The organism is Comamonas squillarum (genome assembly GCF_025309455.1).
GTDB classification, from domain to species: Bacteria; Pseudomonadota; Gammaproteobacteria; order Burkholderiales; family Burkholderiaceae_C; genus Comamonas; species Comamonas squillarum.
This window is the reverse complement of record NZ_CP104377.1, coordinates 1704134-1756693: the sequence shown is the minus strand read 5'-3', so window position 1 is coordinate 1756693 and position 52560 is coordinate 1704134. Positions and strand designations below refer to the sequence as shown.

The 52560-nt window shown below is 59.0% G+C and carries 70 protein-coding genes and 1 other RNA gene (2 of these 71 only partly in view); 31 read left to right on the top strand and 40 right to left on the bottom strand.

Features of this window, described 5'->3' with window-relative positions; translation table 11 throughout:
- From N4T19_RS08220 to gyrA, 9 genes are all read right to left on the bottom strand, one after another.
- Positions 1–1801: the 5' portion of a gamma-glutamyltransferase family protein gene (locus tag N4T19_RS08220; protein ID WP_260719882.1), read on the bottom strand. Its footprint begins 125 nt before the window's first position; only the first 1801 of its 1926 coding nucleotides appear in the window; it begins with the start codon at positions 1799–1801; its stop codon lies beyond the left edge, outside the window.
- Positions 1802–1950: 149 nt separating this feature from the next.
- Entirely contained in the window at positions 1951–3585 is a 1635-nt protein-coding gene (locus N4T19_RS08215) for an alkaline phosphatase D family protein (RefSeq protein WP_232539393.1), read from the bottom strand.
- A gap of 225 nt (positions 3586–3810) precedes the next feature.
- Positions 3811–4137 carry an integration host factor subunit beta gene (locus N4T19_RS08210; RefSeq protein WP_021027333.1) on the bottom strand — a complete coding sequence of 109 codons (327 nt, stop codon included), beginning with the start codon at positions 4135–4137 and terminating at the stop codon, positions 3811–3813.
- Positions 4138–4263: 126 nt separating this feature from the next.
- Complete coding sequence (gene rpsA / locus N4T19_RS08205) at positions 4264–5946, bottom strand: 30S ribosomal protein S1 (protein ID WP_116924423.1); 1683 nt, start codon at positions 5944–5946, stop codon at positions 4264–4266.
- Positions 5947–6148: 202 nt separating this feature from the next.
- Positions 6149–8236 carry a bifunctional 3-phosphoshikimate 1-carboxyvinyltransferase/cytidylate kinase gene (locus N4T19_RS08200; protein ID WP_116924422.1) on the bottom strand — a complete coding sequence of 696 codons (2088 nt, stop codon included), beginning with the start codon at positions 8234–8236 and terminating at the stop codon, positions 6149–6151.
- Positions 8237–8381: 145 nt separating this feature from the next.
- Positions 8382–9275, bottom strand: a complete 894-nt coding sequence (locus N4T19_RS08195; RefSeq protein ID WP_232539687.1) for a prephenate dehydrogenase — start codon at positions 9273–9275, stop codon at positions 8382–8384.
- Between the two features lie 22 nt (positions 9276–9297).
- Entirely contained in the window at positions 9298–10398 is a 1101-nt protein-coding gene (gene pheA / locus N4T19_RS08190) for a prephenate dehydratase (RefSeq protein WP_021027337.1), read from the bottom strand.
- A 98-nt stretch (positions 10399–10496) separates the two neighbouring features.
- Positions 10497–11600 carry a 3-phosphoserine/phosphohydroxythreonine transaminase gene (serC, locus tag N4T19_RS08185; protein ID WP_116924420.1) on the bottom strand — a complete coding sequence of 368 codons (1104 nt, stop codon included), beginning with the start codon at positions 11598–11600 and terminating at the stop codon, positions 10497–10499.
- A gap of 103 nt (positions 11601–11703) precedes the next feature.
- Complete coding sequence (gyrA, locus tag N4T19_RS08180) at positions 11704–14565, bottom strand: DNA gyrase subunit A (RefSeq protein WP_116924497.1); 2862 nt, start codon at positions 14563–14565, stop codon at positions 11704–11706.
- 227 nt (positions 14566–14792) lie between these two features.
- Here gyrA and ompA point away from each other — a divergent pair, with 227 nt between their 5' ends.
- From ompA to ssrA, 4 genes are all read left to right on the top strand, one after another.
- A complete protein-coding gene (gene ompA, locus N4T19_RS08175; RefSeq protein WP_182342710.1) occupies positions 14793–15449 on the top strand; it encodes an outer membrane protein OmpA in 657 nt (218 codons plus the stop codon).
- 84 nt (positions 15450–15533) lie between these two features.
- Positions 15534–16244: a bifunctional 2-polyprenyl-6-hydroxyphenol methylase/3-demethylubiquinol 3-O-methyltransferase UbiG gene (gene ubiG, locus N4T19_RS08170; RefSeq protein WP_260719881.1), complete on the top strand. Its 711-nt coding sequence runs from the start codon at positions 15534–15536 to the stop codon at positions 16242–16244.
- Positions 16244–16909: an HAD-IA family hydrolase gene (locus N4T19_RS08165; RefSeq protein WP_021027342.1), complete on the top strand. Its 666-nt coding sequence runs from the start codon at positions 16244–16246 to the stop codon at positions 16907–16909. Before ubiG ends, N4T19_RS08165 begins: the two co-directional genes overlap by 1 nt.
- 12 nt (positions 16910–16921) lie before the next feature.
- Positions 16922–17299: a transfer-messenger RNA gene (ssrA, locus tag N4T19_RS08160) on the top strand.
- Positions 17300–17402: 103 nt separating this feature from the next.
- Here ssrA and N4T19_RS08155 read toward each other — a convergent pair.
- From N4T19_RS08155 to N4T19_RS08050, 22 genes are all read right to left on the bottom strand, one after another.
- Entirely contained in the window at positions 17403–18572 is a 1170-nt protein-coding gene (locus N4T19_RS08155; RefSeq protein WP_260719880.1) for a site-specific integrase, read from the bottom strand.
- Complete coding sequence (locus tag N4T19_RS08150; RefSeq protein ID WP_260719879.1) at positions 18536–18772, bottom strand: excisionase family protein; 237 nt, start codon at positions 18770–18772, stop codon at positions 18536–18538. The genes N4T19_RS08155 and N4T19_RS08150 overlap by 37 nt, the downstream gene beginning before the upstream one ends.
- Before the next feature lie 115 nt (positions 18773–18887).
- The gene (locus tag N4T19_RS08145; protein WP_260719878.1) at positions 18888–19268 is read right to left on the bottom strand and encodes a hypothetical protein; all 381 of its coding nucleotides are present in this window, start codon (positions 19266–19268) and stop codon (positions 18888–18890) included.
- Entirely contained in the window at positions 19255–19818 is a 564-nt protein-coding gene (locus N4T19_RS08140) for a hypothetical protein (protein WP_260719877.1), read from the bottom strand. The genes N4T19_RS08145 and N4T19_RS08140 overlap by 14 nt, the downstream gene beginning before the upstream one ends.
- Positions 19815–20174, bottom strand: coding sequence for a hypothetical protein (locus N4T19_RS08135; protein ID WP_260719876.1), 360 nt, complete (start codon positions 20172–20174; stop codon positions 19815–19817). The genes N4T19_RS08140 and N4T19_RS08135 overlap by 4 nt, the downstream gene beginning before the upstream one ends.
- Positions 20171–20410, bottom strand: coding sequence for a DUF7446 family protein (locus tag N4T19_RS08130; protein ID WP_260719875.1), 240 nt, complete (start codon positions 20408–20410; stop codon positions 20171–20173). Before N4T19_RS08130 ends, N4T19_RS08135 begins: the two co-directional genes overlap by 4 nt.
- A 197-nt stretch (positions 20411–20607) precedes the next feature.
- Complete coding sequence (locus N4T19_RS08125; protein WP_260719874.1) at positions 20608–20820, bottom strand: hypothetical protein; 213 nt, start codon at positions 20818–20820, stop codon at positions 20608–20610.
- On the bottom strand, positions 20820–21017 hold the full coding sequence (locus N4T19_RS08120; RefSeq protein ID WP_260719873.1) for a hypothetical protein: 198 nt from the start codon (positions 21015–21017) through the stop codon (positions 20820–20822). Before N4T19_RS08120 ends, N4T19_RS08125 begins: the two co-directional genes overlap by 1 nt.
- Before the next feature lies 1 nt (position 21018).
- Positions 21019–21930: a hypothetical protein gene (locus N4T19_RS08115; RefSeq protein ID WP_260719872.1), complete on the bottom strand. Its 912-nt coding sequence runs from the start codon at positions 21928–21930 to the stop codon at positions 21019–21021.
- Positions 21923–23308, bottom strand: coding sequence for a DNA cytosine methyltransferase (locus N4T19_RS08110; RefSeq protein ID WP_260719871.1), 1386 nt, complete (start codon positions 23306–23308; stop codon positions 21923–21925). The genes N4T19_RS08115 and N4T19_RS08110 overlap by 8 nt, the downstream gene beginning before the upstream one ends.
- A gap of 73 nt (positions 23309–23381) precedes the next feature.
- The gene (locus tag N4T19_RS08105; protein ID WP_260719870.1) at positions 23382–23762 is read right to left on the bottom strand and encodes a hypothetical protein; all 381 of its coding nucleotides are present in this window, start codon (positions 23760–23762) and stop codon (positions 23382–23384) included.
- Positions 23763–24044: 282 nt separating this feature from the next.
- Positions 24045–24335 (bottom strand): hypothetical protein, encoded by a 291-nt coding sequence (locus N4T19_RS08100; RefSeq protein WP_260719869.1) that lies wholly within the window; start codon positions 24333–24335, stop codon positions 24045–24047.
- An 85-nt stretch (positions 24336–24420) separates the two neighbouring features.
- Entirely contained in the window at positions 24421–24744 is a 324-nt protein-coding gene (locus tag N4T19_RS08095) for a hypothetical protein (RefSeq protein ID WP_260719868.1), read from the bottom strand.
- Between the two features lie 40 nt (positions 24745–24784).
- A complete protein-coding gene (locus N4T19_RS08090) occupies positions 24785–25405 on the bottom strand; it encodes a lambda exonuclease family protein (RefSeq protein ID WP_260719867.1) in 621 nt (206 codons plus the stop codon).
- A complete protein-coding gene (locus tag N4T19_RS08085; protein ID WP_260719866.1) occupies positions 25374–26300 on the bottom strand; it encodes a recombinase RecT in 927 nt (308 codons plus the stop codon). Before N4T19_RS08085 ends, N4T19_RS08090 begins: the two co-directional genes overlap by 32 nt.
- A gap of 95 nt (positions 26301–26395) precedes the next feature.
- Entirely contained in the window at positions 26396–26674 is a 279-nt protein-coding gene (locus N4T19_RS08080; protein ID WP_260719865.1) for a hypothetical protein, read from the bottom strand.
- The gene (locus N4T19_RS08075) at positions 26671–26799 is read right to left on the bottom strand and encodes a hypothetical protein (protein ID WP_260719864.1); all 129 of its coding nucleotides are present in this window, start codon (positions 26797–26799) and stop codon (positions 26671–26673) included. The genes N4T19_RS08080 and N4T19_RS08075 overlap by 4 nt, the downstream gene beginning before the upstream one ends.
- A gap of 19 nt (positions 26800–26818) precedes the next feature.
- A complete protein-coding gene (locus N4T19_RS08070) occupies positions 26819–27232 on the bottom strand; it encodes a hypothetical protein (protein WP_260719863.1) in 414 nt (137 codons plus the stop codon).
- A complete protein-coding gene (locus N4T19_RS08065; RefSeq protein WP_260719862.1) occupies positions 27229–27360 on the bottom strand; it encodes a hypothetical protein in 132 nt (43 codons plus the stop codon). The genes N4T19_RS08070 and N4T19_RS08065 overlap by 4 nt, the downstream gene beginning before the upstream one ends.
- A 279-nt stretch (positions 27361–27639) precedes the next feature.
- Complete coding sequence (locus tag N4T19_RS08060; RefSeq protein ID WP_260719861.1) at positions 27640–27903, bottom strand: hypothetical protein; 264 nt, start codon at positions 27901–27903, stop codon at positions 27640–27642.
- Positions 27904–28271: 368 nt separating this feature from the next.
- Entirely contained in the window at positions 28272–28550 is a 279-nt protein-coding gene (locus N4T19_RS08055) for a hypothetical protein (RefSeq protein WP_260719860.1), read from the bottom strand.
- Between the two features lie 356 nt (positions 28551–28906).
- Positions 28907–29197 carry a hypothetical protein gene (locus tag N4T19_RS08050; protein WP_260719859.1) on the bottom strand — a complete coding sequence of 97 codons (291 nt, stop codon included), beginning with the start codon at positions 29195–29197 and terminating at the stop codon, positions 28907–28909.
- A 767-nt stretch (positions 29198–29964) separates the two neighbouring features.
- On the opposite strand from N4T19_RS08050, the gene N4T19_RS08045 reads away from it, so the two are divergent.
- Complete coding sequence (locus tag N4T19_RS08045) at positions 29965–30285, top strand: FHA domain-containing protein (protein ID WP_260719858.1); 321 nt, start codon at positions 29965–29967, stop codon at positions 30283–30285.
- 104 nt (positions 30286–30389) lie between these two features.
- Here the strand turns inward: N4T19_RS08045 and N4T19_RS08040 are convergent, their stop codons facing one another.
- Both N4T19_RS08040 and N4T19_RS08035 read right to left on the bottom strand, forming a co-directional pair.
- Entirely contained in the window at positions 30390–30614 is a 225-nt protein-coding gene (locus N4T19_RS08040) for a hypothetical protein (RefSeq protein ID WP_260719857.1), read from the bottom strand.
- A 273-nt stretch (positions 30615–30887) separates the two neighbouring features.
- A complete protein-coding gene (locus tag N4T19_RS08035) occupies positions 30888–31088 on the bottom strand; it encodes a hypothetical protein (RefSeq protein WP_260719856.1) in 201 nt (66 codons plus the stop codon).
- Between the two features lie 445 nt (positions 31089–31533).
- Here N4T19_RS08035 and N4T19_RS08030 point away from each other — a divergent pair, with 445 nt between their 5' ends.
- Together N4T19_RS08030 and N4T19_RS08025 are read left to right on the top strand one after the other, a co-directional pair.
- The gene (locus N4T19_RS08030; RefSeq protein WP_260719855.1) at positions 31534–31887 is read left to right on the top strand and encodes a helix-turn-helix domain-containing protein; all 354 of its coding nucleotides are present in this window, start codon (positions 31534–31536) and stop codon (positions 31885–31887) included.
- A gap of 1 nt (position 31888) precedes the next feature.
- Complete coding sequence (locus N4T19_RS08025) at positions 31889–32446, top strand: ImmA/IrrE family metallo-endopeptidase (protein ID WP_260719854.1); 558 nt, start codon at positions 31889–31891, stop codon at positions 32444–32446.
- Between the two features lie 566 nt (positions 32447–33012).
- Here N4T19_RS08025 and N4T19_RS08020 read toward each other — a convergent pair.
- The 6 genes from N4T19_RS08020 to N4T19_RS07995 all read right to left on the bottom strand — a co-directional run bounded on the left by N4T19_RS08020 (position 33013) and on the right by N4T19_RS07995 (position 36912).
- Positions 33013–33474, bottom strand: coding sequence for a helix-hairpin-helix domain-containing protein (locus tag N4T19_RS08020; RefSeq protein WP_260719853.1), 462 nt, complete (start codon positions 33472–33474; stop codon positions 33013–33015).
- Between the two features lie 82 nt (positions 33475–33556).
- Positions 33557–34711: an Ig-like domain-containing protein gene (locus tag N4T19_RS08015; protein ID WP_260719852.1), complete on the bottom strand. Its 1155-nt coding sequence runs from the start codon at positions 34709–34711 to the stop codon at positions 33557–33559.
- Between the two features lie 202 nt (positions 34712–34913).
- On the bottom strand, positions 34914–35258 hold the full coding sequence (locus tag N4T19_RS08010) for a hypothetical protein (RefSeq protein ID WP_182342650.1): 345 nt from the start codon (positions 35256–35258) through the stop codon (positions 34914–34916).
- Between the two features lie 78 nt (positions 35259–35336).
- Positions 35337–35816 carry a hypothetical protein gene (locus N4T19_RS08005; RefSeq protein ID WP_260719851.1) on the bottom strand — a complete coding sequence of 160 codons (480 nt, stop codon included), beginning with the start codon at positions 35814–35816 and terminating at the stop codon, positions 35337–35339.
- A 74-nt stretch (positions 35817–35890) separates the two neighbouring features.
- Entirely contained in the window at positions 35891–36244 is a 354-nt protein-coding gene (locus N4T19_RS08000; protein WP_260719850.1) for a hypothetical protein, read from the bottom strand.
- Complete coding sequence (locus N4T19_RS07995; RefSeq protein WP_182342644.1) at positions 36241–36912, bottom strand: S24 family peptidase; 672 nt, start codon at positions 36910–36912, stop codon at positions 36241–36243. Before N4T19_RS07995 ends, N4T19_RS08000 begins: the two co-directional genes overlap by 4 nt.
- Between N4T19_RS07995 and N4T19_RS07990 the strand changes: the two genes are divergently transcribed.
- From N4T19_RS07990 to N4T19_RS07935, 12 genes are all read left to right on the top strand, one after another.
- Positions 36911–37240: a transcriptional regulator gene (locus N4T19_RS07990; RefSeq protein WP_260719849.1), complete on the top strand. Its 330-nt coding sequence runs from the start codon at positions 36911–36913 to the stop codon at positions 37238–37240. The genes N4T19_RS07995 and N4T19_RS07990 overlap by 2 nt on opposite strands.
- Positions 37237–37491, top strand: coding sequence for a hypothetical protein (locus N4T19_RS07985; RefSeq protein ID WP_260719848.1), 255 nt, complete (start codon positions 37237–37239; stop codon positions 37489–37491). The genes N4T19_RS07990 and N4T19_RS07985 overlap by 4 nt, the downstream gene beginning before the upstream one ends.
- Before the next feature lie 45 nt (positions 37492–37536).
- Positions 37537–37743, top strand: a complete 207-nt coding sequence (locus N4T19_RS07980) for a hypothetical protein (RefSeq protein ID WP_182342638.1) — start codon at positions 37537–37539, stop codon at positions 37741–37743.
- A gap of 235 nt (positions 37744–37978) precedes the next feature.
- Positions 37979–38152, top strand: coding sequence for a hypothetical protein (locus tag N4T19_RS07975; RefSeq protein WP_182342635.1), 174 nt, complete (start codon positions 37979–37981; stop codon positions 38150–38152).
- Entirely contained in the window at positions 38149–38421 is a 273-nt protein-coding gene (locus N4T19_RS07970; protein ID WP_182342632.1) for a winged helix-turn-helix transcriptional regulator, read from the top strand. Before N4T19_RS07975 ends, N4T19_RS07970 begins: the two co-directional genes overlap by 4 nt.
- Complete coding sequence (locus N4T19_RS07965) at positions 38418–38858, top strand: HNH endonuclease (protein WP_182342630.1); 441 nt, start codon at positions 38418–38420, stop codon at positions 38856–38858. The genes N4T19_RS07970 and N4T19_RS07965 overlap by 4 nt, the downstream gene beginning before the upstream one ends.
- Complete coding sequence (locus N4T19_RS07960; protein WP_260719847.1) at positions 38855–39784, top strand: hypothetical protein; 930 nt, start codon at positions 38855–38857, stop codon at positions 39782–39784. The genes N4T19_RS07965 and N4T19_RS07960 overlap by 4 nt, the downstream gene beginning before the upstream one ends.
- On the top strand, positions 39781–40242 hold the full coding sequence (locus N4T19_RS07955) for a hypothetical protein (protein ID WP_182342626.1): 462 nt from the start codon (positions 39781–39783) through the stop codon (positions 40240–40242). The genes N4T19_RS07960 and N4T19_RS07955 overlap by 4 nt, the downstream gene beginning before the upstream one ends.
- Before the next feature lie 201 nt (positions 40243–40443).
- On the top strand, positions 40444–40767 hold the full coding sequence (locus tag N4T19_RS07950) for a hypothetical protein (protein ID WP_260719846.1): 324 nt from the start codon (positions 40444–40446) through the stop codon (positions 40765–40767).
- Entirely contained in the window at positions 40760–41173 is a 414-nt protein-coding gene (locus N4T19_RS07945; RefSeq protein WP_260719845.1) for a recombination protein NinB, read from the top strand. The genes N4T19_RS07950 and N4T19_RS07945 overlap by 8 nt, the downstream gene beginning before the upstream one ends.
- A complete protein-coding gene (locus N4T19_RS07940) occupies positions 41170–41730 on the top strand; it encodes a recombination protein NinG (protein ID WP_260719844.1) in 561 nt (186 codons plus the stop codon). The genes N4T19_RS07945 and N4T19_RS07940 overlap by 4 nt, the downstream gene beginning before the upstream one ends.
- Complete coding sequence (locus N4T19_RS07935) at positions 41730–42173, top strand: hypothetical protein (protein WP_260719843.1); 444 nt, start codon at positions 41730–41732, stop codon at positions 42171–42173. The genes N4T19_RS07940 and N4T19_RS07935 overlap by 1 nt, the downstream gene beginning before the upstream one ends.
- A gap of 928 nt (positions 42174–43101) precedes the next feature.
- Here N4T19_RS07935 and N4T19_RS07930 read toward each other — a convergent pair.
- Positions 43102–44025 (bottom strand): IPTL-CTERM sorting domain-containing protein, encoded by a 924-nt coding sequence (locus N4T19_RS07930; protein WP_260719842.1) that lies wholly within the window; start codon positions 44023–44025, stop codon positions 43102–43104.
- 146 nt (positions 44026–44171) lie between these two features.
- Between N4T19_RS07930 and N4T19_RS07925 the strand changes: the two genes are divergently transcribed.
- The 12 genes from N4T19_RS07925 to N4T19_RS07870 form a co-directional block, all read left to right on the top strand.
- Positions 44172–44420, top strand: a complete 249-nt coding sequence (locus N4T19_RS07925) for a hypothetical protein (RefSeq protein ID WP_260719841.1) — start codon at positions 44172–44174, stop codon at positions 44418–44420.
- Positions 44410–44748, top strand: coding sequence for a hypothetical protein (locus N4T19_RS07920; RefSeq protein ID WP_260719840.1), 339 nt, complete (start codon positions 44410–44412; stop codon positions 44746–44748). The genes N4T19_RS07925 and N4T19_RS07920 overlap by 11 nt, the downstream gene beginning before the upstream one ends.
- Positions 44749–45415: 667 nt before the next feature.
- Positions 45416–45949, top strand: coding sequence for a helix-turn-helix domain-containing protein (locus tag N4T19_RS07915; protein ID WP_260719839.1), 534 nt, complete (start codon positions 45416–45418; stop codon positions 45947–45949).
- On the top strand, positions 45900–47174 hold the full coding sequence (locus N4T19_RS07910; RefSeq protein WP_260719838.1) for a terminase large subunit: 1275 nt from the start codon (positions 45900–45902) through the stop codon (positions 47172–47174). Before N4T19_RS07915 ends, N4T19_RS07910 begins: the two co-directional genes overlap by 50 nt.
- A gap of 7 nt (positions 47175–47181) precedes the next feature.
- Positions 47182–48525, top strand: coding sequence for a DUF4055 domain-containing protein (locus tag N4T19_RS07905; protein WP_260719837.1), 1344 nt, complete (start codon positions 47182–47184; stop codon positions 48523–48525).
- Positions 48509–49618, top strand: coding sequence for a phage minor head protein (locus N4T19_RS07900; RefSeq protein WP_260719836.1), 1110 nt, complete (start codon positions 48509–48511; stop codon positions 49616–49618). The genes N4T19_RS07905 and N4T19_RS07900 overlap by 17 nt, the downstream gene beginning before the upstream one ends.
- 13 nt (positions 49619–49631) lie before the next feature.
- Positions 49632–49940, top strand: a complete 309-nt coding sequence (locus tag N4T19_RS07895; RefSeq protein WP_260719835.1) for a hypothetical protein — start codon at positions 49632–49634, stop codon at positions 49938–49940.
- Positions 49937–50188: a hypothetical protein gene (locus N4T19_RS07890; RefSeq protein WP_260719834.1), complete on the top strand. Its 252-nt coding sequence runs from the start codon at positions 49937–49939 to the stop codon at positions 50186–50188. The genes N4T19_RS07895 and N4T19_RS07890 overlap by 4 nt, the downstream gene beginning before the upstream one ends.
- Positions 50189–50351: 163 nt before the next feature.
- A complete protein-coding gene (locus tag N4T19_RS07885; RefSeq protein ID WP_260719833.1) occupies positions 50352–51092 on the top strand; it encodes a hypothetical protein in 741 nt (246 codons plus the stop codon).
- Between the two features lie 21 nt (positions 51093–51113).
- Entirely contained in the window at positions 51114–52082 is a 969-nt protein-coding gene (locus tag N4T19_RS07880) for a major capsid protein (RefSeq protein WP_260719832.1), read from the top strand.
- A gap of 38 nt (positions 52083–52120) precedes the next feature.
- A complete protein-coding gene (locus N4T19_RS07875) occupies positions 52121–52309 on the top strand; it encodes a hypothetical protein (protein ID WP_260719831.1) in 189 nt (62 codons plus the stop codon).
- Positions 52310–52312: 3 nt separating this feature from the next.
- On the top strand, positions 52313–52560 hold the 5' portion of the coding sequence (locus N4T19_RS07870) for a DnaT-like ssDNA-binding protein (RefSeq protein WP_260719830.1). Its footprint extends 166 nt past the window's final position; the window shows 248 of its 414 coding nt (coding positions 1–248); its start codon is at positions 52313–52315; the stop codon falls past the right edge of the window.

Here is a 52560-nt window from a genome sequence, read left to right as displayed (position 1 = left end):
CGCCACGCGCCTGCAAGGACTGCACGGTGGCAGCGGGGAAGCGCTTTTCCTCCAGCACCGTGGGGCCATTGAGGCTGCCAAAGTTGGGCAGGTTGATGGCCTGCTGCGGCATCAGGCCCCAGTTGAGCATGCCGTACAAGGTCTTGGTGGTGTAGTGGATGATCCAGGCGCCGCCGGGGCTGCCGGCGCTGATCACGAGGCGGTCCGTGGCCTTGTCGAACACCAGGGTGGGCGCCATCGACGAGCGCGGCCGCTTGCCGGGCTCGACCCGGTTGGCGATGGGCTGGCCCTGCGCATCACGCGGCGCCAGGCTGAAATCGGTCAGCTCGTTGTTGAGCAGGAAGCCGCCGGCCAGCCCGCGACCGGTGTTGACCATCTGGCGCGAGCCGAACTGGTCTTCAATGGTTGTGGTCATCGCAATCGCATTGCCGTAGCGGTCCACGATGCTGATGTGGCTGGTGCCGTATTCCTGCTGGTAGGGCTGGCTGGCGTAGGCCATCTGCACGCTGCCTGGCCGCCCGGGTTGGGCTTGCTGCATGCTGCGCGCGCCGATCAGGCGGGCGCGCTGGGCCAGGTAGTCGGGCCGCAGCATGCTTGACCAATCCCCTGCCGGCGCCCCGACAAAGGCCGGGTCGGCCACATACTGGTTGCGGTCGGCAAAGGCCAGGCGCGAGGCCTCGGCATAAAGGTGCAGCCAGTCGGCGCTGGGCAGGCCGTCGGCGCCCAGGCCCATTTGCCCCGCCGGAGTGTTGGCCAGGATGCCCAGGATTTGCGCCACCGCAATACCGCCCGAGCTGGGTGGTGGAAAGCCGCAGAGCCGGTAGCTGCGGGTCGACGCCGGTTGGCTGGCGGGGGCGCCCGCAGCGCTGGGCGAATAATCGCTGCACAACGCCTGGCGCTTGAGCGGCTGGTAGGCGGCCAGATCGGCCAGGCTGAGCTTGCCGGGGTTGCTGGCATGGCCCTGTACCTTGCGCACGATGGCCTCGGCCACCGGGCCTTCGAGCAGGGCCTTGGAGCCGTGCTGGGCAATGCCCTGCAACACGGCGGCGTATTCGGGGTTCTTCAGCAGATGGCCAACGGGCCAGGGCTTGCCATTGGCATCGAGAAAGTAGCCGCTGGCAACCGGATCCTGGCCCAGAAATTTCTCCTGCGCAGTCAGGGCGTTCAAACGCGCACTGACCTTGAAGCCATCGGTGGCCAGGCGAATGGCCGGCTCGAACAAGCTGGCCCAGGGCAGTTTGCCGTGCTCCTTGTGCGCCATCTCCAGCATGCGGATGGCGCCGGGCACGCCCACCGAGCGGCCGCCCACCACCGCATCATGGAAGGCCATGGGCTTGCCGTCACGCATGAACAGGTTCTCGTCAGCGGCCATCGGCGCGACCTCGCGGCCGTCATAGGCCTCGACCTGGCTGCCTTGGGCATGCAACAAAAAGGCGCCGCCACCGATGCCGCTCGATTGCGGCTCGACCAGGCCCAGCACCAGTTGCACGGCAATGGCCGCATCGATGGCCGAGCCGCCCGCTTGCAGCACCTGGTAGCCGGCATCGGTGGCCAAGGGGTTGGCAGCGGCTACCGCGTATTGCTCGGTGGCCCAGCCGGGCTTGTCGGTCCAGCCGGAGCTGCCTTCGGGCTGGTCAGACGCAGCGGGGGGCTGGTATTGCAGCTTGGGCTGGCTGCTGCAGGCGGCCAGCAAGGCAGCCGTGGCGACGGCTGCCAGAGACAGCGACCAGCGGCTGATCGCAGCACGGGTAGGCGGCAAATGCGGGTGGCGGGTGTGGGACCCCGGGGACAGTCGTGGCATGGCGATCTCCTGGTTGTGGCGGCAATGTCTGGCATGCTAACCGCTTTGCCGCGACAGGCGTAGCGGACAGCACCGCTAGAGGGGCCACAGAGCGTTGCTGAATGCAGGCTGCCCAGGGCTAAGGGATCGGCGGCAAGATCAGGCCAGGATCAGGCCCATTGCGGCCCGGCGACCTGGTCCTCCACCACAAAGCGGGCCAAGGTTTGGGCGGCACTGTCCGCATACTGCGGCTGGTTGACCACGCGCAGCTGGGTGGTCCAAAGCTTGGGGGTGATGTCGCACAGCCCATAGCCGCGTTCATCGCAGCGGGCGAGCAGCACATGGGGATTGCGGGCCACGATGGCGTCGACCCGGGCTTGGGTGGTGCCCGAGTGCGAGCTGATCGAGGTGCCGCAGAATTCGCTGGCTAGCACCCGTTCGGGGCTGGCGCCCTCCAGGTACTGGATGCGGCAGACATAGTTCTGGTGAATGTCGCCGCCCAGCAGCACGGTGTTGCGCAGCTGCGCCTCAGCCATCGCGCGCAGCAGCCGCTGGCGTGCGGCGGGGTAGCCATCCCAGGTATCGGCACTGCTGCGGCCGTTGGGAAAGTGGCGAGGCGCAAACAGCGTTTGTTGGCAGATGATGCTCCAGCGCCGGCTCTCAGGATTGGCCGCGCTGTTGCCTGCCAGCTGGGCGGCCAACCAGCGCTCCTGGCTCCAGCCCAGAAAGCTGCGGCTGTTGCGCGCCAGATCGGCGCAGTCTGCGGCCTTGACGGAGGCCGGGCTTTTGTCGGTCACTGCACGGCAGGCCTGGGCATCGCGGTACTGGCGCGCATCGAGCACCCACATCGCGGCCAAGGCGCCCCAGCTTTGCTGGCGGTACAGCGGCGTGTGGGCCGGGGGCAGGGCCAGGCCAGCCTGTTTGCCGGCGACCGAGGCGCGCAGCGGCATGTTCTCGTAAAACGCCTGGTAGGCCGCCATGCGCTTGGCGACAAAGGCCTGGACTTGGCCTACGCCATCGTCGCCGACATAGTTGTCTTCAACCTCATGGTCGTCCCAGGTCACCAGCCAGGGGCAGTGCGCATGCATGGCCTGCAGGTCCGGGTCGCTCTTGTGCAGCGCATAGCGGTCGCGGTAGTCCTGCAGGCTGACGGCATGGGCGAGCGGCTGCAGGCGCGCGAGCTGGCTGCGCTGTTGCTTGGCAGCGGATGCGGGCGAGGCATATTCGTAGATGTAGTCGCCCAGAAAGACGACCAGGTCGGGATCGTCCTCGCGCGCATGGCGCCAGGCCGCGTAGTAGCCATGCTCCCAGCGCTGGCAGGAGGCATAGACCAGACGCAACCGGGCCACCGCAGCACCTGCGGCGGGCGCGGTGCGGGTGCGGCCTGTGGCGCTGGTCTGCCCCTGGCAGTGAAAGCGGTAGTGGTACCAGCGGTCGGCCTCCAGACCCTGGGCCAGCACATGCACGCTGTGGCCGCCGTCTGGGCTGGCCAAGGCCTCGCCCTGGCGCAGGATCTGGCGGAACTGCGCATCCTGGGCCAGCTCCCAGTGCACCGCCACCGGGCGCAGCAAGGGCGCGCTGGCGCTGGGCAGCAGCCGTGTCCACAGCACCACGCTGCTGGCATCGGGCTCGCCACTGGCAACGCCCAGGCCAAACAGCTGCTCCGATACCGGCCAGGGGGCCATGGCCAGCGGGGTGTTGCTATCTGCCCGCGCGATGGCCGGCAACTGGGCGGCCAGGCCCAAGGCACCCAGGCCTTGCAGCCATTGGCGCCGGTTGAGGAGCTGGGCCAGGTCTTGATCCAAATCTTGGTTCTGGCGGCCGGGTAGGACTTGCTGCGGCATAGGTCGACGGTGTAATAGCGCAGCATAGCGCTGGCGCCGATCCGCAGCAGGTTGCACAGGTACCTCGGTGACATCAGTGCAGCGTGGGGAATGGCTGGCATAAAAAACGCTCCTTAAGGAGCGTTCGTTGGTTTGGCTTCTAACTGCCTGGGGCAGATGGGCCATCCGGGTGGTTCAGCCGGCGCTTTATTCGTCGTTGTTCTTGGGGCTGGCGGTCGAGGTCAGGATATTGCTGGGGTCGTCCACCGATTCGCGCAAGGCCTTGCCTGGCTTGAAGTGGGTGACGCGCTTGGCGGGCACCTGCACGGCTTCGCCGCTGCGTGGGTTGCGGCCCAGGCGGGGTTGGCGGTGGGTGATGGTGAAGCTGCCAAAGCCACGGATCTCGATGCGTTGTCCGCGTACCAGCGAGTCTTCGATGGCCTCCAGAATCGTTTTGACGGCCTGCTCCGCATCCCGCTGCGTCAGCTGGTGGAATCGAGCGGCAAGCTCTTCAATCAGATCGGATCGGGTCATACGAATGTGGAATCTTCGTGAATCAAATAGTCAAAGCGTTGGTGGGCGCACTGGGCGCCCACCTTGTCTGCAAGCTACCGACTATACCAAGACGGGCAAGGCATGGGCCGGCAGCGGAGCCGTCAATTACTTGTCGGCGTCCAGCTTGGCGCGCAGCAGTGCGCCCAGGCTGGTGGTACCAGCATTTTCCTTGGACGATTGCTGCGACAGCGACGCCATGGTTTCTTGCTGCTCAGCGTGGTCCTTCTGCTTGATGGACAGGGAGATGCTGCGGCTCTTGCGATCCACATTGGTCACCACGGCGGTAACTTCATCACCTTCCTTGAGCACCGAACGTGCGTCTTCCACGCGGTCCACCGAGATTTCGGAAGCACGCAGGTAGCCGACGATGTCGTCGCCCAGGTCGATTTCAGCGCCCTTGGCGTCCACGGTCTTGACCTTGCCGGTCACGATCTGGCCCTTGTCGTTCACGGTAGCGAACGTGGTGAATGCATCGCTGTCGAGCTGCTTGATGCCCAACGAGATACGCTCACGGTCCACGTCCACGGCCAGCACGATGGCTTCCACTTCCTGGCCCTTCTTGTAGTTACGAACCGCGGCTTCGCCGGTTTCGTTCCACGACAGGTCAGACAGGTGAACCAGACCGTCGATGCCCGAGGCCAGGCCCACGAACACGCCGAAGTCTGTGATCGACTTGATCGGGCCCTTGACGCGGTCACCGCGCTTGGTGTTTTGCGCGAATTCCTGCCATGGGTTGGCCTTGCACTGCTTCATGCCCAGGGAGATACGACGCTTGTCTTCGTCGATTTCCAGAACCATGACTTCGACTTCGTCGCCCAGGGTCACGAGCTTGGAAGGCGCAACGTTCTTGTTGGTCCAGTCCATTTCGGACACGTGCACCAGACCTTCGATGCCTGGTTCCAGTTCCACGAACGCGCCGTAGTCGGCAATGTTGGTGACCTTGCCGAACAGACGGGTGCTCGATGGATAACGGCGCGACACGCCCATCCATGGATCGTCGCCCATTTGCTTCAGACCCAGCGAGACACGGTTCTTTTCGGTGTCGAACTTCAGGATCTTGGCGGTGATTTCCTGGCCAGCGGTCACCACTTCGGATGGGTGACGCACGCGGCGCCATGCCATGTCGGTGATGTGCAGCAGGCCGTCGATACCGCCCAGGTCCACGAACGCACCGTATTCGGTGATGTTCTTGACCACGCCTTGAACGATGGAGCCTTCCTTGAGGGTTTCCATCAGCTTGGCGCGCTCTTCGCCCATCGAGGCTTCCACCACAGCGCGGCGGCTCAGCACCACGTTGTTGCGCTTGCGATCGAGCTTGATGACCTTGAATTCCAGGGTCTTGTTTTCGTAAGGGGTCAGGTCCTTGATCGGACGGGTGTCGATCAGCGAGCCTGGCAGGAAGGCACGGATGCCGTTGACCAGAACGGTCAGGCCGCCCTTGACCTTGCCGGAGGTGGTACCGGTCACGAATTCGCCCGATTCCAGCGCCTTTTCCAGGGCCAGCCAGGAAGCCAGACGCTTGGCGGTGTCGCGCGACAGAATGGTGTCGCCGTAGCCGTTTTCGATGGAACCGATGGCCACGGACACGAAGTCACCCACTTGGACTTCGATTTCGCCCTGGTCGTTCTTGAATTCGTCGATTGGCACATAGGCTTCGGACTTCAGGCCGGCGTTCACCACCACGAAGTTGTGCTCAACGCGCACGACTTCAGCAGTGATCACTTCGCCAGGACGCATTTCGGTGCGTGTCAACGACTCTTCAAAAAGGGCGGCAAAAGATTCAGACATGTATTTCCTTAGACACGGGCAGGTTTCCGGCAGCACTATTGCTGACGTTTTTATGGCTGGCCGTGCAGGTTGTGTGGTTGTGACACCACGGGGTTCAAAGTTAAACAACCCGGCAACCCATGGCGGTTAGATCCACCAGTAGAAGGTTGCAGGGGCGGGTAACACCGCCGCCAAAGGCAGGAGAAAGGGCGCGCTGGGCGCCTCAGGCCGGCTCTTTGCCAAACGGCTGTCGCTTTTCCCACCAGGACAGCACCTGAGCGACCGCGTTGTCCACGCTCATCTCGGAGTTGTCCAGCAAGAATGCATCCTGCGCTGCATGCAAGGGGGCGGTGGCGCGGTTCATGTCGCGCGTGTCCCGCGCCTCAAGGTCAGCACGAAGGTCGGCTATTGTAGCCGGTATTCCTTTTTCAATCAACTGTTTATGGCGGCGCTCGGCGCGCTTGGCGGCGCTGGCCGTCAGATAGACCTTCAAAGGGGCGAGCGGGAAAATCACCGTGCCCATGTCGCGCCCGTCGGCCACCAGGCCCGGCAGCTGGCGAAAATCATGCTGGGCCTGCACCAGCGCCTGGCGCACGGCGGGCAGCGCTGAGACCAAGGAGGCGTTGGTGCCCGCTTCTTCGCTGCGGATGGCCAGGCTGATGTCCTCGCCATCGAGGCGCACGCGCTGGTCGGCGCCAAACTGGATGTCCATCTGCGAAATCAACGCGGCAATCTGGCTGGCATGCTCGGCATCGATCGGGATGCCAGCGCGGGTGGCGGCCAGGCCGGTGATGCGGTAGAGCGCGCCCGAGTCGAGCAGGTGGTAGCCCAGCTGCTCGGCCACGGCCGAGGCCACGGTGCCCTTGCCCGAGGCGCTGGGCCCGTCGATGCAGATCACCGGAATAGAGCCGGGCACCGCGCGCACGGCCGAGAACATGGCCTCGAAGTAGCCGGGGAAGGTCTTGGCCACACACTTGGGGTCTTCAATACGCACCGGCAGGCCGGCGGGGTTGAAGGCGGCCAGCGAGAAGCACATCGCTACGCGGTGGTCGTCATAGGTGTGGATGCTGGCGGGCTTCCAGGCCTCGCGGTTCGCGGGCGGGGTGATGGTCAGGTAGTCCGCGCCTTCCACCACGACAGCGCCGAGCTTGCGTAGCTCGATGGCCATCGCCGCCAGGCGGTCGGTTTCCTTGACACGCCAGCTGGCGATATTGCGCAAGGTGGTGGTGCCATTGGCGTAGAGCGCCATCGCAGCCAAGGTCATGGCTGCGTCGGGGATGTGGTTGCAGTCCATGTCGATGGCCTGCAGCGGCCAGGCGCCCCGGCGGATCTCCAGCCAGTTGGGGCCGCTGGTGATGGCCGCACCCATCGCGCGGGCGGCATCGACAAAGCGGATATCGCCCTGGATGGACTGCGCGCCCACGCCCATCACCTTGACGACGCGGTCCACGCTGGAGGTGCCGCCCTGCGCATTGGGCCGGCTGCCCTTGCTGGCGGCAATGGCGCCCAGCGCGATGAAGTAGCTGGCCGATGAGGCATCGGCCTCGACATGGATCTCGTGCGGCGACTGGTAGCGGCTGCCGGCCAGCACGGTAAAGCGCTGCCACTGATCGTTCTTGATCTGGATGCCAAAGCGTTTGAGCAGCTCCAGCGTGATGTGGATATAGGGCTTGGAGATCAGCTCGCCAGCGACTTCGATGATGATGTCCTGGCGCGTGGCCACCAAGGGCAGCGCCATCAGCAGCGCGGTCAGGAACTGGCTGGAGACATCGCCGCGCACCGTGATGGGCGTGTTCAGCTGCAGCTGCGCGGCCGTCACGGGCTGGATGCGCAGTGGCGGAAAGCCCTCGTTGCCCAGGTAGTCGATCTGGCAGCCCAGCTGGCGCAGCGCATCGACCAGGTCGCCGATGGGGCGTTCGTGCATGCGCGGCACGCCGCTCATCTCGAACTGGCCGCCGAGCAAAGCCAGCGCAGCGGTCAGCGGCCGCATGGCCGTGCCGGCATTGCCCAGGAACAGCGCGGTGCTGCGGGCGGCCAGCGCGGGCGCCAACTGGCCGGCGATGCCGGTGATGTGGTAGCTGTTGAGGTGGGCCGGATCGGTGCTGCGCACCACGGCGCAGCCCAGTTGCTCGAGCGCGCGCAGCATCACCTGGGTATCGTCGGAGTCGAGCAGGTCATGGATGGTGGTGGTGCCCGCGCTCAACGCGGCCAGCAGCAGCACGCGGTTGGAGATGCTCTTGGAGCCGGGCAGCTGCACTTCACCATGGGCGCTTTGCAAGGCGGGGATATCGAGAAATGCAGTGGAGAACATGGCGGGCTCTGCTGTGGGGTAGTTGCGCCAGGCCTGCTGCGCAGGCGGCGCGGTGGTCGCAAACGAAGGTGGCGCTGCCCGGTATCAGGCAGCGCCACTGGCTATTATCGGTCCACCGGCTGGGCCAGTGCCTGCGCTGGGCCGATCAAGCGGTGGTTTTGTGCTTGGACAGCGACTCTGGCGTGTAGAGCTTGCCCTGCTTCCACTGCGCGCGGGTGCTGCTGGCCTCGCGCAGCAGCTGCTCGAGCGCGGGCTGGTCGTCGCTCAGCAACGCGGCCTCGTAGCTGCCCAGCATGTGCTGCAGCGACTGGATCTGCTTGAGGATCTCGCTGCGGTTGGCCAGGAAGATATCGCGCCACATCTGCGGCTCGGCGGCGGCGATGCGGGTGAAATCACGAAAGCCGGGGCCGGCGAGCGACAGCATGCGGTGCGCGCCGTCTTGCGACAGCAGCGAGTTCATATAGGCCATGGCCACCAAGTGTGGTGCGTGGCTGCTGGCGGCCAGCGCGGCATCGTGCTGCTCGGGCGCCATGCTGGTCACATGGGTGCCAATGGCCTTCCAGATGGCCTCGGCCTGGCGCAGCTGGGCGACCTTGGTCAGCTCAGTCGGGGTAAGCACCACCTGGGCATCGCGGTAGAGGTTGACGTCGGCATGGTCCACACCAAAGACTTCCTTGCCGGTGATCGGGTGGGCCGGCACAAAGCAGCCAAAGCGGTCGCGCAGCGCACGGCGCGCGGCAGCCACCACATCCATCTTGGTCGAGCCCACATCCATCACCAGGGTGTCGGGGTTGATCAGGTGCTTGATGTTGGCCAGGGTCGACTCGGTCGAAGCGACCGGGATGGCCAGCAGCACCAGATCGGCGCCCGAGACGGCCTGCAGGGCCGAGCTGGCTTCCTCGTCGATGACGCCCATCTGGCGCGCGCGGCTGGTGGTGGATGGCGACTTGCTGTAGCCGACAATGCGTTTGACCAGCCCCGCCCGTTTGGCTGCAAGGGCAAATGAGCCGCCCATCAGCCCGCAGCCGATCAGCGCCATATGTTCAAACTTTTTCACCGATTCAACTCCCGACAGGGTAGGCGCCGAGCACCTTGTAGAACGCACACAGCGCGCGCAGCTCATCCAGCGCCTTGGCCACATGGGGCTGCGACGGGTGGCCGTCCAGATCAATATAGAAATAGTATTCCCACTGGCCGGTGCGGGCCGGGCGGGATTCGAAGCGCGTCATCGACACGCCATGCTTGCTCAGCGGCATCAGCAGCTCATGCACGGCACCGGGCCGGTTGGGCACCGAGACGACCAGGCTGGTGCAGTCCTTGCCACTGGGCTCGGGCGTGGCCAGCGTGTGGGGCAGGCAGATGATGGCAAAGCGCGTGCGGTTGTAGGCATCGTCCTGGATGGCGTGGCTGATGATGTGCAGGCCGTACTGCTGGGCCGCACGCTCGCCGGCGATGCCGGCCATGTTCGGGTGCAGGGCCGCCAGGCGCGCGCCTTCGGCATTGCTCTCGACCGGGCGGCGCTCGGCATGGGGCAGGTGCTTGGAGAGCCAGCCCTGGCACTGGGCCAGCGCCTGGGGATGCGCGGCTACGACCTCAATGCCTTCGAGCGAGTTGGTCGTGCGCATCAGGTTGTGGCGGATCAGCAGGCTCACTTCGCCCACCACGTGGCAGGGCGTGTGCAGGAACATGTCCAGCGAACGCGTGACCACGCCTTCGTTCGAGTTCTCCACGCCGACCACGCCAAACTGGGCACTGCCCGCAGCAGTGGAGTGGAAAACCTCTTCAAAACTGTTGCAGTACTTGATGTCGGCAGCGCCGCCAAAGTACTGGATGGCTGCCTCTTCGCAGAAGGTGCCGGCCGGGCCCAGGATGGCGACGCGCTGGGGCGATTCCAGCGCCAGGCAGGCGGACATGATCTCGCGCCAGATGGCCGAGACATGGGCGGCCTTCAAGGGGCCAGGGTTGGCGTTTTCGATCTTCTGGATGACCTGGGCGACCCGGTCCGGGCGGAAGAAGGGCGTGCCTTCGCGTTTTTTCAGCTCGCCCACCCGTTCGGCAACCAGGGCGCGCTGGTTCAGCAAGGTCAGCAGCTGCGTGTCGAGATTGTCAATCTGGACACGCAGTGCGGCGAGTTCGGGGGACGCTTGGGGTGAAGTGCTCATGGTGGCCTGGGTGTGCGATGCGGGCAGCTCCCGGGGAGGCTGCCAACCAGTAAGAATAACGTAAGAGTGTTTCCCGGGCAAAACCGGGGCGTTGCTGATCAGCCCTGTTTTTCAAAACTTTGCATATAGTCCACCAGCGCCTGCACGCCTGCCAGTGGCATGGCGTTGTAGATGCTGGCACGCATGCCGCCCACCGACTTGTGGCCCTTGAGCTGCAGCAGACCGCGCGCCTTGGCGCCATCCAGAAATGCCTGGTTGCGCGATTCGTCCTTGAGGAAGAAGGGCACATTCATGCGCGAGCGGCAGTCGCGCGCCACGCGGTTCTCATAGAGCTGCGAGCCATCGATGGCCTGGTAGAGCAGCTCGGCCTTGGCGCTGTTGCGTGCTTCGAGCGCGGCAACGCCGCTGGCAGCGCCTTCTTGCTGGCGCAAGATCCATTCAAAGGTCAGCCCGGCGATGTAGATGCCCCAGGTGGGGGGCGTGTTGTACATCGACTGGTTGTCGGCGACCAGGCGGTAGTTGAAAGCGCTGGGGCACATAGCCATCGCGTGGCCGAGCAGGTCCTCGCGCACGACGACCAGGGTCAGGCCGGCGGGGCCCAGGTTCTTTTGTGCGCCGCCAAAGGCCAGGCCCACGCGGCTCCAGTCCACGCTGCGCGATGCCACATGCGACGAGAAATCGATCACCAGCGGCGCCTGGCAGCCCAGGCTAGCCAGATCGGGCAGCTGCTGGAACTCCACGCCATTGATGGTCTCGTTGCTGCAGATATGCACATAGCGCGCATCGCTGCGCAGCTTCCAACTGGCGGGATCGGGGATATGGGTAAAGCCCTGGGCTTCGTCGGTGGCGGCGACTGCGGCGTTGCAGAACTTGGCCGCTTCCTTGGTCGACTTCTGGCTCCAGCTGCCGGTGACGACAAAATCGACGGCGCCGCCTTGCGACAGGTTGAGCGGCACGATGGCGTTCTCGGCCAGGCCACCGCCTTGCATGAACAGGATGTGGAAGTTCTGCGGCACGGCCAGCAGCTGGCGGAAATCGGCTTCGGCCTTCTCGCAGATCGAGATGAACTCCTTGCCGCGGTGGCTCATCTCCATCACGCTCATGCCGCTGCCGCGCCAGTCCAGCATCTCGCTGGCTGCTTGCTGCAGCACGTCTTCAGGGATGGCGGCCGGACCGGCCGAGAAGTTATAGGGGCGTTGCATGGAAGGCCTTGTTGGCTCGCACAGCGAGCGGTGATAGCTATGAAAAAGAGAGCATAAGAGTGCAGGAAAAAGCCATGTCGCAACATGGCTTTTCTGTGCAGGCTTAGGAGCCGTCTGCCGGGCTTGGGGCGTCGTCGCCGTCTGCCGCCTCGGCGCCATCGGCCGCATCGGCGAGCTCGTCTGCCTGCGCATCGTTCTCGACAATGCGCTGCAGGCCGCTCAGCTTGGCGCCTGCATCCAGGCTGATCAAGGTCACGCCCTGTGTGGCGCGGCCCATCTCGCGGATCTCGGCCACCCGGGTGCGCACCAGCACGCCGGTGTCGGTGATCAGCATGATCTGGTCATCCGGGCTCACCAGGGTGGCGGCCACGACCTTGCCGTTGCGCTCCGACTGCTGGATCGCGATCATGCCCTTGGTGCCACGGCCGTGGCGGGTGTACTCGACGATCGAGGTACGCTTGCCGTAGCCGTTTTCGGTGGCGGTCAGCACGCTGTGCAGCGTCTCGCGTGGCAGCTCGCCCAGCGCCGCAATGGCGGCCAGGTCGGCCGCTTCCAGCGCGGCGCGGGCCTCGTCGATCTGCTTGCGCACCGCGTCAATATCAGCCGCCGGTGCCTGGGCGTCCTGCAGCTCCTTGTCGCGGATCTGCAGGTTGTCCAGCGCGTCCTTGGCCTTGCGCGCTTCGACTTCGGCCGGGTGCTGCTCGGCCACCAACATGGCGATCAGGTTCTGGCTGTCGTCGATGTTCATGCCGCGCACGCCGCGCGCATTGCGGCCCATGGGGCGCACATCGTTTTCATCGAAGCGCACGGCCTTGCCGCCATCGCTGAACAGCATCACATCGTGGCGGCCTTCGGTCAGTGCCGCGCCAATCAGCACGTCGCCATCGTCCAGGCCCACGGCGATGATGCCGGCCTTGCGCGGGTTGCTGAATTCGTCCAGCGAGGTCTTCTTGACGGTGCCCATGCGGGTGGCCATGAAGACGTAGTGATCGGCCGGGAAGCTGCGGTATTCGCCGGTGAGCGGCAGCACCACGTTGATCTTCTCATCGTCCTGCAGCGGGAACATGTTGACGATGGGGCGGCCACGCGAGCCGCGCGAGCCGGCAGGCACTTCCCAGACCTTGAGCCAGTACAGGCGGCCCCGGTTGGAGAAGCACAGCAGGTAGTCGTGCGTGTTCGCAATGAAGAGCTGGTCGATCCAGTCGTCTTCCTTGGTGGCTGTCGCCTGCTTGCCGCGCCCGCCGCGCTTTTGCGAGCGGTATTCGCTCAGCGGCTGGCTCTTGATATAGCCGGTGTGCGACAGGGTCACCACCATGTCGGTCGGGGTGATCAGGTCTTCGGTGGACAGGTCCTGCGCGCTGTACTCGACCTGGCTGCGGCGTGCGCCCAGCTTGGTCTGGCCGAACTCGGTCTTCAGGGCCACCAGCTCTTCGCCGATGATGGTCGAGACGCGCTCGGGCTTGGCCAGGATGTCCAGCAGGTCTTCGATGACTGCCATGATGTCCTTGTACTCGGCAACGATCTTGTCCTGTTCCAGGCCGGTCAGGCGCTGCAGACGCATCTGCAGGATTTCCTGTGCTTGCGTTTCGGACAGGCGGTAGAGGCCGTCCTGCTGCATGCCGAATTCCACTTCCAGACCTTCGGGGCGGTAGTCGTCGGCATTGATGACGCCGCCATCGGTGCGCGTGCGGGTGAGCATCTCGCGCACCAGCTTGCTGTCCCAGCTCTTGGCCATCAGCTCGGCCTTGGCCACCGGCGGGGTGGGGGCGTTGCGGATGATGGCGATGAAGTCATCGATGTTGGCCAGCGCCACGGCCAGGCCTTCGAGCACATGGCCGCGGTCGCGTGCCTTGCGCAGCTCATACACGGTGCGGCGCGTGACTACTTCGCGGCGGTGCTCCAGGAAGACCTTGATCAGGTCCTTCAGGTTGCACAGCTTGGGCTGGCCATTGATCAGGGCCACCATGTTCATGCCAAAGGTGTCCTGCAACTGGGTCTGCTTGTACAGGTTGTTGAGCACCACCTCGGGCACTTCGCCGCGCTTGAGCTCGATCACCAGGCGCATGCCGGACTTGTCCGATTCATCCTGGATGTGGCTGATGCCTTCGATCTTCTTCTCGTGCACCAGCTCGGCCATGCGCTCCTGCAAGGTCTTCTTGTTGACCTGATAGGGCAGCTCGTCGACGATGATCGACTGGCGCTGGCCCTTGTCGATGTCTTCGAAATGCACCCTGGCGCGCATCACCACCTTGCCGCGGCCGGTGCGGTAGCCTTCCTTGACGCCATTGATGCCGTAGATGATGCCGGCGGTGGGGAAATCGGGCGCAGGCACGATCTCCATCAGGTCATCGACCGTCGCGTCGGGATGGTGCAGCAGGTGCAGGCAGGCATCCACCACTTCATTCAAGTTATGTGGAGGAATATTGGTGGCCATACCCACCGCAATACCGGCCGATCCATTGATCAGCAGATTGGGAACGCGCGCGGGCAGCACCAGCGGCTCGCTTTCGGAGCCGTCGTAGTTGGGGCCGAAGTCCACGGTTTCCTTGTCGATATCGGCCAGCATTTCGTGGGCGATCTTGGACAGGCGGATTTCGGTATAACGCATGGCCGCAGCACTGTCGCCGTCCACCGAGCCGAAGTTGCCCTGGCCATCGACCAGCATATGGCGCAGGGAAAAATCCTGGGCCATGCGCACGATAGTGTCGTAGACGGCGCTGTCACCGTGCGGGTGGTACTTACCAATCACGTCACCCACGATACGCGCACTCTTCTTATAAGGGCGGTTCCAATCATTGTTCAGCTCATGCATCGCATACAGAACCCGGCGGTGCACCGGTTTCATGCCGTCGCGGGCATCTGGGAGGGCGCGGCCGACGATCACGCTCATCGCGTAATCGAGGTAGCTGCGGCGCATTTCCTCTTCCAGGCTGATCGGCAATGTTTCTTTAGCAAACTGGGTCATAGTGCTGGCATAGGTGGCGAAGTACAAGAGGCATTTTAGGCGCAAGCTGATGTTGCATGTGGGCAACATTCTAGGCCCAATGCGCTTTTGTCTTACCGTTGGCGCTACAGATAACTATGGCGATCCGGTACGCCTATGGCACAATAAGTAAGAACGTTTTTGGTGATGGTCACTGACGACGTCTTGATTCGCAGCGCGGCTGCGGCTTTTTCCCCAAGAGGAGAACCATGAAGAAACTGAACAAAGTGGCGATGTTGTTTGCCTCTGCAGCGCTTGCAACCGCCGCTGGAGCACAAATTAAGGCTGCTGACGGCGGCAATGTAGTTGACAACTGGCAAAACGGCAGCGGTGAGTTGGTCTGGAAGAACGGTACCAACGAACTGTGCTGGCGCGATGCTAACTGGACCCCTGCTACCGCTGCTGAAGGCTGTGACGGTGCCCTGGTGAAGGCTGCTCCTGCACCAGCACCTGCACCTGCTGCTACTCCAGCTGCTCCTGCACCTGCTCCAGTGGCTCCTCCAGTGGCCCAGACTCAAAAGGTCACCTACGCTGCTGACGCATTCTTCGACTTCGACAAGTCGGTGCTGAAGCCAGAAGGCAAGGCTAAGCTGGACGATGTGGCTTCCAAGGTGAAGAACATCAACCTGGAAGTGATCATCGCTGTGGGTCACACCGACTCCATCGGCTCCGATGCTTACAACCAAAAGCTGTCCGTGCGTCGCGCTGAAGCTGTGAAGGCTTACCTGGTGTCCAAGGGCATCGACAAGAGCCGCGTGTACACCGAAGGCAAGGGCGAAAAGCAACCAGTGGCAGACAACAAGACTGCAGCTGGCCGCGCCAAGAACCGTCGCGTGGAAATCGAAGTGGTGGGCACCCAGAAGTAATTCTTCTGCCTCCGCGCAAAAAAGCCCCATTCGTGGGGCTTTTTTTATGCCTGAATGCGCCTGCAGATGGTGGACAATCAGGCCATGAACCAGACTGTGAATGCCGATCCGGCCGAATTGGCCAAGTTTTCCGAGCTCGCCATGCACTGGTGGGATCCGGATAGTGACTTCAAACCCTTGCACCAGATCAATCCACTGCGATTGGGCTGGATCAATGCCATCACTCCGCTCAATGGCCAGAAGGTGCTGGATGTGGGCTGCGGCGGCGGCATTTTGAGCGACTCGATGGCGCGCAAGGGTGCCACCGTTACCGGCATCGACCTGGCCACCAAGGCGCTGCGCGTGGCCCAGCTCCATGCGCTGGAGGCGCAAACCCCCAGTATCACCTACCAGGAAATCGCTGTCGAGACACTGGCACAGCTGCAGCCCCAGAGCTTTGATACCGTCACCTGCATGGAGATGCTCGAGCACGTGCCCGACCCCGCATCGGTGGTTCAGGCCTGCCATGACCTGGTCAAGCCTGGTGGATGGGTGTTTTTCTCGACGATCAACCGCAATGCCAAGGCCTTTGCGCTGGCGATTGTGGGTGCGGAATATATCTTGCAGATGCTGCCCAAGGGCACGCATGAGTTTGCCAAGTTCATCCGTCCCTCGGAGCTGGCCCACTACTGCCGCAGCGCCGGCCTGGTGCAGGAGCACAGCAAGGGCCTGCAGTTCAATCCCTTGACGCAGCGCTACTGGCTCAACGAAGACACCAGCGTCAACTACATGATCGCAACCCGAAAGCCCGGCTGATGCAAAGATCGATACGCGCCATTCTGTTCGACCTGGACGGAACCCTGATTGACAGCGCCCCGGATCTGGGCGCGGCTGCAGACCAGATGCGGGTGGCACGGGGCATGCCATCCTTGCCGATGGCCGATTACCGGCCGTATGCCGGATCGGGCGCGCGCGGCATGCTGCGCGTGGCCTTTGGCATGCAGCCCGAGGATGCCGAGTTCCCCACCATGCGCGAGGAGTTCTTCCAGAACTACGAGCGCCGCATGACGCAGGACACCACCGTGTTCGATGGCGTGTCCGACATGCTGGCCAGCATTGTGGCGCGCCAGCTGCACTGGGGCGTAGTGACCAACAAGTCCAAGCGCTTTACCGAGCCGTTGTCGCGCCAGATGGCCTTGTTCGCCAGCGCCGGTGCCGTCGTGAGTGGCGATACCACACCGCATGCCAAGCCCCACCCCGAGCCGCTCTTTGAAGCAGCACGCCGCATCGGCGTCGATCCGCAGGACTGCGTCTATGTGGGCGATGACGAGCGTGACATCATCGCCGGCAAGGCCGCTGGCATGCACACGGTCGCCGCTGTCTACGGCTACCTGGGTGAAAAGCAGTCGGTCGCGCACTGGGAAGCCGATGATGTCATCAATTCTCCACACGAGCTCTTGAAACGGCTGAATCTGGCCTAAAATAGATGCTATGGGGCTGTCCTGGTTTCGACGTGGGTTCGGGATCGGTGTGGTGCATGTCGAGCTTGAATGACGCTCGTAAATCTCCGTTCAAAAAACTAACTGCAAACGACGAACGTTTCGCACTCGCCGCTTAAATCCGGTGAGCCTTGCAACAGTATGTTGATGGGCTGGGCAAGGGGGTAGCAATACCTCCCGGCTGCAAGGGAATTTACATCAGCTGGCCGTCTACCGGGTACCTTGGTAGATGGCAAGATCTAAGGGTACTGGCTTGCAATGCAGCGTGTGTCTGCGCGGCTTTGCAGGCGAGATTCAAACCAGAACACTAAACATGTAGATCTGCTCGACGAAGGCTGACGGACGCGGGTTCAATTCCCGCCAGCTCCACCATACAGCACAACGCCACACAAGAGGAATGCCTCTGTGTGGCGTTATTTTTTGCCCATTCGATTGTCTGTGATTGTCCAGAAAATCACACCGAAATCACACGGGCCTACTGAACGGCTTTCAGGCTGGCCTTTGGCTTCTGGAAGTCTTCCCTGATGAACTTGCCATAGGTGCGGAAAACCATTTCCACATCCTCATGCCCCAGTTGCTGGGCGACGTACCAAGGGTTGCCTCCAGCGGTCAGCAGGGTCGAGGCGTAGGTGTGGCGGATTTGGTACGGGTTGCGGTAGGGAATGCCAGACCGCTTCATGATCGGCAGCCAGGCATTCTTTCTCACCTGAGCATCGGTGGCCCATGGGTTCAGGGTCGCAGGGTTTAGCCAGATCCGAGATCCGCGCAGCTGGCTTATTGAGCGCTGAACACGCAGCGCCTCCATGGCCTCAGCATTCAAATCGACATCCCGAATACCTGCGGCGGTTTTCGGCGCTTTAATCACGCCGGCCACTTGGTTCTGAATAATCCGAGCTGTGGCTTTATCCCAATCTATATGCTCCCATTGCAGGGCTTGGAGTTCTCCAGGCCGCAGGCCGGTGTTAAACCAAAACTGGAATGTCGGTCTTTCATCCAGCCGGCAGGCGGCCAGGATGGCTACCCGCTCAGCATGAGTGAACGGGTTGATCACATAGTCACTTGCCCTGCTGGTCTGGCGAATGAGCTTCACCAGCGCGATGCGATCAAATGGGTTGGCATCTATCAACCCATCATTCAGTGCATCCTCCATGACTGACCGTAGGGGGATCAACATATTGCGGATCGCCTTGCTGGTGCAGTCCATTCCGCTGATCCAGTCGCGGAGTGCAGAGGGCGTGACCTCGGCCAGCTTGTGGCCGTGCCACTCTCTCATCCTCTCGCCGGTGATGCTCTTGGCGTAGCCCCGGAAGGTCGCCGGGGACATTTTCCCGTTGGCCACTTGCTTCTCGTAGAGTTCCAGCTGCTTTTGCAGCATTTCCTCCATTAGCGAGGATTCTCGGGTTGGCTTCTTGGCTTTGGGGCTTTCAGGGAAGTAGTCAGCATAAACGAAAGTCCCGTCTGCTACCTTGCGCTTAATCTCTGCCCGGAGGTTGCTGGCATATTGAATGCTGGCTTTATTTACTGGGCAGGCTGGAAGCAGCTCCCGGCACTGTTGAGCGTTCCAGATGAATGAGACTTGAATGCGTGGGCCGGAAACCAAATCCCGAATCAGCACGCCTGGCGGGGTAGCTGGTTTTTTATCCATTGATCAGCCTCTTTTATGTTCACGTAAAGACGGCGGGCGATAACTGCGCAGTGCGTTCCATCCAGCCACACACCATTGCGACGGCGGCAGTGCACAGCCATTGGCGTGACACCTGTGAGTTCTTCAAACTTCTCTGCCAGCACCCACTCAGGCGTCACTGTCGGCTCAGCTGGATTGGATGGTGTATCTTTATGTTTCACGATTCCTCCAGTAATTTGGCAAAAAAGAACCCCGCTCATTGGCGGGGCTCGGGTTCGTCTTGTTCGCGGAATCTGTCGCGCCGCTCTCGTAGGGCGCGGGCTCGTTTTGACAGGTTCATGTGCTTCCTTCAATCTTCCGGCGTCCTGGCTTGAACGCGCGAACATGGGGCATGCCGACAAAGATGCTTCGGCCTACAGGCTCCCATGTGGTTGTGTCATCGCTCAGATACTCGTCGTCTGGCCTGACAATGTCCACGTCTGGAACGAGCATGCGGTATGCCTGGGGGCGCGATGGGGTGCGCTGGATAGTCTCCAGCACCTTAAGCTGGCGAGTCGGAATGCCGCTGAATTCGCAGCTGTACCAGGCATCGCAATCTGCCTTGTACATTGCAGGCGCGATACGCTTAGGCTCATTGGCCCACACCTCGCGCTCTACCCAGTACCATGCGCCGTCCTGGTAGCGGTCTGCCTCACGGCTTGGGTCAGGGGTTGTCATTGGTGGCTCCATGAGGTTTCACATGCTCCCAGCTCGAACCAGGCTGCCCTGGCGCGTTGCTGTTGGTGCAGGCGTTGTCGTGGTGGGTGGCTTTGGGGCATCGTTTGTTGCCGCAATTGGGGCAAAGAACCATGCGCATGTCGGACAGCGTGACGGGGCGGCAAGTCTCGCACCAGCACTTCGGCTCCCGCTCAGGTGGGGGAGGGGCGGCCCGCGAAGCTGCCTTACGGATCGACGCGCCAATGTCGATCATCTCGCCTGGCGCGTCGTACATGCACTCATCCCAGCTTTGGGCGAGGTCTTCAATCCAATCCGGCGCAGCCTGGCGCGCTGATAGCTGGGCCTCTCTCTGTCGAAGCTCCTCCTCTTTTTGATCAAAGTGCTGCACGTATTCAGAGAGTTTGCCGTGGTACTCCTTGGCTAGGCCATCGATGTACTCAAGCTCTTGAATGACTGCTCTCACGGAATCAGCTGCTTTGGGGTTGCCTTCGCGCTCAAGTAGAGCAACAACCTCCCTAGCTCTGCGGATTGCTTCTGTCTTGTCGGTCATAGTTCGCGGCTCCTTACGCTGAATGCGGGTTCTACCTTCGCTTTGGCAGTTTTGATCCGACCCTTCAATCGAGCTTCTTCCTTCTTCAAGGCGTCCACCCGGTCATTTAAGTCGTTCAGATCCTGGCGAACCATCTTGTTTCGCTCCCAGGCATCCTGCAGCCGCGCCACCTCGTTCAGTAGGAAGTTGAACGGGTCAAAAACCTGATCGCACGCGACACAGCGCACGGTTCGGTTGTGTGAATCCAGCGTTATCTTTTCGTGCTGGCAGAAGCCAAGATGCTTCTTCTCCACGGAAAGCGTCTGCTCTGGGATTTCTGCTCCAGGAAATTGGCGAATGTTGGTGTCTTGGGTCATGGTGCTTCCTTGGGGGCGGGCTCGGCCTGAGCTGCTTCTTGGACTGTGACAATCCAGCGTTTGCCGCCACCCTCAATGTCGAAAGTCCCGCCGTGGAATTCGGCCTTGCCGATCACTGCGCCAAGCACATCGCTGGTCACATCACGCGTTTCTCCCGTGAATGCAACGCCAGCTTTGTTTATCCGGCCTAGGAAAATTCGGCCCGTTAACGGGCTGCATGCAATTCGATTAGTCATATCTCAATCCTCCTTCTTGGCCTGGGCTGCCCGCTTTGCAATCTGCAAGCAGCGGTCCTCAGCTTTCTGGGTTTGGAGCAGATGACGAGCCATGCACGCTTCATATGCTGCAAGCTTGGCCTGACCAATGGCATCATCTGAAAAGGGCTGCCATGTGCTTGCGCAGCCGGTAAGCAGCAGGGTTAGGGCTAGGACTCTCATTTGCTGTCCTTCTGTGGTTGGGCCTGGGCGGATGACTCGCCCCGCTCTGGCGTGGCTTGCGTTACTTGCCAACCAAGGCCGAAGGTGCCCACAAAAAATGGAAGTCCGCACATCAGAGCGTCCTTGGGCTGACTTCCAAACACAATGGCAAGAGTGGCGAAGAGCACGAGGGCGATGATGGCGGGGATCAGACAGAAAAGTAGTCGCATCACTGGCCCTCCCTCTGTTGGGCGCGCTGGGCGGAGATCCTGCCTGCGATCCGATAGAGTTCCTGCTGCGCCTCGCTGATCTCGTCTTCATTCAGGTCGGAGTTGTCAACGGCCCAAAACCCGATTTCGGCGTTCTCAAGTACGGCAGAGGCATACCATCTGGCAATACCGCGCGCGTGTCTGATTCGAGTTGCCATGTCAGCTCCTCTTCAGATTTGCCGCTTTGCCGCCTTCCTGGGCTGCAGCCATGGCGGCGTCGATGGCTTCGCGCAGGGACTTGTGGTCGTACTCGCCGCCGTGTGTGGCTTGCCATGGACCAGCTGCCATAGCCGGCAGATGGAGGGAGTAGAAGGCCGAATAACCACCATCGCGGGCCTCGCGGCGCTTTTGGGTTTCCAGAAAATCGAGCCGCGCCGCATCCAGCGCATCAGCGGGCTGGGCCTGGGATGCTGACCCCCAGCGCGCAAGCACTGCACGGGCAAACTGCAGGTATCCAGGTTCGCCCGTGTGGTACTGAGTGTGCGGGTTCACCTCTTTGCCAAATCGGCTTTCCGACATGCTGAAGAAACGCTCGCCCTCATTGAGCGCAACGATTTCTGCATCGGTTGGCTCTGCCAGGTCACCTGCCGAGGAATCCTCGGTAGCTGGAAGGGCTGGGGTGGCGGCAAGGGCGGCACGGAGGGCGGTTTCGATAGCGACCCATGCCTTGAACATAACTTCAAAATCTCCAGAGTGACCTGTGATTCCCCAGTTGGCTACTAGCTTCATCACGTTTTGGATCACCATCTCTCGCTCATCCGGCACAGCCACTGCTGCGGGCGCTGCCTGTGCTGCCACTGCCTGGGTTGCTGCGACATATGCCTCGATGGCTGCGCGCGCGATTTCGGCGGTGCGCTCTCCATCTTCAGCCACAAGCCTGAAGTCGTCAGGACCCATCGTGCCGTAGCTCCATGCGCTCCAGACGCGAAGGCAGTCGTATGTATCGCCCAGCGCCGCCGCTACCGCATCGATTACTGCCTCCGGCAGCTCGTCGTTAGTAGTCAGGGCGGGCAGGCAATGTGCAGCCCCCTCGGCAGTCTTGAGGGGAGCGGAAGAGTTGTTTTCAGCCATGTTGGGCCTCCAATTTCAGGATTTGGGTGTTGATCCGGCGGCCTATCCAGCGCGCCACGGGTACGGCCCAGCTATTGCCCAGCGCTTTGTAGCGGGGGCCGTCTGGGCATTGATCGGCAGGTTTGCCGCGCCAGGGGATCGCGGTGTAGCCAGGTAAAAATCCCTGGAGTTTTTCGCACTCTTCAGGAGTGAGGCGGCGCACTTGGCTGTTGACCACTACGCCGTTGTGTCGGCGCGGGCCGTTATTTGCGTCCAAGGTGGCGTGTGTTTCACCAAGGCGTACGCCAGATTGGGACGATTGAAATGCGATAGGCGAATGGCTGGCGATGAAGTGGCCTGCTGCGGCTCCTTCGGGCCGTCCACCTGCTCCACCCGCGAAGCTGTTGCGGCAGATTGCTCCGACAACTTCGGGCAGCTCATGAACCACGAACGTTTCGGATTCAAAATCTTGTCTGCCAGAGGCGGTGCCAGAGGCGTTGAGCGCTGTGCTTACATCAAGCGGGCCAGAGGTGCGATTGCCTCCAAAGCACTCAACCACTAAGGTGGAGTGCCCATGGTTAGCATCCTGCCCACTTGCGCCCTGCAGGCGTCCATAACTGGCATCAAGAGTGCCAACTACAGGCTGCAGGTATCCACTGCAGGCCTCGTCAGTCCCTGGGAAGCCGCCAGCTCCAGTGCGGCTTGCAAGCGTTCCGGCAGCTTCTTCCCCCGTTTCTCTGCTCGGCGCAGAATCCCGGCGCATGCCGTCCCACTCAAAAAGAACCTGGGCGGGATCAAACCCTGGTCGAGCACTTGAGACAACAAACACACGGCGGCGTCGTTGGGCCACTCCGAAGTATTGGGCGTCCAGGGTCCGCCATGCGACTGAGCGCGTGGGTCCATAGACACAACCAGCGTTCGACCATTTGCCCCCTGGTGGCTGCAGTGGGTCATCTTCTCCGGCAAGGCCAGCCAGAAAGCACCCGAATGCGTTGTCTTTGGTGTTGAGGACGCCGGGGACGTTTTCCCACTTGATGACACAGGCGGGCTTTCCAGCACGGGATCTAATAAGGTCAATTGCATTTGCAAGCTCCACGAATTTGAGGGTTAGATTGCCTCGGGCGTCATCCAGCGAGTTGCGTAGGCCGGCAACGCTGAATGCCTGGCACGGCGTGCCGCCAGCCAGCACATCAGGCGCAGAGACTTCGCCGATAAGGACTCGCCGGGCAATGGTGGTCATGTCGCCCAGGTTGGGGACGGTGGGATAGTGGTGAGCCAGCGCGGCCGCAGGGAAAGGCTCAATCTCGGCCAGCCAGGCTGCGCGCCATCCCAATGGGTGCCACGCGACACTGGCCGCCTCGATGCCGCTGCAGACTGAGCCGAATTCAATGGTGTCCATGGCGTAGGAATAGAAGAAGCCCGCCTCGATTGCTCAGGGCGGGCTGTGAATAGGGGCCCAATGGGGGCGGTGGTTAGAGGTGGTGCGCTAAATCGAACACTGAGGTCGGAGAGCCCTTGTATTGGTTCTTCGGCTCTTCCTTCTGTCGTTGCAGCCACTTCTGGTAATACGCCGCGTTGGAGGCCTTTCGGTCTGCCGGGCTCTGCTTTGGCCTGGGCGTATCCTCACCTGGTCCCATTCGGTAGACCCGCGTGCTCAACTGGGTGGTTCTGCCGCTTGGTGGCCATCCGGTGATGTGCACCTGCTTCCTTTGGTGCAAGACGCCCAGGTACTCGTTGACCGTCACCAGCTTGATGTCCAGCACATTAGCCAGGCTTGGCCCGTCAAACTCATCCTCACCCAGGGACTGGATGTGCGCCAGGATTTGCGCTCGCTTTGTTCGTGGCATTGGCATGTTGTCTTGCCCTCCAGCTATAGGCTGCAGCAGCTGCGTTACCCTCAGCGCTGTATACCTGAATGAACTTCTCTGCGACCGGACCTGGCGCCTTGTGCTGGCAGTCCGTCGGGCAACGGCCATCATCCCGGCCAGCGAGCTGGTCCAGGGAGTGGCGGCAGAATCCGTAGTTGATCGCCCAGGTGGCCCCAGGCGCTCGCTCAGCCTGGCTGCACGGGTAGGGTGTGTCCCCGTTGCCATGCTTCGCGCTGGGAGCCTGGGTTAGGGTGTCGTCAGCAGGCATCAGGCCGCACGCTTGAGCTTCTGCTCCTTGGCGAGCAACCAGACGCGGCCACGGCCGTCCTTGTGATACCTGGTCTGCATGCGGACCTCTAGAGCGTCGTCCTTTTTGCGGGCCTGCAGCCATTTGTGCAGGGCGTTGCGTAGAGAGCCTGCTTCGCTTGGTTCGCATTCGATGCTCTGGCCAGGCTTCATTGCCGCGAAGATCGCGTCGTATTTGCCCTCTGGGGATGAACGCTGGCCGGTATAAGGATCGTTGCCGATCTTGAGCAAATCCGGGTCAATGTGCGTCATGACCTTGTGCGTTTTGCGAGTGGCGGTTGGGAATGGGCTTGCTTTGTTCATGGCGTTAAAAAACCGCCTCTTGGGCGGTCCTGAGTTAGAAGGGGATGAAGTTCGGGTCGTTAGGGTCGTTTGCATCGAAACCGCCGCTGTCAGGCGCGTCCCGTTGTTGCCGTGGCGCCGGAGCTGGCCGGTGGTCGCTCTGCCCATATCCGTCGTTCCCGCCTGGCTGCTTATCTTTGCGCTTCACTGAGAGGCTGAGGAAGGAGCTGCCGTTCTGCGCCTTCTTGATCCACCCATCAATGAAGTACTCGACGCCATCAACGTTCAGCGTGCCGGTACGATCTGGCTTGCGGTCGCCATCTTGCTTGCGGTCGTTCACGAACATGACGCCGCGATTCGTGTTGTCGTATCCACTCATAGTTGCCTTTCGTCCCTCCGGCCTTCCCGGAGGGTGTTGGTTATGCCGCGTTCTTGTAGTTGCGGATCAGGTCGACTGTTCGATGCACCTCTTGGGAAAACTCCTCAATGGCGCGTTGAAGCTTCTCAATGAACGCTTCATCCCTTGGGATGCGTCGAACAATCAACCGTGCGTTCTCTGGGAAGTCGGGGTGGTAGCTGACAAAGTCCCACCATTGGCGACCCGTGACCCACATGCACCCCTGAATCTGGGCTGTGTAGGCTGAGGGCTCGCGGGTCAGCTCTAGGTACTCGGCGTGGGTCTTCGCCTTTGGGCACTTGATTTCCACACCACCGTCCTCGTCAATTAGTCCATCAGGCGAGACGCCGGCGGGGAGGGTGTCGTGCAGGCAGAAGCCCACTTCCTCCACGAAGTTGCCTGTAAAGGCTTCATACTCGGCACGGGCGATGGGCTCGCGCTCAGTGCCGATTTCCATGTCCTGGCTGGTGTATGTCTCGGCAGCCTTCCCTGAGATGATTTCCAGGGCCAGCTGGGTGGCATAGGCTTTTCTGGTAAGGCCCTTGCCCCCCGCCAGGACATCAGCGAATCGGCTGCCAGTGGCCTTGCCAAGCCGGGCTGCGTACCAATCGTCAGTTCTCTGCGCTGCTTCGCATATCTTCATGCTTTGCCTCCACATCGGTAATCTGAGCGTCAGCGGTCGATGCAACGTTTTTCAGCGTGATGTGATGCCCAGCAAGCAATTGGCGGTCAGTGGCGGAAAGGGATTTCCAGAAGTGCTTGTAGACCTCGGTCCCCTTCTTCGCTGCTGCGTCTGCTTTCTCCAGCAAAGCGGGCGGCGCCTCTGCCGCAGGGGCAGGAGCTGGAGTTGCCGATGTTGCAAGTCCTTCACCGCCTTCTGTGTTCAGGTGGTGGATGGCTTGGTCGAGGCGCTCAGACTTGGGCCAGTACTTGTAGGCACGCTTGACGACCGTCTTCTTGGCCATCTCGCCGTAGTCTGTGTCCCAGGGCGAAGTCTTGCCCGACTTGACCGACTCGGACCGGTTTTTGATGGCGTCAATGTCGGCCTTACTCATGCAGGTGGTGAGATAGTCGCCGGTATGCGTCTTGACCACCACATAGGCGCCGACGACCTCGCCGCGATCCTGCGAGAACGGGTTGTAGGAGTGGGTGGGCGGCTTGTCGAAGCCGTTCAGCGCGAAGGCGTCACCAGCACAAACCAGCTCGGCCTGCGCCCACATGATGGAGCCGGAATCAATCGCAAGATCAATGAGGCCCATGTAGCTGATGTCTAGGCAGACCTTTCCCTTTCTGGGGACAAGGTAGGCCTGTTTCTTTGCTGGGTTCAGGCTGATGCCGATGGCAGCGATGTTCGTTACCGCGTTGACCACCGATTGGCGGTCACCTGCTGCCAGCTTGGCGATGTAGTCGCCAGATGTCAGGATCTGGATGGCAAAGCCTGCCTCGCGTTCAAAGTTGAGCGAGTGGTCGGCCAGCGCCCCCTGGAAGCTGGATTCAGCCCCATAGACGTAGTTGGTGATGGCTTGGATGGCGCTCATAGTGCGTCCTTAAACAATCGCGCCCGCACGAACAGCGGCCGCAAAAAAAGAAAGCGCCGTTATGGCGCTCCAGAGGGAGAAGTGGAAGAGGGCTCTCAAGGCTTGGACTCTCCTTTTGCCTTTTCCAGCGCTGCTCGGCGTTTGTGGATGTTGCTCTGCTTTTTATCAACGGCTGCCTGCTGCTTGACCAACTCAATGTGGCCATGTGCAATCGCCTCTTCCTTTGTCAGGTGAACCTTCTCTTTTGCGTAATTTCTGCCAGTCTCTGTTTTCAGCCAAGCATCGCCAAATGAGTATTGCTTCTTGCTCACTACAGTGACTTGAACTGGTTTGAATCCGGGTGTCAGCACCCAGCCGGTGTATGGGAAAGTCATTTCTTCTCCTGCAGCGCTTGTAGGCGCCGGTACTTAGTAAAGGTCTTGCGGATGTCGGTTTCGAGCGCCGGCACGTAGCGGCTCTTCTTCTGGCCTCGCTCGGGGCACAGTGCTCGGGTTGGCATGGTCAGCATGGGGTGGTTGTCATGCTTTCGCCTCCGTGCTTCCTGATGGAGCTTTCCCGGTGCCATTGCAACGGCGGCAGGTGCGATATTTGGTTCCCTCGGCCACACTCCAACTGGCAAAACTCTGACCGGTGTTTCCGCAGACGGAGCAATTGCCGGTTTCGGACTCGTGTTGCGCTTCAGCCGATTGCGTCTCTGCCTCGGTCACAACCGCCTTTCCATTCGGGAGCATGCGGCCATCTAGCCCGCGCCAAGTTATCTGGCCCTTGTTCACGCCGGATGTCTTGGTTCGTGTTTCGCCAAGGCTGATAAGGAAATCATTCCCGTCACCTATGCGTTCCCACTTGAAAATCTCCCAGGCAGAGGCCTTGTCGCCGATCTTCTGACGGGCCACCAGCTCCATGAAGTTGGGTGGTTGTTGAATAGTGGTCATAGCTTCTTGATCCTCACTTTCATTGGACTGCCGTCGTCTTGGGAGAGAACGAAGCTCCAGGCCTGCCAGTCGTCGGCGAACAGGCCTTCGTGCTTGGTGTCGTTGATCGAGATGGAGTAGCGCTTCATGACGTTCCTTCCGTGCGTTGGCCGCGAGCGCTTCGCCATGCGGCAATCGCGCCCAAAGCGTCCTCGGTGGACTCGGTCGCGCGCTCTGGATGCCCAAAGAGAGCGAGAAGGCGTGAGGCTTCTCGAACAGTGGCAGCTAGAACATTAATGGGATCATCAGCGCCGCTGCGCAAGGACCCGATGCACTCTTCCGAGCGATAACCGTCATCGGATCTGTAGGAAATGGTGGCCTTAACGACCAACAGTTTGGGGTCTGGCTTAGGCGAGCCCATGGCGTATTTACTCGTCATCTTCAATCCCCTCGATCTCGTTGCTAAGGCGCAGCAGGCGATCACCTGAGCAGCACCGGATGCGGTTAAGCGTTTCTCCGCCGTCGCGGGCTTCTTCAAGCAACTGGGCCAGTTGGTCGCGCACCTTGAAGAACTTGTCGACCAGCTCCATGTGCACGGCCATGGAAACGGGCGGATCGTCGTAGTCAGGCTCCATCGCATCCCAAGCGGCCTGGCCGCGAGCTAGGCGCCTCATGTTGGACAAGTCACTCATGGTTGCTCCAATAAAAACGCCGCCCGAAGGCGGCAAATCCAGCGTGGTAGTGCTGGAGTGTGTTTGTGAATAGATTGGCCAGGGTTGGCTACATCTATGAATAAAAGTCCATCATTTGGGCGGGCCGGGCTTGATTCCGGCTCCTTGTACTTCGGAGACCAATCTGCAATTTGCGGAAGTTGGTCGCGTGTCCATCCACGCCGCCACCCAAATGATGGCCCTCGTCTTTCCGAGGCGTCATGCAGTTCGATGCAAGCGGGCCGCCAGACGCCACGCATGCTCCGCCGAGCTATGCACGCTTTCGGCACAGCGAAGGGCTTCGCATTCTTGAGTGCACCAAATCATCTGATCTGATGCTCTTGGGGTGCTTATGAGGTTGCCTTGGCGATCAATGCGCTGGCCTTTCCGGTCATGTAGTTAGCATCTCCACCTTGTCGGTCGAGCCACTCTCTGATGAAGTCCAGCAGCTCAGGGGCTGCTGCGATTAGGCGGGCGTTGGCCTTTGCCTCTTCCGTGAAAGGCTGAGAGTAACCGTCCTTGCATTCAGCAATTTGCATACCTTTTGGTAGGCCATCAGGTTGATACATTGGAGAGCGGACAAGGTTTCCTATTGCCTCCCAAGGCCCTGGCGTGTGCTTCGCTTCCATCTTCATCCTTCCGCGCCTGTGCGCATAAATTGCCCTGTGGAGGGCGCTTGGGGGTTAGGGCTTGGCCAGCTCAGCGTTGCGAGACTTGGCGGCTTGCTGGAATTCGCTGAATGACATCGCCTTGATGCGCTCTGCTCGCTCTCGCAGCCTCAGGGAGCATTCATCTCTGGCTCTCTCGAAATACTGTTCTGCCGACTCGTTGGGCCGCCTGTCAATCATGTAGCCCGAGATGCTCTCCCGGTCTTGTTCCCTTTGGTATCGATCGTCCATATTTACCCCTTGTCAAAGCAAAAGGCGCCTCGGTTGAAGCGCCTTGTGTTTTCCCTCTGATGTCGCCCAGAGGGGAGCGCCGGCGGTTAGATGCCGCGCCGCAGAAATGCATCGGGCTTCGTTCTGGCGATGTACTTGAGTTCCTCATCGAGCTGCTTGCGGGTCAGCTTGTGCTTCGTCATCAGCTCCTTGGCGCGCTCATCAGATAGCTCGGCAATCAGGGCCAAAGCCTTGGTCTTTTTGGCGTCGAATTCGGCCTTCCGAGCGTCGAGTTCGTTGCGCTTTGCGATTGCCTGCTCACGCTTGTAGCGGTCAATCTGGTTGTCGATGTTCCCGCGCTTGGACAGCGGAACATTCAGTACTCCGTGATCGAGCATTGCTACTCCTTAGAAAAACGAAACGCTCCCTATGGAGCGCTTTGGTTTTCTCCCCCGGCCTAACCGGGGTTGGCTGATCTATACCCGCCGAAGCGGTCCCAGCACTTGGCCTATTGCGGTAGCCAATCCTCCACCCTTCGCACTCGCCGGAACGTGGGCCGTCCTCGGGTCATAGCGGTTAGCTCCGCGCTGTCTATCACTGCACTTCGCTATCGCTGCTAGCTGCGCTCCACTGGAGCTAGACCTTCCTCTTGCATCGAGTCGGTTCAGGGGCCGGATTGCTACCCCTTCGGTCGTTTCGCGTTCGTTGCTGCGATGGGTGTACTGTAGCAAATGCTACTGATCTATGCAAGTAGCAAATGCTACATGTTTCTTTTTTTTTGATATGGGCTGTAGCAACAGCACATCAAATACGAGGATTCGAGGGGGCGGAGCATCTTGCTGCTGCGGCTTCATGGCCACCCGGGCAACAAAAAACCGCCCTGAGGCGGTTGGAGAGGGGTTACAGACTGCGAAGGCTTATCCGCAACGGGTCGTGGGGATGTCTTCCAAGCAGCTCAACAAATCGGGGCCTGCCTAATGTGAAGAGCCGGAAAGGTTCCTGGAGGGTGGCGCGATGTCCTTAAAGCTTGGTGATGACGCGCTCTACCAGGAGTCTTCATTCTTGCGTTTAAGCTATCGATAAGGATGGTCCATTAGCATTGAAACTTCTAAAGATCTCATAGATCAACTGGTTTCTTTGTTAGTTATTTACCATTGACATCGAAATGTTCCCAGAAATTGTTGTGACTCATGAGGCATCAATGATGCTTCGTTCGTACACGCTTCACGAGGGGTACACCACCTTTGGTCGATACACGGGAAGCGAGATCTGCCTTGATGATCCAACGGTGAGCAGAGACCATGGAGCGTTTTTATTGCGCTCCGGCGTTTTGGTGGTGGTGGATCACCAAAGCTCCAATGGCATCTTCATGGATGGGCTGAGGACCAAACGGCGGGTCCTGTATGAAGGAGACCGCCTAACCGTCGGCCCCTTCGAGATCTATGTGAAGCAGGGAACTGTGCCTTCTCAAGATCTGGCTGCGTAGCTTTGTTAAGAGCTACCTCTCACACTGACCTGCTTACCCAGCCTGGGCCTCGCACAAGCGGGGCTTGTGGCAGCAACAAGCAAAGACTGCCCTGAGGCGGTTGGTTACATAGAGCTGCCTTCACTATTTCGCTTCAGACCCTCACGGTAAAGATGACCGCCGATCTCCGCCAGAGAGAACATCTCTTCTTCCGAGATAGTCCCCTCTATCTCACTCATGAACACAGCCAAGAGCGCCATAGCAGCGTCAGGGTCACAGGGGATGCCGAGCTGGTCCATTCGTTCAGCCTGCAGGCGGAAGGTCTCGATGTGTGGGTCTGGTTTTGTCATATGGGCCTCCGGCGTTGTGACAGGCAAAAAAAAGAGCCACCCTCACGGGTGGCGAACGTTGGAAATAAGAAGGCCGATCCTGGTCCACCAGGCAAGCGTGCAAGTGTTAAGAGGGAGGGAGGAGGGTGCGCACGACTTCGGCATAAAAGCAGTGGAGACATCTTAGACCTCTTTTACCACTAGGTAAGTCTCCCATGTGTTGCCAATGCAACCGCACGCGTCAAAACCAGCCCCGAGTGCCAGCTGTCGGGATGAGCTCTTGTGTGGCAGGGGTTAGGCCCAAGGCAGCAGAGGCGGATCTGTATAGAGCGACGGGAGATCTGGATAGCGTTCTGCCGCAAGGTTTTTCATCTCGTCAAAGTTCCACGGCCTGACCTGGCCATCCAGAATGCCAACATCAATGGGATCATGAATTCGGCCGTCTGCAACAATGGCGTCGATAAGTGCTATCAAAAATCGTTGAAGGTAGTCCATTGGGTTCTCCCAGAATGAGGAGCCTTCAGTCTGCGCTCATGGGCCCGCCAGATGTTGTGGGGTTCGGCCAAATTTAGCTTAGCTAGCGTTCGCTGCAGGAGCTGCTAACTTATGAGCTGCTGCAATAGCTTGCTAGCCACCAGGCAAAAGAAAAGCCACCCTGAGGTGGCTTGGGGCGGTGTTTGTAATAAAGGGACCGATCCTAGTTCGGCTGAGGTAGCCTGAGTCTGCGTGTGGCAACGTGCTATGCAGCGGAAAAACTTCCATAAGACTGTATTTATATACAGTAATTTGGAAAAACCATACATATCTTATGGGTAATTCGCAGTTTAGACGAGCAGAGGAATTCCTGATAGAGTTGCTCTCAATTTACTTTTTAGGTAAAATTTCTTCACATCTCGCGAAGCTTGACGACCTATGAAGTTAAATTGTTTAAGGAGCCACCATGGCACTCACTGAATTTGGAAAGGCATTGCGAAAGGCTAGGATCGATTCCAATGAAACTTTAGGCTCTATGGCAGATGCGCTTGGCGTATCACCTGGGTTCCTCAGCGGGGTCGAAACAGGTCGAAAAAAAATTCCGGCAGATTTGATTGGAAAGATTAAGTTCTTTTTACAGTCACATAACGTGTCTGTTGAAAATATAGACACTCTAGCAGCTGTGTCTAATCAGTCAGTTTCTCTGGAAGGCCTCTCTCCTCAACATCAAATGCTTGTTGCTGGATTCGCTCGCTCAACTTTGGATGGAGAAACTTTGCAGAAGATGGCAGAACTCTTGGCAGCCAGTGAGAGGAAGTAAAATGGATCGTCCCTCTGATCAAGGTTATCGTTTGCGGGGACATATAGTTAGCCCCCGCAGTGTAGAAGATATTCGTAGTGCAGCGATGGGCGCGCAGACTGTCTTGGGGCTTTCGGAAATGCCGCCTTCAATGCCTGATTTTTTGGAGTCGCTTACAAAATTTGGCATTACTGTTGATGTGCTGGATGATGATCGTACACTCACAATGGCAGGAGTTGAGGCAATGTGTGTTCCCGAAACTGCTACTATCATTCTTACAGAGAATACCTATGCCGCTGCTAGAAGAGACGATCCAAGAACTAGATTCACTATCTTCCACGAGTTAGGACATTTTGTTTTGCAACATACTAAAGTACTGCCGCGCAAAAGTTATGATGCAAAACCTTACCTGGATTCAGAGTGGCAAGCAGATCAATTTGCGGCGGAGATCACTATGTCACTCGAAACCATTAGGAAATATGGTCTTAATACTCCAACGGCAATAGCAAGATTTTTTAGGGTGTCTTTTCCTGCCGCAAATAAACGACACGCGCAGTTGCGCCGAAAAAACTTAATTTAATTGATGAAGGGAGTATTTATGGTTTTCATCCTGGAATGAAAAAAACCCCTAGTTATGAGCTAGAGGTTATTCCAGATAGAGGGCAAAGCCCTGCTTCTATCAAGGCGTCTTTGGTCGGACCCCTACAGTGTAACTGTCCTCGTGATGTGAAGCAAGCTTTGCTGGTGTAACAGTCATTACGCTGAGGGCTTCAACATGTCAATGTGCATGTTCCCGAAGGGCGTGCATGTACGAGCGTACGTTCGATTTCGCTTTGGGCGACTGGAAAACGTGTGTTCGCACTGCCGCTCTTTCCCAGGACAACTTACGCTGTTCTGAGATCATGAGTCAACGTGCCCAGTAACAACTGGTGGCGGCAGTCAGGCTTGCCGTGTCCATCTGTCCAAATAATTATGGCTTAGGCCAATTGAGGAGCCACCTTTCGGTGGCTTTCTCTTTTTGCGCAGGGTGGAAGTGATAGCTTCCCAGCTTAAATGGATGTGCATCCAAGTGCTGAGAGATTGCTCGTCCCTCTAACGCAAAGGATGCGCAGCCAATCTCCCTCAGCCTGAGCCCCACATCACAAGTCAGGCAGCATCGTCCACTGCCGCCTGCTTCCTGACGCGCGGCAGCTCATAGTGTTGACCTGGAAAGAAGGCTCTCTCGATCTCGCGAAGCCTGTTCACACCGAGACCCTTGATCTTGAGAAGCTCAGCCGGCCCCACCGCCTTAAGTTCCTCAGGAGTAGTGATTCCAGCATCGAACAGGACCTTGACTGTGGACGGGTCGAGGGAGCCATTAAGTGATGAGCCGTGGATGTGTCGCACTGGCGAATAGACCCGTGCCGGTGTGAACAACTTACCTGGGAAGAACGCTCTCTCAATCTGACGGAAGCGGTACATGCCCAGGCCCCACATCTTCACGAGTTGATGCGGATAGGCGCTGCGCAGCGCTTCCACCGTATGAATCCCATTCCTTTCGAGAATTCGCTTCACTCGGGGTTGAAGTACGTCGCCCAGGGGTGTTTCGGATTGCTGATCGTCTTGCATGCTGAGCATCATAGTTGGTGAGGCTCGTCGTCCGCCTGGTGCTGGAGGGGGCGTAAAAAAGCCCTCCGAAGAGGGCTCTTGATCAGTTCGACTTGCGCCGGCGCATGAGGCCCATGGACCCAGCAACCACCCCGGACAGGAGCAGCAGACCAAACCCGCCCAGGGTGGGTACAGGCGTTGGTGCAACTGGTGCAATTGCTTGTGGGGTCAGAGTGACAGTAGCCAAGGAGCAGAGGCCTCGTGTGTTGCAGGCCTGGTACTGGAAAGTCACTGGGGCGGTGAAATTGTTTGTGGGAGTGAATACGATCTGGCCACCTGAATAGGTCAGAGCGCCGACAGCAGGGTCAGACAAGGCGAGAGCGTAAGAAGTGTCAAGCGTTGCGCCCGCCTCATCATTGGAGAGAACGTTGATGGTGGTTGGCTGCGAGCGCGATGCGGTTACCGCATCGTCTGTCAAAACAGGAGGTAGTACTGCGCCGCAACCGTTGGCTCCTCGAGCAACCCAATTCACCATGTTACCCATCAACGTTTCCATGTTGGATTGTGCGGTGCCGCCCTCACCAGCAGCATCGAAATAGTCAAAAGGAGACAGTGCGATGCAACCTCCAGTCACGGGCGATGCAGATATGACTGCGGGATAGGTTGTTCCAGCACCATCAAAAGTGGCAGCAACAGACCACTCTGCAGTCAAGCCAGTGAGCCGGTATACGTACTCACTACCTCCAGCCATTGAGAACGGATTCGGAAGTCCAGTCATCAAAGGGCTAGATGGATCAACAATTTGGAGTGGTATGTTGCTACCAAAATCCATTTGGCCTCCAGCAGCCGTTCCCGCAAATAAATTGCAAGGATTATTGACAGGAACGTATGTGCCCGGCTCTGGCTGGAACAGAAGCGTTGCCACATTCCATTCGGTAATCAAGCCTTTGCCGGTAGCCAAAAATTCGGAGATTTTGGCGCAGGTCGTTGCTGAATTGGAGTAAGCATGTCCTACAACCAGTACGTCATAATTTTGTAGCGCTCCACCGTCAATGTCGGAAGCCGATACGTTTGTCACCATATTGGTAGCAGCTACCGACGGAGCTGGGAAAGTTGAAAACTCGTCAGACCAAAAGGCGATGTTCGCTGCTTGGGCAGTCCCCAAGGCAAACAGCGAGAGTCCGGCGAGGCTGATCCATTTGGATAGCTTGTTGCCTCGGCGAGAGCGCGAAAGATTCGAGTGTTTGAATAAGTTCATCGGTTAACCTATAGACACAGTTACTAACAATTAAGCAGCGAATGTCATCCAAATGTTTCAAGGTGTCAATAGCTGAAATTGTTGATCGGGTAAACACTAATTGCACCCGAGCAATCATTCGCAAAAAAGCCCGCGTCTGCGGGCTGCTGGGTGGGGTTGATCGTGCCCCCGCCGGCATCGCAGCGGGGGAGGGCTAAAGCACTCATTGCTTGGTTTCGCCTCGGCAGACCATCCCCGCTGCCTCTCCCATCCCAAGTACAACGTACTGCACCGGCTTACCCTTCTCGACAAAAGTCATGCCGAGAAATGGTTCATAGCCGCCATATGCACCATAACTATTTTTGGCATTCACAGACCCGCACAGGCGCCAAGCCCCAGCCGTTTCAGAGGGCGTCTGAGTGAGATCTTTGAATTTAGCGCTGTCCGCATCTTTCAGCGTGTCCTCAAATGCTTCCTTAAGCGCTTTTTGGTTGATGGCAGGCGGTTTCGCGGCGAAGGACGAACCGCCTATGAGCAAACACGCAACTAGCAAATAGAAATTTTTCACATCAACTCCAGTTATTTTTTAGCGAACAACCGACCGAGCGCGCCCTAGCACTGGCGGCATAGCGGTGGGGAGAGGGTGTCAGTCTTGTTTGGCTACTTCAGCGGGAGGAGTGGCATCCGGGACTTGAGGTGTGGATGCAACTTGGTCCGCTACAGCAATTTTATTTGCCGTCTCGCTGGGCTGCTTAGCTTGAAGTGTGGGTGTACCCATGCTGCATTTCTTGAGAATGGCAGCCTGCTGCAACGCATCATGTTCACCCTTTAGCTTTGCATACTCCGCCTCTTGCTGCTTCGTACCGCCCAGCGCGAAGAGGGCCGGCCAGAACAAAACAATTCCCACGCCAGTGATCGCTTTGTCATTCGAGGCGGCCTCGTCAAGTCTGCCGCTAAGCTGTGTAACCTTGCCTGATAGGCGTGCGTTCTCAGCAGTGATCTGATCGCAATCGTATGTGTTGTACTGCATTGGCGAGACATAAGACGCCGCAATATCCTTCGATGCAGTGGAGCAGCCCGTAAGGACCAGCCCTGCACAAGCCACCCCAGACAAAATAGTTTTCATGTTGCACTCGTAACAAAAAACAACATTTTATAAGATGTTGTCTTACAGATCCTTACGCGCTCAACAGGCGTCAGTCATTGTCCGGACTTGTTCGCTTTCGTGAAGGCCTGAAGGGAAGTCTCCATGCAGATATCAAAGTGTTGCTTGGCTGCATTAGCAGGCGATACGGGAAGACTTCTAGCTTTTTCGAGCATGTCCCTAACCACAGGGCTTGAGTAATCCATATCAGGATAGGTGGGCGTTGCGTTCGGCCCGCCGTTGATCATGATCTTCGCAATGATCAATGCTTCTGCGTTGCATTTTGCCCCGTTGGCTGCCCCAAGCTCATAACCCATTTGAGAGGACACGGCCGCCGCATTGGTATTGTCAGATTTCCCACACGCTGAAAGTAGTGCTACACAAGCGGCTCCAATCACCAATATCTTCATATTCGCTCGCTTTGCTTATGGACGATCTCCCCGAGCAAAAACACTCCTTCATGGCATGCCTTGCGCGGATACAGGCGCTTGTCAGGATTATCTGAAGACAACCACCACTTACCCTCGTCACGCACTAAGCGCTTGATGACAAGCTCACCCTCATAGTTAACAGCGAAGACTGTGCCATCCATTGGCTCAGTCTGCTCCGTATTTACTACGACAGTATCGCCGTCGTACAAACCTGGTTCCATGCTCCCGTTCACTACAGTAGTCGCGAACAGCTTTTCAGGCCTGTAACCTTTGCTCTCGTACCAGCTGCGCTGGAAGACGATGGGCGGGGCGGAGCCATCCAAGTATGACACGCTAAAACCCGATGCGCCGGCCGACAGCTTGAACACCACTCGCCGGATTGCAGGGAAATCTGGGTTGTTTTCTAGCGCTATCAAAGTTGGTCTGACGGCGTCATCTTCGGTGTCGAACCATCCCGTATAGCCTGGGATGTTGTGGACCGCCATCACGGTCTTTTCACTGATTACGCGCTCGCCACGCAACATTTGACCTACGTACGCGCCGTCTTTGTACCCAAGGCGACGCCCAAGCGCAGCGTTGCCACCTTCCCGCTGGGCAAGGTCTGCCAAACGCTTAATGCGCCACTCCTGAAGCTCATGTTCATCCATGAGCCAGACAGTAGCAGATGCTTCAGTAGCAAAAGCTACTTGCGAAACTGTAGCAAATGCTATAGACTTTGTTTTCATGAAGCTATCCGAGTATTTCTTGAAGCCAAACGCCCTCAGCGTTGGGGAGTTGCGTGCGCGCATTAGTGCGAAGAGTGATGCCCAGGTTCGCCAATGGCGGGATGGCTATCAAAACCGCCGGCCAAGTCCTGCCTACGCAGTAGCGATCGAGCAAGCAACTGGCGGGCAGGTCACTCGCAAAGACCTGTACCCAAGTGAGTGGGGCGCCATTTGGCCAGAACTCATCAAGAGCAAAAAGGAGGCTGCATGACTGCATCACACCTCCCACTGCCGATGGCATATGCAGACCCTGCATTTGATGCCTGCATCGCAGTGGCCTTGGACACCCCCGAACTCATCACTGAATTCGACCGCCTTTATGGCGCAGACCTGATGAGCGGCAAGGTTGCCGAGGGCGATATGCGCGTTTTCGTGAACTTCGTCCACCGCTGCTTGTATCTGGCATTGCCCGACGAATCCATCCATTCCATGCGCAGAGCGGCCATCGCTCTTGCTGCCTAACTGATTTCCAACCCCGTGTTTTTGTAGAGAGAGGAAGAACACACCATGTATGCAGACCCTGTCCACATTCGTTCCAAGCGCGTGAACCTGTCGCTGAACAGCACCGAGATGCGTGTTGTGGAAGCGATGGCTGAGCTGCACGGCGTACAGCCGTCCGTCTTCATCCGTGAATTGGCCATGGAGGCTTTGAAGCATTTGCATGGCTCCAAGTCTGCAACTGGTGCCGAGGAAAAGCGACGCGCTTATGCGTAACCGTTCAGGAACTCCCCAGTGCAACCAACCCATGACACCACATTTGCAGGCAATGACCTCTCCGCACTAGAAGCCGAAGCAGTTGAACAGGGCGTCACTGTTGACGAGCTAGTAACCGAACTGATCTCAGCAGAGATCCAGCGCAGATACCTGATCCCCAAGCTGTCTGCCGCTCCCGTCGTGCCGTTCCCAAAGCGGCGCACCCTCCCAAACACTTTTGCGTAACGGATTCGGTATGAATGCCTTCACCAAGCGTAACGAATCCCTCGCATCCCGGCTCACCAAGCCCCGGATCCTCAAGACAGTAGACCGCAACCCTCGCTACCACGGCTACTACATCGAAAGCGGGGCTCAGGCCCAGGCATCAACCCTCAAGACCCAACGAATTCTGAAAGGAGCCCTGCGATGAACAACGCCCGAGCAAGCGACCCAATCACCAGCGTCATCGCAGGCGAGCGCGCAGTCCTGTTTGCTCGCTACCACAACGTTCGCATCCTGGCTGCGCTGGACGACGAGAAGAGCCTGACGGCCGGAGAAATAGCCAGGATCACAGGCTTGTCGGTAGAGCAGGTCTGCCGCCGTCTGCCTGAGCTGCAGGCACGCGGCCAGGTGCAGGTTGTGCAGTTTGAAGGCGAAGACCTGCTGCGCAATGGGTATCGCGTCTGGGAGGCTGTATGACTGTCGGCACTCACAAAACAGCCGAGGTGTCCTATCAGGGCATAACGCTTGATCAATGCATTGCTCGAGAAGGGCGCGCAGTGGATGCGCTGAAGACTTTTGCACGCGACAACAGCGATCTCCTCCTGGCCATCTGGGGGTGGGGTGATGGTGGTGGCGGCGGCATTCTGGAAATCCTCGCGCAAGAGTTGGGCGCACAAACCGCGCTAGAGAAAGCCGCCTCGCGTCCCAAGCCTGCTTACGCCAAGGTTGTCATTCGTCCCGCGTTGCGCACCCAAGTTTTCGAGCGTGATGCCTATCGCTGCGTTACATGCGGCACTCACAAGAACCTGACTTGCGACCACAAGCACCCAGAGTCCAAAGGGGGAGCTACCACCCTGGAGAACCTGCAGACGATGTGCAAGTCTTGCAACTCTAAGAAGGGAGTCAAGGCGTGAGTCTTACTTCATCCCTGGCGAACGTTGGCCGTGCCATCGCCTACTACCCACAGCTCTCCAAGTTCTTTGGCAGCGTGAATGCATCCATCTTCTTCGCACAACTGCACTATTGGCAATCGCGCTCGGCAGAGGAAATGGGCGTTTTTAAAACTGCGGAAGAGTGGACTGAGGAAACCGGCCTCTCATACCGTGAGCAGGCTACAGCACGCAAGATCCTGACGGAGATGGGCGTTCTGATCGAGACCCACAAGCGCCTCCAGCACCGCGTCTACTACCGCCTGGATTTGGCCGCAGTCGACATTGCTTTTGACGCCTGGAACGTGCCGCAGTTCCCGAACGACGAAAGCGCAATCCGGGAAATGCACAAAGCGCATTTGGGCAACAGCGAAATGCGCAATCCGGGGCGTGCGGAAAACGCAGTTGGCGGAGCGACAGAAGCGCAATCCGTTAATAAAGAAAAGATTACTACAGAGATTACTGCAGAGAAGAAGACGCGCAAGCGCGCCTCGACCTTTGTTCTGCCGGACTGGATTGATCAAGCCCATTGGGATGCATGGCACTCCTGTGCCAAACGAAAAAACGCCACCGATGCACAAAAGCAGATGGCTGTTGAGAAGCTGGCCAAGTGGAAAGCAGAAGGCATCGACTACGCCCAAGCCCTGGAAAACGCAGCAATTGCTGGATGGCAAGGCCTGTTCGAGCCAAAGAATGGCGGCAATGCCCTGATCCAACATTCTGGAGTCCTGCAGCGCAGCGGCGAAACCGGCTACCAGCGCTCGATGCGCGAGCGGGCCCAAGAGGTCGTACCGTCCATTGCCCGGCAAGCTCCAGAAGCTTCGCCCACCGATTTTTTCAAGAACCAAGCCATTGAGGTCGCGGCTCGGCGCATTGAGCAGCCACAGAAACGAATTGGAGGTGCAGCATGAGCTTGCCGGCAGCATGGATCGACAAGATCTTCACCAAACTGACCCTGGCCTACGGCCGGGACTTCCTCGGCCGCTGGGAGGGCATCGACCTAAACGCTGTGAAGTCCGACTGGGCGCACGAGCTGGCTGGGTTTGAGCGCTTCCCCGAGGGCATTGCTCACGCGCTGACACATCTGGACCCGGCCAAGCCGCCAACCGTCTTCCAGTTCCGCGACCTGGCACGCAAGAGCCCACGCGCTGAGGACAAGCAGCTGCCAGCGCCGGCCGCATCACCTGCCGTGGTTGCTGAGCAGCTAAAGCGACTTGCGCCCATGCTCAAGCGCCTCGAACCTCGCGCAGATAAGGCCTGGGCCCACACGATCCTGAACCGCGTGCGCGCCGGCGAGAAGCTGAACCCAACAACCGTTCGCTTTGCCCGTGAGGCAGTGGGCGACAACCAACCCCGGGAGGCCCAGTGACATGTGCAACCTGCAAACACTGGCAGCTGAAGGACTCGTCCGGCCAAACAACACCGATGGCAAAGCACCACATGGCGCCATGCGAGTTTGGCCCATCGTGGCGGTTCCTGCCACCACACCAAACATGCAACAGCCACCAGGCTGCACCGGTAAATGTGATCAAGGCCAGGGATGCCTGGCTCAACAGGAAGGGGTGAGGGGATGAGCAATACCGAATACACAGGCGGCAGCGTGAGCTACTACACCGTTGAGGTGGAGAGACCAACCTCTGGCGGCGGCGCATACGCTGCTGAGTGCAACGACATCATCGAGGCGCTTGGCATGAACTACGCCGAGGGCAATGCGTTCAAGGCCTTGTGGCGACGGGCCGCGGCTCGCATGGGTAAGGCAAAGGCCGGCTACAAGGATGGGCTGTACGACGCTGAGAAGGTGGTCTTCTTTGGTCAGCGGCTAGTGGCCCAAGAGGGCGGCAAGGCGGACCTGCTCAATCTGCCCGTTATCGACATGGGGGCTGGCCGTGACTGAGCGCCTGGAATTCGAACTCCACAACCGGCAGCAGGCTTGGCTGGCAGTAAAGGGCCAGCTGTTCCCGTTCCTGGCCAATGTGCTGCAGGGTGGTGGCCGCTGGGTGCTGACTGTCACCCGCCGCAAGCGCACACAGCCGCAGAACCGTCGCTATTGGGGGCAGGGCGTTCTCGCCCAGGTGGCAGCCCAGGCGGTACTCCCTGGCGGGAAACAGTTCAGCGCCGAAAACTGGCATGAGTTTTTCAAGCGCATGTTCATTGGCATTGAGGAGCTGCCCAACGGCGAGGTGATCGGCAAAAGCTCCACCAAGCTGACCACGGCCGAGTTCAGCGAGTTCTGCGCCAAGGTGGAGGCATACGCTGCTACTGAGCTGGGCGTGACGTTCTACGACCTGGAGGGCCAATGAAGCCCTTCAACCCAAAGCCGCGCCAGTGCAAGGCCTGCCCGCAAACCTTTGTGCCGGTCCGCCCGATGCAGACAGTCTGTTCGCCCCGCTGCGCAATGAAGAAGGTGCGCCAGGACAAGGTAGAGGAGCGGGCCCAGGTCCGCACCCGCAAGGAGTCCATCAAGACACTTCCCGTTCTCAAGGCCGAAGCGCAGACCGCCTTCAACGAGTTCATCCGCCTGAGAGACGCCGGCAAGCCCTGCATCTGCTGCGGCCAGCCGCTGGGTGAGGGTGACATAGGTGGTGCTTACGACTGTGGCCACTACCGTTCCGTCGGCAGCGCTCCCCAGCACCGGTACAACGAGCTGAACGCGCACGCACAACGCAAGCAGTGCAACCGCTGGGGCGCCGGCCGGGCCGTGGATTACCGCATTGGCCTGATCGCCAGGGTGGGGCTAGAGGCGGTCGAGGCCCTGGAGACGGACAACGCAGTCAAGAAATTCACGGCTGAGGAGCTGCGCGAAATTCGCGCGCACTTTAAGGCCAAAGCCAAAGAACTGAAGAAAGAGAGAGCCTGATGATTGAAGAACGCTACCTATCCGCATCCCTGGCCTCTTGCCTGGCAGACGAGCCCCACAAGATTGGCCAGGTCGATGTCATCAAGGCCAGCGGCATGAGCCCGCGCAACATGGCTGCCCACTACCTGCGCCTGATCTCCAAGCCCACCAAGGAAGACATGACCCGGTTCTACGCCGCGCTCCTGCAGTACACGCAAGACAAGAAGCTGGAAGGCGGCACGGACGCGATCGTGACGGCCATCGAGTGGCTGGTTGATCCGACCTGCAAGGTCTGCCATGCGACCGGAGTGGTGACCAAGGGCGACAAGGAGCACACCTGCCCGAAGTGCAAGGGCGAGAAGTTCCGCAAGGAGCCAGCCAGCCGCGCAGCCCAGATGCTGATCGACCATGTTCGCACCTGCCGCGCAGCCCATGGCGGCCGAATGTTCAGCCTGCTCAAATAAATCTTGTAACGCAGCGAGAAGTGTGGTAACGTTCGGACTGCGTTAGTTTGATGATGAATAACTTTGGGCTGTGCTTAGGCCTCCCATGATTCAGATAAACCATCCCATGGAAACATGGCAGGCCTTAGATGGCTGAACTCGCCCAGAAATTCGAGCCCTGATCAGAAATGGTCGGGGCTTTTTCATGTCAGCTGCAGCAAGCGCGGCCCGCACCCGAGCGGTATGAAGGTGCGGCATCTCCTACTGAGAGCTTCCCAGTGCTTGAAGAAGCGAACAGCAACCCCAGCCCATGAGGGTTGTCTGATGGGGTACGAATACCAAGGCCAGCCAAGTGCTGGCTTTTCTTTTGGAGCAAGCCATGAGCCTAAGACGAAAGATAGCCCTGTGGCTGTGCCCTGAGTTGGGTGGTCCTGTGACTGAGCCAGCCATTCCTTTTCCGCATGCTCAGCACATGGGTATCGGCATTCACCGGTGCGAGCGCATCATCCCCCCCGCAGACAACAAGTCTCTATGCGAAGCCCTCAAGGCAAGCCAACATGCAAGCGATGCAGCTTGGAAGGCTGAGGTGCTGGAGCAGTTGAGAGCCGTGAATGCCACCCTCAATAGAGTTGTAGAGGGTGGGAGCACTATGGTTGTCAACGGGGTACAGAAACCTCTTTAAGAGTGATGTGGAGTTCTGTCCCGGCTTCAGTGACCAGCCATGCGCGGCCCTCAACGATAAATCTGGCGTTGTCTCCAAAGTGGATGACATCCCCCACAAGCGGTGATCCGTTTGTGACTGATGTTGTTAGAGTCGGATAAGTCTCGGGATTAGATCCAACGGGAAAGCCAAACGAGATCACTACTTGTGACATAAACACCCTCTTGGTGATGGTTGTGTGAGAACTCCCATCGTAAGCCAAGAGGGTTTCTTCAAGCGATCAGGAGATCAGGACTTGCGACGTTGACGCATGAAGGCGAAGCCGCCAAACAGCGAGGTCAGGATTGCCAGACCCCAGGCTCCCAGTGTCGGGACTGGTGTAGCTGCTTGTGGAGGAATCACGGGGGCTGCGGTCACAGAGAATGATTGCTGAGCTTGTGGCGCGGCTTCATATGTTGCGTTGCCCGCCTGATCAGCATTGATTACGCAAGTGCCTTCAGCAAGCAAGCTGACCGTATTTCCTGCAATCGAGCAAACAGCAGATGCTGAGGCATCTATGGCCAGAACAACTGGCTCGCCGGAGGCGCCGCCTGTTGCAGCTACTTCGTAAGTTGCACCAACGATTGCTGGGCTTGGTGCGGTCGATGTGAAGTTGATCTCCTGAGGAGTTAGTGGAGCAACTGCAATCGACTCTGCGCAAAGGTCCAGCAGACTGCCACTTTGGTCAATAACTGGAACGTCAATTGTAAGAGTGTTGAAGGGTTGAGACCCTGTCACCTGCAAATCCGCACCATCATCAGACCCTGGGAACGTTACAGTTGCGCCTGTGATCGGAGGCGTGCAGCTGCTTGCGTTTACCGAGACTGTTGGAGTGCCAACGTCAAAAGAGAAAGAGGCGGACTCTCCAGAATTTGCTCCTGAGAACAAAACACGAGCGGTGGTTTGAGGAGAAGAAAATGAATAAACAATTTTTGAGTTGCCCGGCCCAGTTCCGGCATAAATTGCATTTGCCCCAGTAGTCACACCGCAACTTGTATAAGGGCTTCCATACTGAACGGTGTTTGTCAGCGCCACGGTTACGTCAACACCGTTGTAAGTGCCCGAGGTAGTCACCGGCGTACACGTTTGAGCGAAGGCTGAATTGGCAAAGAGGCCGATCAGGACGGAACCTGCCAGATTGCAAAGAGAGCGATTGGTAGATAGAGAGGTCATGTGTGCCTAAGTTTGTATGAATTTGGTTCGTTTGTAATCAAACGTCAACAATCGTAGCATATGGCTTGAATTTGAAGTTTTCTATCTAGGCTCAGTTGTGTATTCCCACTTGTAGTCTCGACGCTACGACCCGATAGGAGAGAGCCATGATCAAGGATCAGATACAGGCTGAGGCCGACAAGGCAGCGAAGGCCATCCATGAGACACTGGCCGAGTTCCACCGGGTCGCTGGCCTGGAGGTAAAGGCTGAGGCAGGGTGGGAGTCAGCGCAACAGTACAGCAAAGACGGCCGGGGCACATTCACCATCAAGCGAGAGCTGCGCGCAGTTGTGGAGGTAGTGTGCGGCGCATCCTCGGCGTCGGCCGCCCAATCTCAGGAATCAAATGACAAGTAAAACCATGTCAACTGGCGTTGCCGCATCAGCCGCCCTGGGGGTAGTCGCCGCAACCATCCTCGGTTTTGTCTGGGCTGCGGCTTGGTCCGGCTTCACGCTGTCCGTACTCTGGGGCTGGTTTGTGGTGCAGATGTTCGGCGTGCCCGAGTTGTCCGTAGCTCAGGCATACGGGTTTGCGCTTGTGGTCCGTACAGCAAAGGGATGGGATACGCGCGCCGATAAAAGCGCTGACAGCTATGGCGCCGTTCTTAGCAAAGCCTTTGTTGCTGCTCCGCTCATTAGTGGCACCTCGCTGTTGTTCGGGTGGGTGGCTAAGAGTTTCATTTAAGCCGCTGGCGGGGGAGAATCTTTTTGTTAGCATTAGATCCTCTTAAGCAGGAGGTCTAATGGCGGCAAAACGAAGTTTCAGAAGCATCAGGCTGTGCCGGATAAAGAGGGTCTTGCGCTAATCGCAGTGGCGGAAGATGGGACGGCATGGGCGGCACGCTCGAGACTTACAAATGGGCACATGCTGCATGACGATTTGGAATGGAAGCGGCTTACGGACCTTCCAGATAACGAAAACATTAAGCCGCTTGGTGTTTTGCGGTAGGCATACGAGCCCCTAATCAACATACCGCCCGAGGGCGGTTTTCTTTTTATGGTGGGACTAATCTCCAATCTTCGTTAGGATGCCCTGCCGGCTGCTCGCGATGATCTTCTTGGCTTGCTCTGCTGAGACGACTTCATACGGCCAGCGAAATGACGTATAGAGAAAATCCGGGCCGCCCTCGCGGTCTGTAATTTTCGCGTGAATGTGAAATAGCGTCCCAGCGGGCTGAGAGTCACGCATCTTTGAAGAGCACTCTACCTTCATGTCTGTGTCTACACCTTGACCTGGGAGCGGCCTAGCGCGGAGTGATTTAGAGGATTGCTCGCCAATGGCTTGGTAGGTTTCCACCACGAAAGAAGAGTAAGTCACTTGGATCCGAACTTGAAGAGATGAAAGGCCCGCCATGGCAACAAAACCGGCGCAAGGCAAGCCGGTTGCCAAGAAGGCAGGCGGACGACCTAGCAAATATAAGCCAGAGTACGCAGGCCAGGCGAAGAAGCTCTGCATGCTCGGCATGACAGACAAGGAAATGGCGTCGTTCTTCGGCGTGGCTGAGAGCACGTTCAACCTATGGAAGACGGTTCACCCCGAGTTTTCGGAGTCCCTAAAGGGGGGCAAGAACCTGGTCGATGCAGAAGTGGCGGCAAAGCTGTTTCACCGTGCTATGGGCTATGAGCACGAGGATGTGCATGTCAGCAATTACCAGGGGGTGATAACGGTCACGCCGCTGGTCAAGCACTACCCGCCAGACACGACGGCTGCGATCTTCTGGTTGAAGAACCGCCAGCCTCAGAGGTGGCGCGACAAGCCAGACGAGGGCGGAGAGGGCGAGAACGCCCAACCCGTGCCAGTCAAGATCGAAGTGACAGTAAAGGACGCAAGAAAGCATGCCGAGCCTGAACATTCCGCAGGCTCGGTTCCTGGAGCTGCCTCATAAATACCGCGCATATGTCGCTGGGTTCGGCTCGGGCAAGACCTGGGCCGGGTGTGCTTCAACGTGCCGCAATGCCTGGGAGTGGCCCAAGGTCAACCAAGGCTACTTTGCGCCGACCTATCCGCAGATTCGGGACATCTTCTTCCCGACGATTGACGAGGTTGCGTTTGACTGGGGACTGAAGGCTGACATCAAAGAGGCGAACAAGGAAGTTCACCTGTTCAGCGGCTCACAGTACCGGACGACCATCATCTGCCGGTCGATGGAGAAGCCATCCAACATCGTGGGTTTCAAGATCGGCCACGCGCTGGTTGACGAGCTGGATGTGATGCAGGCAGTCAAGGCTGAGCAGGCCTGGAACAAGATCATTGCCCGGATGCGCTACAAGGTGGACGGGCTGAAAAACGGAATCGACGTGACGACGACGCCTGAGGGCTTCAAATTCGTTTATCAGCGGTTCCACAAGCAGCCGCAAGAGCGTGCAGCGCTTGGCAAGCTGTATGGGATGGTTCAGGCCAGCACGTTCGACAACGCCGCCAACCTTCCTGATGACTACATCCAGTCGCTGTATGAGAGCTACCCCAAGCAACTGATCGATGCATATCTGCGCGGTCAGTTCACGAACCTGACGGCGGGCAGTGTCTACCCCGACTTTGACCGCCGGCTTAACCACTCCAATGCATCGCTGCAAGCTCGTGAGCCTGTCCTGATTGGGATGGACTTCAACCGCCTGGCTATGGCTGCGGTGGTCTATGTGTTACGCGACGGCTGGCCGGTAGCGGTGGATGAGATAACGGATGGCCGCGATACGCCATACATGGCGAAGCTGTTCAATGAGCGGTACAAGGCCAAGGGTCACGCAGTGCAGGTGTTTCCTGACGCATCAGGGCAGAACGCGAGCAGTAAGAACGCAACCGAATCGGACCTGAGCATCCTGAGGGCGCATGACCTGACGGTGCGGGTGAACTCAACCAACCCCGCTGTAGCGGACCGTGTGAATGCCGTGAATGCCCTGATCCTGAATGGAGAGGGTGAGCGGCGCTACCTGGTCAACACAGACAGATGCCCGAAGCTTACCGATGCGCTGGAGCAGCAGGCCTACGACAAGAACGGCGTGCCAGACAAATCAAGCGGCGTGGATCACGTTATCGACGCTGCTGGGTATGTGATCGCCAATAAGTGGCCGATTGTGAAGCGCACCGCCAAGGTAGAGACATTCCGCTGGTAAGGAAAACATGACAGCTATCAACCAACAAAACGACACGGTCAAGCGGATGGCTGAAGCATGGGCGGTGATTGATCCTCTTATGGGGGGCACTCAGGCTATGCGAAAGGCAGGCAAGAAGCTGCTGCCGCAGCAGCCCCGTGAAGATGATGAAGACTATAAGTATCGGCTGGAGACTGCAACGCTCTTCCCGGCGTACCAGCGCACCTGCACGGTGATGTCTGGAAAGCCGTTCTCCAAGCAGATGACCATCAATGAGGATGTTCCGCCTAAGGTGAAGGCCTTACTGCCCGACATCGATGGGCAGGGCCGATCCATCCATGCGTTTGCCTCTCAGCTTTTCGCTGAAGCGCTCTCGCACGGGTTTGGTGGGGTGCTGGTGGACTTCCCTGCAGAGGGTGGTCAGCGGCCTTACTGGACGCACTATGCGCATGACTCCATCCTAGGTTGGCGCCTGGACACCTCCGAAGGGGTGGCGCGACTGACTCAACTGCGGCTGCATGAGGCCGCTGAGGTTGAGGACGGCGACTACGGGGTGAAGATGGTGCAACGCGTGCGGGTCCTGACACCTGGAGGCTGGGCGCTGTACGAGCAAGGCACGGACGAATGGGCTTTGGTGGATGAGGGGGTGACATCTCTCAGCTACATCCCGTTTGTGCCGTACTACGGCCGGCGCATCGCTTTCATGGAAGGCGCGCCGCCACTGGTGGACCTGGCGCACCAGAACGTCAAGCACTGGCAGCAGCAAAGTGACCAAGACGATTCTGTCCGGTTTGCACGCAAGCGCCTGCTGGTATTTTCGGGCGTCACGGATGGCGAGCTATCCGAGCCAACTGCGGGGTCCGCCTATGCCCTCAGATTTGCAGATAAGGATGCCAAAGCCGAAGTGATCCAAGGCTCTGCCGAGTCGGTGACCGTTGGCCGCTCCGAGCTGGAAGCGCTGGAAGACCAGATGATCCAGACGGGCGCCGAGTTGCTGGTGAAGCAGCCAGGCCAACGCACGGCGACAGAAGCATCCAACGATGCCGAGGCCAACAAGTCCACCCTGCAAAGCACGGTTGAAGACTTCGAGGACGCCATGGACCGGTGCCTGCAGATTACTGCGGACTGGCTCAAGGCTGGCGACGGTGGGACGGTGTCGCTGTTCAAGGACTTCGGCGCTGCGACGCTCACCGATGCCTCGGCCCAGCTGGTGCTGTCGCTGCAAGGTGCGGGCATGCTTACCAAGGAAACCACCATCGTGGAAATGCAGCGCCGGGGCGTGGTTGGCCCTGATGTGGACCCGGAGGCGGAGATCGAGAAGGTTCAAGCCGAAGGGCCAAGCCTGGGGAGCATGAATGGTGACGGTGAATGAACTCCTCGAAGATGAAGCCGTTCGGCATGCTGTGGGCCTGCAGGGCTACTCCAATGGCGTCCTGAGCCGGATCATGGCCATCTTGAACCGGTCGGACAAACGAATGCTGGACGAGTTGATCTCGATCCTGTCTGATGTGGACCCGATCACGTTCAAGGCCGAGCGCCTGGCCTCGATGCTGGCCAGCGTGCGGACGATCATCGCTGCAGGGAATGCAGAGGCTGGGCAGAGGTTACTGGACGAGCTTAAGCAGTTTGTGGACTACGAGACCGCCTACCTGCAGCAGATGCTGCTGGCCAACACGCCAACTGTGGTACATGTGGCCTCAGTGTCCACGAATGCGGTCTACTCGGCGGCCATGTCGCGGCCATTCCAAGGTGTGCTGCTCAAGGAGGTTTGGAAGGACCTTACTGCCCAGCAGTTCAAATCGGTGCGCCAGGCCATCTCACAAGGCTACCTTGAGGGCAAGACGACAGACGCGATCATTCGCGAGCTGCGCGGCACCAAGGCGAAGGGCTTCACTGATGGGCTGCTGGAGAAATCCCGACGCGATGTTGAGGCGGTGGTGAGAACCGCCATTGCTCACACAGCCGGGAATGCTCACGACGCCTTCTATGCTAAGAACTCCGATGTTCTCAAGGGCTTGAAGTGGTCTGCGACTCTGGACCTGCGGACAACTCCGCAGTGCCGCATCCGCGACGGGAAGCTGTACACGCCGGAGACGCACAAGCCGATAGGGCATGAGACTCCCTGGGGCGCTGGGCCTGGAAGGTTGCACTGGCGGTGCCGGTCTGCTTCCATCCCGGTGGTGAAATCCAACAAGGAGCTGGGGATTGACCTGCCGGACCTGGAGCTGCGCAATAAGAGCAGGGCGAGCATGGATGGTCAAGTACCACCCGATACGACCTATGGCGACTGGCTCAAGAAGCAATCTGCAGCGCGCCAGGATGAGGTTCTAGGCCAAACCAGAGCGCGACTTATGCGTGACGGAAAACTCGATCTGGCGGATATGTACTCTCACAAGGGAGTGTTTCTAACCCTGGACGAGCTTCGGCAGCGGGACAAGCGGGCTTTTGAATTGGCTGGTCTTTGAGTAGACTTAGCCGGTGACCAAACTATCCATCGTTCCACCCCGAGAGCAGACGCCGGCAGAGAAGCTGCTGAGCGGCATCAAGGGCATCAAACCGCCACCGGGCGTGCTTCAGTGCGCAAAGTGCGGCGGGCGCACGTTAATGACCACGACGGTCGGGGCGAGCATTGATGAGAAGGGGCGATTCAAACGCGGCATCGTGTGTGATGACCGAATCTGCTACCACTGCCACATGCGTGGAGTGTGGTCGCAGATGGTGCCGGACAAGCCGCGCATTGTGAAAGAGGCTAAGTCTCGGCGCGCAAAGCCAAAGGCGGTGAGATGAAGACCGTAGATGATGTGAGGCAGTACTTTAGATCGATAGTTTCTGGAACACGACGGCCTTTTTCATTAGTTGACAACCGGGCTGCGTTCGATTGTTTGAAATCACGCGAAACTGAATTACTGAGATGGGCAGCTGTACTCTCTATCGAATATGACGATTTAAGAGAGATGTTGACTGCCAATGTTGTGGAAGCTGCCAAAATTGAACACTACGAGAGCATGTGTGATTTGCTAAACGACACTATCTGAACGAAATGCAGCCGTAGTGCATAATCACGACTGAATCAAAAATCTAAGCCCGCCCTGTTAACGCTTGGCGGGCTTTTTCGTGGCCGCTCGGCGTGATGCCCAGCGGCCTTTTTCATGCCCGAGACGGGTGTATTCAACTGCGCCAGAGATTGGCGAAACCAACATGACTTTGAAACTCACCGTCGATTCGCTCGACTCGGTTCCTGAAAACGTGCGCGATCTGTACAAGGAAGTGGACGGTAAGTTCCGCCTTGATCTGGATGGCTACGAAGACCCGGCAGGCCTCAAGTCTGCGCTCGATAAGGAGCGCCAGGCAGCAAAGGATGCCAGCAAGCAGGTCAGCGCCTGGAAGGCCCTGGGCAAGACGCCCGAAGAAATCCAAGCACTGCTGCAGCACCTGGAAACCGACGAAGACGCCAAGCTGATTGCCGCCGGCAAGCTCGATGAAGTGGTCAAGAAGCGCACCGAGCGCATGCAAGCTGACTACGACAAGAAGCTGCAAGCCGAAGCCGACAGCCGCGCCAAGGCAGAAGGCAAAGCCGCAAAGCTGGCCGACCGCACCCTGCAAGCCGTTCTGCGTGATGCAGCGGCCCGCGCTGGTGCCTTGCCTGAAGCGCTGGACGACGTTGTGCGCCGTGGTGTTGGCACCTGGGTGCTGAACGACGACGGCGACGTAGTGGCAATGAACGGTGACGAGGTCATGCTGGGCAAGGACGGCAAGAAGCCGCTGACGACTCAAGAGTGGGCCGAATCCATTCGCGAGAGCGCACCGTACTTCTGGCCCGCAACGCGTGGCTCTGGCGCTCCCGGCTCGGGAGGCGGCGGTGGCAATCAATCTGGCAACTTTGGCGGCAGCAAAGCCGAGCGAGTGGCCGCAATCAAGAAACTCACTTCCAAGGCCTGATAACAGGCAGAAAGGCAAGCTATGGCTTTGTCCGATATGAAGGTATTTAACGAGTACCTCAAGAGCGCAACCATTGAAACCCTGGCTCAAGATGTGGCCAAGTTCAATGCCGCATCCGCTGGAGCGATCCAGTTGACGACGCAAGGCATCGACGGCGACTTCCTGCAGGAATCGTTCTGGGCCGGCGTGCACAGCGCCCAGCGCCGTGTTGACCGCTACGCCGCCAATGGCGCCCAGGCTGCAACGCCCCTGGCTCAGAAGCAGTACGACAGCGTGAAAATCGCTGGCGGCTTCGGCCCGGTGCTGTTTGAGCCAAGCCAACTGAGCTGGATCCAGAAGTCGCCCGAGGAAGCGCTGGAGGTCATCTCCCGCAACCTGTCCGAAGCGATCATGTCCGATCAGCTGAACACCGCCATCGCCGCCCTGGCCGCTGCCATCGGCAACCAAGCTGGTGCAGTCAACGATGTGTCCGCGACCGCTGGCGTCAGCTACATCGCCATCAACGGCGCGCATGCCAAGTTCGGCGACGCATCGGCCCGCATCATTGCGCAAGTGATGACTGGTGCGATGTACCACAAGCTGATCGGTCAGAACCTTACCAACGCGAACCAACTTTTCCAGTTCCAAGGCGTGACCATTGTGGACATCCTGGGCAAGGCCGTCATCGTGACGGATGCGCCTGCACTGTTCACTGCAGGCACCCCTGACAAGGAGAACGTGCTGTCGCTGGTGAGCGGCGCTGCAGTGGTGTCTGATGGCTCCGACCTGATCACCAACGTGCAGACCGCCAACGGTAAGGAGCGCATCGAAACCACGATGCAGGCCGACTACACCTTCGGCCTGGGCCTGAAGGGCTACACCTGGGACACGGCCAATGGCGGCAAGTCGCCTACCAACGCTGAGCTGGCGACCGGCTCCAACTGGGACCTGGTCGCAAACAGCATCAAGGCTTCGGCTGGTGTGATGACCATCGGCGACGCTGCCAAGTAAACGAAAGGGGCTCCGGCCCCTTTCTCTTTGGAGAAACCATGACCGAAAAGATTGCATACGAGAAGCATCCCGTATCGCCTGAACGCAAGGCCGAGCTGCGCGCTCAGGGCTTCAAAATCATCGACGCGCAGTTCAAGCCAGCCCAGGCGCAGGAACATAGCAGCGAGGGTGAGGGCGAGCATTCCGCTTCCAAGCGTGGCCGCAAGCCATCCCAGGCGCAGGAGTAAGCCATGCTGGTAGTCGCTCCAGAAGATGGCTATGACTCGCTGGTGACGCTGTCTGAGGCGCAGGATTACATGGAGCGCATGGGCTACGACTGGCCGGCTGATGGGGCCAAGCAAGAGATTGCGCTGCGGCGCGGCACGCAGTATGTCGTGACCATGTACAGCATCAGGCCTGAGTTCCTGGACCCCGTTGCCGATACCGTAAAGCACGCCACATGTGAAGCCGCGCTACGGGCAGCTGATGGCTCGCTGTT

Coding starts and splice junctions, on each gene's coding strand:
- N4T19_RS08210 (WP_021027333.1), bottom strand. CDS start 4,137: ATGACCCGATCCGATCTGATTGAAGAGCTTGCCGCTCGATTCCACCAG.
- rpsA (WP_116924423.1), bottom strand. CDS start 5,946: ATGTCTGAATCTTTTGCCGCCCTTTTTGAAGAGTCGTTGACACGCACC.
- N4T19_RS08200 (WP_116924422.1), bottom strand. CDS start 8,236: ATGTTCTCCACTGCATTTCTCGATATCCCCGCCTTGCAAAGCGCCCAT.
- N4T19_RS08195 (WP_232539687.1), bottom strand. CDS start 9,275: ATGGCGCTGATCGGCTGCGGGCTGATGGGCGGCTCATTTGCCCTTGCA.
- pheA (WP_021027337.1), bottom strand. CDS start 10,398: ATGAGCACTTCACCCCAAGCGTCCCCCGAACTCGCCGCACTGCGTGTC.
- serC (WP_116924420.1), bottom strand. CDS start 11,600: ATGCAACGCCCCTATAACTTCTCGGCCGGTCCGGCCGCCATCCCTGAA.
- gyrA (WP_116924497.1), bottom strand. CDS start 14,565: ATGACCCAGTTTGCTAAAGAAACATTGCCGATCAGCCTGGAAGAGGAA.
- ompA (WP_182342710.1), top strand. CDS start 14,793: ATGAAGAAACTGAACAAAGTGGCGATGTTGTTTGCCTCTGCAGCGCTT.
- ubiG (WP_260719881.1), top strand. CDS start 15,534: ATGAACCAGACTGTGAATGCCGATCCGGCCGAATTGGCCAAGTTTTCC.
- N4T19_RS08165 (WP_021027342.1), top strand. CDS start 16,244: ATGCAAAGATCGATACGCGCCATTCTGTTCGACCTGGACGGAACCCTG.
- N4T19_RS08155 (WP_260719880.1), bottom strand. CDS start 18,572: ATGGATAAAAAACCAGCTACCCCGCCAGGCGTGCTGATTCGGGATTTG.
- N4T19_RS08145 (WP_260719878.1), bottom strand. CDS start 19,268: ATGACAACCCCTGACCCAAGCCGTGAGGCAGACCGCTACCAGGACGGC.
- N4T19_RS08140 (WP_260719877.1), bottom strand. CDS start 19,818: ATGACCGACAAGACAGAAGCAATCCGCAGAGCTAGGGAGGTTGTTGCT.
- N4T19_RS08135 (WP_260719876.1), bottom strand. CDS start 20,174: ATGACCCAAGACACCAACATTCGCCAATTTCCTGGAGCAGAAATCCCA.
- N4T19_RS08130 (WP_260719875.1), bottom strand. CDS start 20,410: ATGACTAATCGAATTGCATGCAGCCCGTTAACGGGCCGAATTTTCCTA.
- N4T19_RS08125 (WP_260719874.1), bottom strand. CDS start 20,820: ATGCGACTACTTTTCTGTCTGATCCCCGCCATCATCGCCCTCGTGCTC.
- N4T19_RS08120 (WP_260719873.1), bottom strand. CDS start 21,017: ATGGCAACTCGAATCAGACACGCGCGCGGTATTGCCAGATGGTATGCC.
- N4T19_RS08115 (WP_260719872.1), bottom strand. CDS start 21,930: ATGGCTGAAAACAACTCTTCCGCTCCCCTCAAGACTGCCGAGGGGGCT.
- N4T19_RS08110 (WP_260719871.1), bottom strand. CDS start 23,308: ATGGACACCATTGAATTCGGCTCAGTCTGCAGCGGCATCGAGGCGGCC.
- N4T19_RS08105 (WP_260719870.1), bottom strand. CDS start 23,762: ATGCCAATGCCACGAACAAAGCGAGCGCAAATCCTGGCGCACATCCAG.
- N4T19_RS08100 (WP_260719869.1), bottom strand. CDS start 24,335: ATGACGCACATTGACCCGGATTTGCTCAAGATCGGCAACGATCCTTAT.
- N4T19_RS08095 (WP_260719868.1), bottom strand. CDS start 24,744: ATGAGTGGATACGACAACACGAATCGCGGCGTCATGTTCGTGAACGAC.
- N4T19_RS08090 (WP_260719867.1), bottom strand. CDS start 25,405: ATGAAGATATGCGAAGCAGCGCAGAGAACTGACGATTGGTACGCAGCC.
- N4T19_RS08085 (WP_260719866.1), bottom strand. CDS start 26,300: ATGAGCGCCATCCAAGCCATCACCAACTACGTCTATGGGGCTGAATCC.
- N4T19_RS08080 (WP_260719865.1), bottom strand. CDS start 26,674: ATGACTTTCCCATACACCGGCTGGGTGCTGACACCCGGATTCAAACCA.
- N4T19_RS08075 (WP_260719864.1), bottom strand. CDS start 26,799: ATGCCAACCCGAGCACTGTGCCCCGAGCGAGGCCAGAAGAAGAGCCGC.
- N4T19_RS08070 (WP_260719863.1), bottom strand. CDS start 27,232: ATGACCACTATTCAACAACCACCCAACTTCATGGAGCTGGTGGCCCGT.
- N4T19_RS08065 (WP_260719862.1), bottom strand. CDS start 27,360: ATGAAGCGCTACTCCATCTCGATCAACGACACCAAGCACGAAGGCCTG.
- N4T19_RS08060 (WP_260719861.1), bottom strand. CDS start 27,903: ATGAGTGACTTGTCCAACATGAGGCGCCTAGCTCGCGGCCAGGCCGCT.
- N4T19_RS08055 (WP_260719860.1), bottom strand. CDS start 28,550: ATGGAAGCGAAGCACACGCCAGGGCCTTGGGAGGCAATAGGAAACCTT.
- N4T19_RS08050 (WP_260719859.1), bottom strand. CDS start 29,197: ATGCTCGATCACGGAGTACTGAATGTTCCGCTGTCCAAGCGCGGGAAC.
- N4T19_RS08045 (WP_260719858.1), top strand. CDS start 29,965: ATGTTCCCAGAAATTGTTGTGACTCATGAGGCATCAATGATGCTTCGT.
- N4T19_RS08040 (WP_260719857.1), bottom strand. CDS start 30,614: ATGACAAAACCAGACCCACACATCGAGACCTTCCGCCTGCAGGCTGAA.
- N4T19_RS08035 (WP_260719856.1), bottom strand. CDS start 31,088: ATGGACTACCTTCAACGATTTTTGATAGCACTTATCGACGCCATTGTT.
- N4T19_RS08030 (WP_260719855.1), top strand. CDS start 31,534: ATGGCACTCACTGAATTTGGAAAGGCATTGCGAAAGGCTAGGATCGAT.
- N4T19_RS08025 (WP_260719854.1), top strand. CDS start 31,889: ATGGATCGTCCCTCTGATCAAGGTTATCGTTTGCGGGGACATATAGTT.
- N4T19_RS08020 (WP_260719853.1), bottom strand. CDS start 33,474: ATGCAAGACGATCAGCAATCCGAAACACCCCTGGGCGACGTACTTCAA.
- N4T19_RS08015 (WP_260719852.1), bottom strand. CDS start 34,711: ATGAACTTATTCAAACACTCGAATCTTTCGCGCTCTCGCCGAGGCAAC.
- N4T19_RS08005 (WP_260719851.1), bottom strand. CDS start 35,816: ATGAAAACTATTTTGTCTGGGGTGGCTTGTGCAGGGCTGGTCCTTACG.
- N4T19_RS08000 (WP_260719850.1), bottom strand. CDS start 36,244: ATGAAGATATTGGTGATTGGAGCCGCTTGTGTAGCACTACTTTCAGCG.
- N4T19_RS07990 (WP_260719849.1), top strand. CDS start 36,911: ATGAGCCAGACAGTAGCAGATGCTTCAGTAGCAAAAGCTACTTGCGAA.
- N4T19_RS07995 (WP_182342644.1), bottom strand. CDS start 36,912: ATGGATGAACATGAGCTTCAGGAGTGGCGCATTAAGCGTTTGGCAGAC.
- N4T19_RS07985 (WP_260719848.1), top strand. CDS start 37,237: ATGACTGCATCACACCTCCCACTGCCGATGGCATATGCAGACCCTGCA.
- N4T19_RS07980 (WP_182342638.1), top strand. CDS start 37,537: ATGTATGCAGACCCTGTCCACATTCGTTCCAAGCGCGTGAACCTGTCG.
- N4T19_RS07975 (WP_182342635.1), top strand. CDS start 37,979: ATGAATGCCTTCACCAAGCGTAACGAATCCCTCGCATCCCGGCTCACC.
- N4T19_RS07970 (WP_182342632.1), top strand. CDS start 38,149: ATGAACAACGCCCGAGCAAGCGACCCAATCACCAGCGTCATCGCAGGC.
- N4T19_RS07965 (WP_182342630.1), top strand. CDS start 38,418: ATGACTGTCGGCACTCACAAAACAGCCGAGGTGTCCTATCAGGGCATA.
- N4T19_RS07955 (WP_182342626.1), top strand. CDS start 39,781: ATGAGCTTGCCGGCAGCATGGATCGACAAGATCTTCACCAAACTGACC.
- N4T19_RS07950 (WP_260719846.1), top strand. CDS start 40,444: ATGAGCAATACCGAATACACAGGCGGCAGCGTGAGCTACTACACCGTT.
- N4T19_RS07940 (WP_260719844.1), top strand. CDS start 41,170: ATGAAGCCCTTCAACCCAAAGCCGCGCCAGTGCAAGGCCTGCCCGCAA.
- N4T19_RS07935 (WP_260719843.1), top strand. CDS start 41,730: ATGATTGAAGAACGCTACCTATCCGCATCCCTGGCCTCTTGCCTGGCA.
- N4T19_RS07930 (WP_260719842.1), bottom strand. CDS start 44,025: ATGACCTCTCTATCTACCAATCGCTCTCTTTGCAATCTGGCAGGTTCC.
- N4T19_RS07925 (WP_260719841.1), top strand. CDS start 44,172: ATGATCAAGGATCAGATACAGGCTGAGGCCGACAAGGCAGCGAAGGCC.
- N4T19_RS07920 (WP_260719840.1), top strand. CDS start 44,410: ATGACAAGTAAAACCATGTCAACTGGCGTTGCCGCATCAGCCGCCCTG.
- N4T19_RS07915 (WP_260719839.1), top strand. CDS start 45,416: ATGGCAACAAAACCGGCGCAAGGCAAGCCGGTTGCCAAGAAGGCAGGC.
- N4T19_RS07910 (WP_260719838.1), top strand. CDS start 45,900: ATGCCGAGCCTGAACATTCCGCAGGCTCGGTTCCTGGAGCTGCCTCAT.
- N4T19_RS07905 (WP_260719837.1), top strand. CDS start 47,182: ATGACAGCTATCAACCAACAAAACGACACGGTCAAGCGGATGGCTGAA.
- N4T19_RS07900 (WP_260719836.1), top strand. CDS start 48,509: ATGGTGACGGTGAATGAACTCCTCGAAGATGAAGCCGTTCGGCATGCT.
- N4T19_RS07890 (WP_260719834.1), top strand. CDS start 49,937: ATGAAGACCGTAGATGATGTGAGGCAGTACTTTAGATCGATAGTTTCT.
- N4T19_RS07885 (WP_260719833.1), top strand. CDS start 50,352: ATGACTTTGAAACTCACCGTCGATTCGCTCGACTCGGTTCCTGAAAAC.
- N4T19_RS07880 (WP_260719832.1), top strand. CDS start 51,114: ATGGCTTTGTCCGATATGAAGGTATTTAACGAGTACCTCAAGAGCGCA.
- N4T19_RS07875 (WP_260719831.1), top strand. CDS start 52,121: ATGACCGAAAAGATTGCATACGAGAAGCATCCCGTATCGCCTGAACGC.